Source organism: Erwinia rhapontici, from assembly GCF_012271765.1.
GTDB lineage: Bacteria > Pseudomonadota > Gammaproteobacteria > Enterobacterales > Enterobacteriaceae > Erwinia > Erwinia rhapontici.
Genome location: NZ_VRKO01000003.1, coordinates 1 through 57,671 on the forward strand (window position 1 = coordinate 1; position 57,671 = coordinate 57,671).

Consider the following 57,671-nt stretch of genomic DNA (forward strand, 5'->3'; position numbering starts at 1 on the left):
AGCTTCCTGTTGCGAGGTGGCGTATATTACGCTTTCCTCCTTCGGAGTCAACTTCTTTTTGAGAAGTTTTTCCGGCGGTTCAGATGCTTCCTGAACCTCCTGACACGTTGACTTGTAAGCCGTTGTTCCGTGTCAGTGGAGGCGCAGTATAGGGATTTTCTGGCGACTGACAAGGGCTAATTGCAAAAAACTTTTCACATGCTTATTTTTCATGCAAAAGCCGCTTATGACCTCGATTTATGCTGCTTTAATAAACAGAAATGGGCCAAAGGCCCATTTCTGTTACTTCCCGTGATTACTGATGTGCGACGATTACGCCATCCTGTACATCCATTTCTATGGTTTTCCCCGGAATCAGCGCACCAGAAAGTATCTGCTGTGCCAGCGGGTTCTCAATTTGCTGCTGAATTGCACGTTTCAGCGGCCTTGCCCCATAGACCGGGTCATAACCATTTTCACCCAGCTTCTGCAGCGCCGCTTCAGAGATATGCAGAGCATACCCACGATCGTCCAGACGCTGATACAGGCGTGCAAGCTGGATGCGTGCAATAGAAGCAATATGTTGCTCACCCAGCGGATGGAAGACGACCAGTTCATCAATACGGTTGATGAACTCCGGACGGAAGTTCTGGCTGACAACCGACAACACCAGTTCTTTCATCTCACCGTAGCTCAATGCACCGAAACGTTCCTGGATCAAATCAGACCCCAGGTTCGATGTCATGATCACCACCGTATTACGGAAGTCGACCGTCCTGCCCTGCCCGTCAGTAAGACGGCCATCATCCAGCACCTGCAACAGAATGTTAAACACATCCGGATGCGCTTTTTCTACTTCATCCAGAAGGATGACAGAGTAAGGTCTGCGGCGAACCGCCTCGGTCAGATACCCCCCTTCTTCATAACCGACATAGCCCGGAGGTGCCCCGACGAGACGAGACACTGAGTGTTTTTCCATAAACTCGGACATATCGATACGCACCATCGCGTCATCGCTGTCGAACATAAAGTTAGCCAGTGCCTTACACAACTCGGTTTTCCCTACCCCGGTTGGCCCAAGGAACAGGAACGAACCAATCGGGCGATTCGGGTCGGCCAGGCCAGCACGGCTGCGACGAATCGCATTCGATACCGCTTCTACTGCCTCATTCTGACCAATCACCCGCGTATGCAACTCCTGCTCCATACGCAGTAACTTGTCACGCTCACCTTCCATCATGCGAGCAACAGGAATACCGGTCCAACGTGCCAACACATCAGCAATCTCAACATCGGTAACACGGTTACGCAGCAGCCGCATGGTTTTACCTTCGGTCTGCGTCGCGGCAGCAAGCTGTTTTTCCAGCTCTGGAATTTTCCCGTATTGCAGCTCGGACATCTGCCCGAGGTCTCCCTGACGACGTGCCTGCTCCATGGCCAGCTTCGCCTGTTCTAACTCAGTTTTAATATGCTGAGTACCAGAGAGCTCCGCTTTTTCAGCTTTCCACTCTTCTTCCAGTTCTGAGTATTCACGCTCTTTCTGGTTCAGCTCAGTTTCCAGCATCTCCAGCCGTTTGATACTGGCATCGTCAGACTCTTTCTTCAGCGCCTGCTGTTCCAGTTTCAACTGAATGATACGTCGCTCAAGGCGGTCAAGAGACTCTGGCTTCGAGTCGATCTGCATACGAATACTCGACGCGGCCTCATCAATCAGGTCAATCGCCTTATCCGGTAACTTACGGTCAGAAATGTAGCGATGCGATAAAGTCGCCGCTGCCACGATAGCCGGGTCAGTAATCTGCACATGGTGATGCAGTTCATAACGCTCTTTCAGCCCACGCAGGATCGCGATGGTATCTTCCACACTCGGTTCAGCAACAAAAACCTTCTGGAAGCGTCGCTCCAGCGCAGCATCTTTTTCTATATACTGGCGATATTCATCCAGGGTGGTGGCGCCCACGCAGTGCAGTTCACCACGCGCCAGTGCAGGTTTCAGCATGTTGCCCGCGTCCATCGCGCCATCAGCCTTACCGGCACCGACCATGGTGTGCAACTCGTCAATAAACAGAATGACATTGCCTTCCTGTTTCGACAGGTCGCTGAGTACCGCTTTCAGGCGCTCTTCGAATTCACCACGATATTTGGCACCCGCCACCAGCGCTCCCATATCAAGTGCCAGTACCCGGCGGCCTTTCAGACCTTCTGGCACTTCACCATTAATAATGCGCTGCGCGAGGCCTTCAACGATGGCGGTTTTACCAACACCAGGTTCACCGATCAGTACCGGGTTGTTTTTAGTACGGCGCTGCAAGACCTGAATCGTACGACGAATTTCTTCGTCACGGCCAATAACCGGGTCAAGTTTACCCAGCTCCGCGCGCTCGGTCAGATCGATGGTGTATTTTTTCAATGCCTGGCGCTGATCTTCAGCTCCCTGGTCGTTCACGCTATCGCCTCCACGCATCTGGTCGATCGCTTTCGTCAGCTTATCGCTGGTGACCCCCGCAGATTTGAGCAAATCTGCCAGAGAACCACGCGAGTCAAGCGCCGCCAGAACGAATAATTCGGATGAAATAAAGTTGTCGGCACGTTTTTGCGCCAGTTTGTCACACAGGTTAAGCACCCGTACCAGGTCAGCAGAAGGTTGAACATCACCCTCGGTGCCTTCGACCTGCGGTAAACGGCTGAGTGCCTGTTCAATGTTGGTACGCAGTGAAGCGACATCAACACCGGCAGCGGTCAGTAAAGGACGAACGGATCCGCCATCCTGATTGAGCAACGCGCTCATCAGATGCAGAGGTTCGATGAATTGATTGTCACGGCCGAGGGCCAGAGATTGAGCATCAGCCAGAGCCAGCTGAAATTTGTTAGTAAGACGATCCAGACGCATAATTTCCCCCTATCAGGTCAAATTGCTACTGGAGATTAAATGAGGTCATCCCTCAAATTTTTCAAGGTAATGACCTGACATTTTGGAGAAAAAAACATCAATCCGGACCGTCTTATGGCGCTAGGTTATATCAGCCAGATCAAACTTGCCATACGGCCAGTGACGCCATCGCGTCGGAAGGAGAAAAATTGCTCACTTTGATTGAGGGTACATTGGCCGTCACCCCAGACGTGGCGCACGCCGATGGCCTCTAAACGCTGTTTTGCTAAATGTCCGAGATCGGCATAAAACTTTTCACCCTTAGGGAAAAAAGCGGCTGCGGCGGCTGGATTTTGCGCAATAAAAGCCTCACGCACTTCCGGCCCGACCTCAAAAGCATCCGGACCAATCGCCGGGCCAAGCCAGGCGAAAATCTGCGACGGAGGGGCAGAAAAGGCATTAATTGTTGCCTCCAGCACGCCATCACATAATCCACGCCATCCAGCATGCGCGGCAGCCACTTCCTGGCCATCCTGCGAACAAAAAAGCACCGGCAGACAGTCAGCCGTCATCACAGCACAGACAACGCCAGGGGTTCGGGTATAAGCCGCATCCGCACGCAGTGAAGCCGGCACCTTCCAGTCCAGCGTCAGAACCTCTGTACCATGAACCTGCTCAAGCCATTGTGGCATGGACGGTAAATCGGCCAGTTCCAGCAGGCGCTGACGGTTAGTCTGCACATGCTGCAACTCATCGCCCACATGAGCACCGAGGTTAAGACTGTCCCACGGTGCCTGGCTGACGCCCCCCTGGCGCGTACTGCTGCACGCGCGAACGTTAGCGGGGGCCGACCACTTTGGTACAATCAGGCTCATTACCAGTCCAGTTGCTCTTTAAATTCTTCGGTATCCGCTTTCAGCGCATTGATCAAATCGACCATGTCCTGTGGCAGCGGTGCATGCCATTCCATTTCAATCCCGGTAATCGGGTGATAGAGACGGAGCATCGTGGCGTGCAGGGCCTGACGATCGAAACCACGCAGCGTACTGATAAAGGCATCTGATGCCCCTTTCGGTGGGCGTGGACGACCACCGTACAGCGGATCACCCACCAGCGGATGATTAATGTGCGACATATGCACACGGATCTGGTGAGTACGGCCAGTTTCCAGACGCAGGCGTAAACGCGTATGGGCACGGAAATGCTCCATAATACGGTAATGCGTCGTGGCTGGTTTACCCATCGGATGCACTGCCATGTGGGTACGTTTAGTCGAGTGACGACTGATCGGTTGATCAACCGTACCGCCTGCTGTCATACGACCAATAGCCACGGCTTCATACTCGCGAGTGAATTCGCGCAGTTGGAGTGACTCCACCAGATGCGTCTGTGCAGGGACCGTTTTCGCCACCACCATCAGACCTGTCGTATCTTTATCCAGACGGTGCACAATGCCAGCACGAGGCACATCCGCAATCGCCGGGAAATGATGCAACAGTGCATTCAGCACCGTGCCATCAGGATTACCGGCTCCCGGATGAACCACCAGATCGCGCGGTTTGTTAATCACCAGAATGTCGTCATCTTCATAGACAATGTTCAGTGGGATATCCTGCGCTTCCCAGCGAGCTTCTTCGTCAATTTCCGCATCGATGATAATTTGCTCACCGCCGAGCACTTTTTCTTTCGGTTTGTCGATAATTGCACCGTTGACGGTGATGCGACGGTCGAGAATCCATTCTTTTATGCGAGAACGTGAATAATCAGGGAACAATTCGGCCAAAGCCTGATCTAAGCGTTGTCCGAGTTGCGATTCGGATACCGTTGCGTTGAGTTTTACTTGTTGTGCCATAAATAAACAGCTTCTTCGTTAACGTTGGGTTTTCACGGCGATGCCGTTTAATATAATGTGCTATCGTACCTGGTCACTATCGGAAGCTTAACGGACAGCTTCCTGAATAACACTCTGAGGATAAGCAAATCGTCATGACGCGTATGAAATATCTGGTGGCTGCAGCCACGTTGAGCCTGGCATTAGCTGGATGTTCCGGCTCCAAGGATGTGGTGCCTGACAGCCCGCCTTCCGAGATTTATGCCACTGCCCAGCAAAAACTGCAGGACGGTAACTTTAAAGGAGCAATAACGCAACTGGAAGCGCTTGATAACCGCTATCCATTCGGCCCTTACTCCCAGCAAGTTCAGCTAGACCTGATCTACGCATACTACAAAAATGCCGATTTGCCGCTGGCGCAAGCCGCCATTGACCGCTTTATGCGCCTGAATCCAACGCATCCGAACATTGATTACGTTATTTATATGCGTGGTCTGACGGACATGGCGCTGGATGACAGTGCATTGCAAGGCTTTTTTGGTATCGACCGCTCAGACCGCGATCCAACCCATGCGCGTGATGCTTTCAAAGACTTCTCGCAGCTGCTGCGTGGCTATCCAAACAGCCAGTATGCAACCGATGCACGCAAGCGCCTGGTGTTCCTGAAAGATCGTCTGGCGAAATATGAGTTATCCGTGGCGGAATTCTACACTAAACGCGAGGCGTATGTCGCTGTGGTTAACCGTGTAGAGCAAATGCTGAAAGATTACCCGGATACAAAGGCTACGCGCACTGCACTGCCGCTGATGGAAAATGCTTACCGTCATCTGCAGCTGAATGCAGAAGCCGATCGTGTGGCAAAAATCATTGCGACCAATCAGGCCTGAGTCTGACCTGACAAAAATGGCAGCCTCTGGGCTGCCATTTTTTTTGACTAAAAAACGGCAAAATGCCAAATTTCCAGTCAGGTTAACCTATCAACAATGCCACTGAAAATGCCCCTCGACAACCCCCAGAGCCCTATTTACCCGCCCATCTCACAGTTTTGTTCTTCTTGACAAAAAGCGACAAAATAACGTGATTTTGATCACACATTTTCACACTTTTCGCGGTATGCTGGGTTCACCAAGACGGAAATGACAGAGAGGTAAGCACTATGGTACTGAACATTACCAGCAAGCAAATGGAAATTACTCCGGCTATCCGCCAACATGTCGAAGACCGTCTCGCCAAACTTGAAAAGTGGCAAACTCATCTGATAAATCCACACATTGTTTTGTCAAAAGAGCCGAAAGAGTTTGTTGCCGATGCAACTATCAATACGCCAAACGGCCCGCTGATTGCCAGCGCCAAGCATGAAGATATGTACACAGCCATCAACGATCTGATTAACAAGCTGGAACGTCAGCTGAATAAAGTTCAGCATAAAGGTGAAGCGCGCCGCGCCACCGCCAGTGTTAAAGATCTGAGTGTGGTTGAGACAGACGAAGAGTAATCGGTTTAAACCGTCATAACGCGCCTGCGGGCGCGTTTTTTATTGACAGAATGAAATTGCAGCGGTTACTTTATCCTTCCAGACATCATGGATAGCACAATGAAATCAGCACCGTTTTTCTTCGCATTCTTTTTTACCTTCTTTACCTTCCCCTGATTTGGGAGGCAATTCGTCGTGTAAGAGTGAATGCGAAGACGAACATTAAAGCCTCCCAAACGGGAGGCTTTTTTTTTAGTAACATCTGACAGGTAGCAAATATGAATCCCGAAAATCCTTTGCTGGCTCTGCGCGGTAAGATCAGCGCACTGGACGAACAACTGCTGGCCCTGCTGGCCCAGCGCCGTGCGCTGGCGGTAGAAGTTGCTGAGGCCAAAATGGCCACCCACCGTCCCGTCCGTGATATCGACCGCGAACGCGATCTGCTTGAGCACCTGATCACTCTGGGCAAAGGCCATAAGCTGGATGCGCATTACATCACACGCCTGTTTCAGCAAATCATTGAAGATTCCGTGCTGACTCAGCAGGCGCTGCTGCAAAAACATCTGAACAACACCAACGCTCACTCTGCGCGCATCGCCTTTCTCGGGCCAAAAGGCTCTTACTCGCATCTGGCATCACGCCACTATGCCGCACGTCATTTCGATAACTTCATTGAGAATGGCTGCCTGAAGTTTCACGATATCTTCAATCAGGTTGAAACCGGGCTGGCTGACTACGCCGTGCTGCCGGTTGAGAATACGACTTCAGGGTCAATCACTGATGTCTATGACCTGTTGCAGCAAACCAGCCTGTCTATTGTCGGTGAGATCACTATCCCTATTGATCACTGCGTCCTCGTCTCCGGTAATACTGACCTGCAGCAGATTGAGACAGTCTACAGTCACCCTCAGCCATTCCAGCAGTGCAGCCAGTTCATCAATCGTCATCCGCACTGGAAAATTGAGTACACCGAAAGTACTGCGGCTGCGATGGAGAGAGTCGCTGCCATGAATTCACCGAAAGTTGCCGCGCTGGGCAGTGAAGCCGGCGGTGAGCTTTATGGTTTACAGGTGCTGGAGCGGAATCTGGCTAACCAGCGCCAGAACATTACCCGCTTCATCGTACTGGCCCGTAAGCCGGTCGAGGTTTCACTCCAGGTTCCGGCAAAAACCACGCTGATTATGGCCACTGGCCAGCAGGCAGGCGCCCTGGTGGAAGCTCTGCTGGTGCTGCGAAAACATAATCTGACAATGAGTAAACTGGAGTCGCGCCCGATTAACGGGAATCCATGGCAGGAGATGTTTTACATCGATTTCCAGGGCAACCTGAATACCGATGCTGTACAGCAGGCGCTAAGCGAGCTGACGCCAATCACACGTTCCCTGAAGGTACTGGGCTGCTACCCTAGCGAAAACGTCGTCGCCATCGATCCCCAATAACGCCGGACACCTCGCCAGCCCAATCGCGGCTGGTGATTTTCCCCTTTTGCCACAGAGAATCATTTACCCTGTGATGTCGATCGCTATATCATAAGATATACAACGATACTCAGGCAGCGATGATGACTTCCCTTTTCCGCTCTTTTTCCGTACTTATTCTTTCTGCTTTATTCGTTTTTTCTGCGCAAGCATCACGCCAGGTAACCGATCAGCTCGGTCGTCAGGTGACATTGCCCGATCGCGTTGATCGGGTCGTCGTCCTTCAGCATCAGACCTTAAATCTACTGGTACAGCTCGATGCCACGGGAAAAATAGTCGGCATTCTCAGCAACTGGAAACAGCAGCTGGGCGACGGCTATGCACGTCTGGTACCCCAGTTGAATACGTTGCCGATGCTGGGCGATCTGACCCATGTTGATCTGGAGAAGCTGGTTGCCCTTCATCCGCAGGTGGTGTTTGTCACGAACTATGCGCCCCAGGAAATGATTGATCAGATTCAGGATCTCGGCATCGCTGTTATTGCCATCTCTCTGCATACCGACAGCGGCACACAGCAGGCCCAGCTCAACCCACAGTTAGAAAATGAAGAACAGGCCTACAATGATGGCCTTGCACAGGGTATCCGTCTGATTGGCGAGGTGGTCAATCAGCAAAAGCAGGCCGACGCTCTGGTTGCAGAAACCTTTAAACAGCGTCAGCAGGTTGCCGACCGGCTCAAGGACATTCCGGAAAAAGAGCGTATTCGTGTCTACATGGCTAACCCCGATCTGACAACCTATGGTTCGGGGAAATACACCGGGCTGATGATGGCGCATGCCGGAGCAATGAACGTTGCCGCATCAACCGTTAAGGGCTACAAGCAGGTTTCAATGGAGCAAATTCTGGCATGGAATCCGCAGGTCATCTTTGTCCAGGACCGTTATCCAAAAGTACTCGACGAGATTAACCAGCAGCCCGCCTGGCAGGCCGTGGATGCCGTCAAAAATCACCGGGTTTATCTGATGCCAGAGTATGCCAAGGCCTGGGGCTACCCGATGCCGGAAGCGATGGCACTGGGAGAATTGTGGATGGCGAAGAAACTGTACCCGGCCAGATTTACGGATATTGATATGCAGCAGCAGGCAGACAGCTGGTATCAACGTTTTTACCGTACTCACTACCACGGCAACAACGGATGAAGCCTTTACAGGTATTGGCCGCGGGCAGCCTGCGTCACGTCTGGCCAGGCGTGGTAAGTGCATTCCAGCACTATTATCCGGCGGGGATAGAAACGCAGTTCGGTCCAGCCGGAATACTGCGTCAGCGTATAGAGCAAGGTGAGGCCTGCGATTTGTTCGTCTCTGCCAGTATTGCCCATCCGCAGACACTGTTACAGGCAGGGCTGGCACAAAGGACAGGCGTATTCTGCCATAACTTTTTGTGCCTGAACGTTCGCAGCGATAGCGTCGATTCGGCGGCTGAGTGGCTCGATCTGTTGCGCAATCCTGCTCTGCGTCTCGCCACCTCAACACCTGGCTGCGATCCCTGTGGCGATTACGCCTGGCAGCTATTCGAACGTATTGGACAGCATGAGACTGAACTGGGCCAACGGTTAAAGCAGCGTGCGATGCCACTGGTCGGTGGAAAGGATTCCGTACCCGTACCTCCGGGGATGCAGGCTTCAGTCTGGTTGATAAAGTCAGGGCAGGCCGATCTCTTTATTGGCTACCGCAGCTATGCGCATCTTCTACAGGCGAATGAGGGTATTACGACGTTGTTGATACCTGAGGCGTGGCAAACTCGCGCTGACTATGGCTATGCTGTTTGTCAGCCCGCAGGCCACAAGCTCGCTGAGCTGTTGTTAACTTGTGAGGGACAGGAGATTTTCGTCAAGGCGGGGTTTGGTACGATTAAAACGGAGGGGCCAGATATGTCGGCCCCTCCTGCTAAACACTAGGGTCTGCTGTCATTTGCCTGACGCAGTAACGTGCGGCTTTCTGCCTGGAAGCGTTTCGCGTGGTCGCCAAACCAATGCTCTACCCGGCGGAAGCTGTCGATAAACGCCTGCTTATCGCCCTGCTCCAGCAACTTTATTGCCTCTCCAAACCGCTTATAATACCGTTTGATCAGGGCCAGATTGCTTTCTGAAGACATAATAATGTCGGCGTAGAGCTGTGGATCCTGAGCAAACAGGCGTCCGACCATCGCCAGCTCCAGTCGATAGATCGGTGATGAAAGCGCCAGCAGTTGGTCCAGTTGAACATTTTCTTCTGCCAGGTGCAGACCATAAGCAAACGTAGCGAAGTGGCGCAATGCCTGAATAAACGCCATGTTCTGGTCATGCTCCACGGCACTGATACGGTGCAGGCGTGCGCCCCATACCTGAATCTGTTCCAGGAACCACTGATAGGCTTCCGGCTGACGACCATCACACCACACCACCACCTGCTTCGCCAGGCTGCCGCTATCCGGGCCGAACATGGGGTGTAACCCCAGCACCGGTCCTGCATGCGCGGCCAGCATGGCCTGCAACGGTTTATTTTTCACCGAGGCCAGATCCACCAGGATGCAATCCTGCGGCAGCGGAGGCAGCTCACCAATAACCTGCTCGGTCAGATGGATAGGAACACTAATAATCACCATGCCCGCGTTGGCCAGCATCGCTTCTGCGTTATCCCAGTCACCTTTATCGAGGATCTGTACCTGATAACCCGACAGGGTAAGCATCTTCTCAAACAGACGCCCCATCTGCCCCTTACCGCCAACAATCACTACCGGACGCAGTTCGGGACAGAGGGTTTTAAAGCCCTTATCGTTTTCGCTGGTGTAGGATTCACGCATCACGCGGCGCAGAACATCCTCGATCAGATCGGGAGGCACGCCCAGCAACTCCGCTTCATGACGGCGTGAGGCCAGCATCGTGGCCTCACGCTCAGGAACATAAATCGGTAACCCGTAGCGGCTTTTTACCTCGCCGACTTCGGCGACCAGCGTCAGCCGTTTCGCCAGCAGATCCAATAGCGCTTTATCGACTTCATCAATTTGATCGCGTAACGCGGTCAGTTCAGCCACCATAACTCATTAACCCTCTTACGACAGACGCGCCGCCAGTACTCCGGTCAAATCCTGATGAATTTCACGCAGCAGGGTTTCCGTTGTTTCCCAGTTAATGCAGGCATCGGTAACGGAAACGCCGTAGCGCATATCACTGCGCGGCTGCTCAGAAGACTGGTTGCCTTCGTGAATGTTACTTTCCAGCATCAGACCCATAATTGAACGGTTGCCATCTTTAATCTGCGCAACGGCAGACTCGGCCACGCCGGACTGGCGACGAAAATCTTTATTAGAATTGCCATGACTGCAATCTATCATCAAGGAAGGACGGAGTCCCGCCTGCTGCATCTCTTTTTCGCACTGCGCCACATCGGCCGGACCGTAGTTCGGGCTTTTCCCACCGCGCAGGATCACATGCCCGTCAGGATTACCCTGGGTTTGCAGCAGGCACACCTGCCCTGCCTGGTTGATACCCACGAAACGGTGTGGCATCGCGGCTGCACGCATTGCATTAATCGCGGTGCCAAGACTGCCATCGGTACCATTTTTGAAGCCTACCGGCATTGAGAGGCCCGACGCCATTTCGCGGTGTGTCTGCGATTCGGTGGTACGTGCACCGATGGCCGACCAACTGAACAGATCGCCAAGGTATTGCGGGCTGTTTGGATCCAGCGCTTCCGTTGCCAGTGGCAAGCCCATCTCCACCAGATTCAACAGTAGCTGACGTGCAATATGGAGGCCAGCTTCCATATCAAAGGTGTTATCCATATGCGGATCGTTGATCAGACCTTTCCAGCCAACCGTGGTACGTGGCTTTTCAAAGTAGACGCGCATCACAATGTAGAGCTGGTCTTCCACCTGGTCCGCCAGTGCTTTCAAATCGCGGGCATAGGCCAGTGCAGCCTCAGTATCGTGGATAGAACAAGGGCCACAGACCACCAGCAAGCGATGATCTTTTCCGCTGATGATATCGGAAATAGTCTGACGTGAAGCGGCAATCTGCCCTTCCAGTACGCTGTTCAGCGGGAACTGTTTTTTCAGTTCTTCCGGGGTAATCAGAATCTGTTCATCAGCGATGTGAACGTTATTCAGCGCATCTTTTTGCATGATCGTCATCCTGGTCATTCGATTAATAGGGGTCCTCAGTGAGGTTGCTGACAACTGTACCAGAATGCGTACATAAAACAATATAGTGATGTACAGATTTATTACCACAGAGAAGAAAGCCACACCAATAAAACAATTTAAATAAATAAATACAATAAGTTAAAGAATAACCCTCAAAATACACCATACCTCAAACTGTAATTATATATTTACAGTTAGTATTTCAACATCAAAAAAAGCCAATCATTTCCAATACCTGCCCTCCTGAGAGGCGCTATAATTTTTGTCCGTCAGGAAAATAATTCAGAGTGAATCATGAAAATAGTCATACGCCCATTCGAAAACAGTGATGCTGTAGCCTTCGTCGAGGCCGTCAGGGAGTCACTGAAGAGTTTAATACCGTGGATGGCATGGGCCCATGAAGATTACACAGCCGAGGAAGCACTTAAGTGGTTCAGCTACACCCATTTACAGCGCCGTCAGGGCGTAGCGAATGAATGCGGGCTGTTTACAGAAGACGGGCGGCTTCTGGGGGGCGTGGGGCTGCGTTACAGCAGCGGACCCGATATCCCTGCCGCTCTTGGTTACTGGGTACGACGTAGCGAACAGCGTAAAGGTATTGCCCGTCAGGCTGTGTGCCAGATTGCAGCGCAGGCTTTTGAGCAACCGGATATTGACGTCATCGAAATCCTGGCGGCTGAAAGCAATATCGCCAGCCGCGCTGTTGCCACCCGCGTAGGCGCAGAGCTGATTGCCATACGCTACGGGCTTATCGTATTAAAGAGTGGGCCAATTAACACTGCCATCTATCGGCTTTACCGCCCGCATCAGGTTGCCGAGTGACTGACGCTGCTGCCCGCTGGCATCAATATTCTCTGCAGAAAGCCACTGAACCAGCGCCTGATTGATCGCAGGCCACTCACTATCAATAATCGAGAACCAGTCTGAATCCCGTGAACGCCCTTTGCGTGCCATCATTTGACGAAAGGTTCCTTCCCAGGTAAACCCCATACGCAGTGCCGCCTGACGTGAAGGCTCGTTCAGAGAGTCGCACTTCCATTCACAGCGACGATATCCCAGCGTAAAGGCATTGTTGATCATCAGCCAAAGCGCTTCCGTACCGATCACCGTGCGTTTCATCAGAGGTGACCAGGTGACACCACCAATCTCCAACACGCCGTTAGACGGATCGATGCGTAAATACGATACCAGACCGACAGGCTTATCACGCCTTGCACAAAAGAGGGTAAAGGTCACAAAGCCGTTCTCGGCTGCACGCTGACTGAGCCAGATACGAAAGGCCTCCAGCGATTCAGGACGTTCTTCGGTCAGCCAGGTCCAGTCCCGACCATCGGGCGCTGAAGCATAGGCCGTATAAAGATCCTCGCAATGAAGCTCAACATTCAGGGGTTCCAGCCGGCAGTAAATGCCGACCATTCGGTTTGCTTCTGGTACCGACACTGATTGCCAATAAGGCAATGCCGGACCGACAGGTTGACCAAATTCATTCATACGCTGCGTCATGTCTCTCTCCTTAATCTGCGTTAATTTTCAGCTTAGAAATAACTTTAGCGGCTTGCCAGCATCATGACTGTGCAGTAGCATCCTTTTTTACCTGCACAGGAAACACTCATGATCCGTTTAGCTCTGGTTGGTGACTATCGCCCCGATGCCGTTGCGCATCAGGCCATTCCAAAAGCAGTTCAACTTGCCTCACACGCCCTTCAGCTCAATGTCAGCCCACAGTGGCTTCCCACTGAATCCATCACCGACAGCGGTGTTTTACAGGAATATGATGCCCTGTGGCTGACGCCGGGTAGTCCGTATAGTAACGACGAGGGGGCATTCCTCACTCTTCGTTATGCCCGGGAAAACAACGTGCCCTTTCTCGGCTCCTGCGGGGGGTTTCAGTATGCCATTGTTGAGTACGCGCGTAATGTCATGGGTTGGAGCGATGCAGGACATGCCGAAACCGACAGTGGTGGGCGTCTGGTGATCGCGCCATTAAGCTGTTCGCTGGTCGAAAAAACCGGGGATATTGTGATTGAACCTGGCTCGCTTCTGGCACAGGCTTACGGTAAGACAGAAATCAGCGAAGGGTATCACTGTAACTTTGGCGTCAACCCGGATTTTGTTGCCGATCTAAAAACGTATCCGCTGCGACTGACAGCCTGGGATCGTGAGGGGGATGTGCGGGCAATGGAACTTCCGGGACATAAATTCTATGCCGCTACATTATTCCAGTCCGAACGCGCTGCACTGCGTGATGAGCTGTCGCCACTGGTCGTCGAACTGCTGCGCGCGGCCAGATAATGATGCTGCCTCGCCCGCGATAGCCGACGAGGCAGAGTCTCTTTAGACTGCTTCAGGGGGCGGTGATAACGACCGCTACACGACGATTTTCTGCCCGGCCCTGTGATGTTTTGTTGCTCTGTACCTGGTCGCTGTCACCCAACCCCCGGGTCGTGATATTGCTGCGTGCTACACCGGCTCCGCTTGCCCAGGCATCGGCTACCGCGTTGGCACGCTTCAGTGACAACGCCTCGTTATATTTCTCATCACCATAGTTATCGGTATGCCCATCAAGGCGCGCGTGATGCAGCCCAGTGCTGGAGAGTAACTTAGCCATGCGCTGAACGGTTGCAACACTCTCCGGCGTCAGCTCTGACTTATTTTTACCAAACAGGATCTTCTCAGAGATCCCCAACATCCATCCTTCCGGGATTTCACTAAACCCCTGTGATCGCATAGCGCTGATCTGTTCAGGCGAGAATTTACCCTGAGGTGCGCTCTGGCAGGCCGCCAGTAACAGCACCAATACGAGTCCAGTCATCATTCTTATTTTTTTCATCATATCTCCCATGATTATCACTAAGAAGCAGCACGCTGATGATGCTGCTGCTTCTCCAGATACATACTGCGATCGGCCGCTTCCATCACGCCTTCGGCAGTCGCAGCCTGGCTGGCTACCGCACGGCCAATACTTAATGTCATCACCACGGACTCACCGCCCTGAAGATCAATCGGCTCAGCCATGCGCAGATTAATCGCGTCAATCACCGCCTGGACTTCATTATCATGGCTGACATTTTCAAGGATCATGGCAAATTCATCCCCCCCAAAACGGCAGACAAGATGGGTGTTTGCAGCACAGTCAGATAATCGCTGCGCTATCGCCATCAGGACTTCATCTCCCGCTGCATGCCCCCAGGTATCATTGATACCCTTAAAGTTATCCCCATCCATAAACAGCAGCGCAGTATGGGTTTTACGGGCACTATCACTCAGCACACTGTCCAGTGCACTGCGAAATGCAGCACGATTGGCCAGCCCGGTCAGCGGATCGTGCAGCGCACGCTTCAGCAGAGAATCTCGCTCCTGTTGCTCACGCAGTTGCCACTTTTCAATTTCGATCAGCAGGCTGTTAAAATCCTCACCGAACACGTGCAGTTCATTAATTTTTGAGGGAGGAACCCGACGTGAAAAATTACGTGTGGCGCGAATATCATGCACAACGCCGGTCATGCTCCTTAACGCAGCGATCAGCCCACTGAATAAATGACGAGTAAACAGGAGTGCGACCAGCGAGGCCAGCAGCAAACAGATCGTCAGCACACTGAGGGAGCGGTAGACAAAGTCCGTCACGGTGGCATCTTCGCCTGTTAGCGTGATATTGCCGACTTTTACCCCATTATGCAGGATGGGTTGCTGTACCGGTTTGGGGAATAACCAGCCGGAGACCGCACGCGCCAGTGGGTCTGTATTCATTTCATGTTCATTCCCCTCACCCCAATGGGCAAGTTCATTGCCTTTTATGTCGGTCACCACTGCCGAAGAGAACTGTCCCTGTTTTCCCAGCTCATTCAGGGTGTCCATCGCGGCATTACCGTCACGAAACACTACTGCAGCTTCCAGGCTGTGGCTGACGGTATAAGCCAGCAGTTGCAGATTCTTATCTGCATACTGACGGAATGACAGCATTGAGGTGGCGGAAATAAACAGCCACGCCACGGTCATCGTGGTCACTACGCTGATCACACTGATACGTAACAGCGCATTGCGAAAGCTGGCCCTGTTGTAATCTGCCGAGGATTTATCCATGTCGCTTACTCCCTGAAGATGCCAGCATTAATACATCGGGATGCACCCGAACGCCGCTTCGACCCAGCGAGTCGAGGTTCACCGAAAAACTCACCCGGTGATTAATAAATTTAAGGCAAAATGCGCTGCCGGTTGCGCACTCAGGGGTTTGTTCAGCAATGGTGAGCAGCGGGCGCAGCTGATAGCTGTTAATCAGTTCAACCTGCTGTTGCGAAGATTCACGGCCAAAGTAGAGAATATCGCACTGCGAGACCAGCGCCTGTTGTGCATCCTCTACGGGGATTGCCTGCCAGACAGCAGGAGGGTGCTCAACTGAAGCTGCGGTGAGCGCAGGAGCGAAGTACGCAGAACGAAAGATACACAGACGGGGAAGCCCGGTAAGGTGTGGCCATCGGGTATAGCTGATAATACCCGCGACGGTCTGGCGCACGTCTGCCGCTGACACACCCGAAGGTGCATCAGTTAACGTTTCACTCCTGATCGGCAGAGTGACGCTACTCAGCAAGAGTGGCAGTAACAGCACGCATATTTTCGCCATGAAACCTCTATCATCCCGGCCATTAATTTGGCCCCGTCATCACGGGTTTCATCACCCCACCTCTATTCAGAAATATCCTAACATCCTGTGAAACATTCGTCATCATGTGGCAAATGACAAAAAAGGCCAGCCTCACGGCCAGCCCATTATTCATCCCGACTTATTGCTCTCTCAACCGCTCACATTTAGCGGCGTGATCGCCCGGCGATGGCGCCGTTCAAAATACATGGAAATCATCCCACCGGTCACGACCAAACCCGCGCCGAAAATGGTCGCTGACTCTGGCAATGTGTCCCAGAACAGGTAGCCAATAAATACCGACCAGATCAACGTACTGTAATCAAACGGCGCCAGCAAAGAAGCATCTGCATATTTCAAACTCAGGGTCAGCAGGATTTGCGTAATCCCTCCCAGCAGACCGCAACCAAGCAGCAACATCAGTTGCCTGCCATTCGGTATCGTCCAGCCAAACCACAGTGTGAAAAGCGATGTCAGCGTGGTGGTTATCGCAAACCAGAAAGCAATGGCTCCTGGCTTCTCAATACCATTCAGATAACGAATCTGTATCGATGCACCTGCAATACACACTGCTGCCATCAGCGCCAGAATCATGCCAAGCGTAGACAGCCAGCTCACCGAGCTTAATGCCCCTTCCCGGCCAAAAAATAGCTGGCCAGACATCATCACCAGGATGCCAATAAATCCGGCAATCACTGCCACCCATCGATGATATTTCACCTTCTCACGCAGAAAAATTGCCGCCATGATCACGGTAATCAACGGCGCCGCATAGTTGATGGCAGTCACATCGGTCAGGGAGATATAGAGCAGTGCAAGGTAGCTAAAGTACAGGCCCCCCGTTCCGGCCAGTCCACGCAGAAAATGCCCTTTCACATTGCGGGTACGGATGCCATCAAGGATGTTGCCCTGGCACCACAGCCAGATAAACAGAGGGATCAGCGCAACAGAAGAACGAAAGAAGATCACTTCCCCGACCGGAATGGTGCCATCCAGGCCTTTCACGCAGGCCATCATTAACGTAGAGGTCAGGGCACCGGCGATTTTCATCGACACACCGGTCGAGGGACTGGGCGAAGGGCGCATAGCGTGCAGAATTCCTGGCAGTAGATAGGTATCTATCAAACATACGCGGAATTTTTTTTATATCAGCTTAAAAATCAGCATGAAACGACTTTTTATTTTTTTTCGCGGAGGCAAAAGGCAGGAAATTTCGCAAGATGTATGCGATCGTGACAAACTCAAAAAAAAGGGGCCAACCTTTCGGTCAGCCCCTTTATTGCTATTAACTATCAGATGTCGCTTAAGCGCCCAGACGTTCTTTGATACGTGCAGACTTACCAGTACGCTCACGCAGGTAGTACAGTTTGGCTTTACGTACAGCACCACGACGTTTCACAGCAATCGAGTCGATTACTGGGGAGTGAGTCTGGAATACACGCTCAACGCCTTCGCCGTTAGAAATTTTGCGAACAGTGAATGCAGAATGCAGACCGCGGTTACGAATAGCGATAACCACGCCCTCGAATGCCTGCAGACGCTTTTTAGCACCTTCAACGACCCATACTTTCACTTCCACGGAATCACCCGGACGGAATGAAGGTACGTCCTGTTTCATCTGTTCTTGTTCGATCTGCTTAATAATGTTGCTCATAATTAAATCTCTTATCCTGGGTAAACTGATAGTTAAGGCGAACTAAGCGCTATGCCCGTTCAACCGTATCATCGTTTTGTTGCCTGGGTGTGTTCCCGTTGGAACTCAGCCAGCAACTTTGCTTGCTCTTCAGTCAGAGCCAGGTTTTCCAGAAGTTCAGGTCTTCTAAGCCAGGTACGGCCCAGCGACTGTTTCAGGCGCCACCGGCGAATATCAGCATGGTTGCCCGACAGTAAAACTGGCGGAACCTCCATCCCTTCTAACACCTCAGGCCGGGTATAGTGTGGGCAATCCAGCAAACCATCGGAAAACGAATCTTCCTCGGCTGACGCCTGTTTTCCCAGTACCCCCGGAATAAACCGGGAAACCGAGTCAATCAGCGTCATTGCTGGCAGCTCGCCACCACTGAGTACGTAATCCCCAATCGACCATTCTTCATCGATTTCGGTTTTAATCACGCGCTCATCAATCCCTTCGTAGCGACCACAGACCAGAATTAATTTCTGGTTGGTCGCCAGCTCGCAAACCCCATCTTGATCGAGTTTACGCCCCTGAGGTGACAGATAAATCACCTTAGCGCCTTCTCCTGCCGCCGCTTTTGCTGCGTGGATGGCATCCCGTAAAGGTTGAACCATCATTAGCATTCCCGGACCGCCGCCGTATGGACGTTCGTCCACGGTGCGATGCCGATCATGAGCGAAGTCACGAGGACTCCAGCTCTGAATGCTGAGCAGGCCATTTTTTACTGCCCGGCCAGTTACTCCGTAATCGGTAATTGCGCGAAACATTTCAGGAAACAGGCTGATTACACCAATCCACATACTTTGCGCCGGAGTATTACCGTTTTGTTCGGAGCTCAAAAACCAGGATCCCAATCTACCGTGATAACACGAGTAGTGAGATCGACATTCTTGATAACCTGTTCATCGAGGAACGGAATTAACCGCTCCTGCGCACCGAATGCATCCTTCAGGTTTGCCTTAACGACGATAACGTCGTTCGAACCGGTTTCCATCATATCGATGACTTTACCCAGCTCGTAGCCTTCAGTCGTGACCACCTGGCAGCCCATAAGGTCTTTCCAGTAGTAGTCGCCGTTATCCAGCTCTGGCAGTTGCTCTGAGTCCACGACAATTTCGCAATTGGTCAGTAGGCCCGCGGCATCACGATCGTCAATGCCTTTGACTTTGATGATCATGTCCTGATTGTGGCGCTTCCAGCCTTCCAGCTCGACAAGCTGCCATTGACCCGCCCGCTGGATAAACCACGGCTGATAGTCAAAAATGCTTTCGGCGTCTTCGGTGGAGGAAAACACTTTGAGCCAACCACGAATACCGTAGGCCGAGCCCATCTTCCCCAGAATTAACGGGTTAGCGGGAGGCTGGGCGGTGAGTTGCTTGCTCATGTTGACCACCGTGACAGATTAAGCTGCTTTCTTAGCTTGTTTGATCAGCGCGTTAACGCGATCAGACAGAGTAGCGCCCTGGCCAACCCAGTGCTCAATGCGGTCCAGATCCAGACGCAGTGGTTCAGCCTGACCTGAAGCGATCGGGTTGAAGAAACCAACGCGCTCAATGAAGCGACCGTTGCGAGCATTACGGCTGTCGGTTACGACTACCTGATAAAACGGACGCTTTTTAGCGCCGTGACGTGCCAAACGAATTGTTACCATAACATCCTCTTTAGTTAATAAAACAGCCGGGCCCCATTGAGGGAACGGGGCCCGGATGCAATATAAAAAGCCCGAAAATTTTACTCATTTTGGCGCAAAAAGCAATCTAATTCGCCTGAGTCATTTTCTGGCTGACTTAGCGGCCAGAGAAGCCCGGCGGCATCATACCTTTCATGCCGCGCATCATCTTCGCCATACCGCCCTTCTTCATCTTCTTCATCATGCGCTGCATGTCGTCGAACTGCTTCAATAAGCGGTTAACGTCCTGCACCTGCATACCTGAACCGGTGGCAATGCGGCGCTTACGGGAGCCTTTGATAATCTCAGGTTTTTCACGCTCTTTGCGTGTCATTGAATTAATCATCGCTTCCATGCGCACCAGCACTTTGTCGTCCATCTGCGATTTAACATTATCTGGCAGTTGGCCCATGCCCGGCAGCTTGCCCATCAGGCTCGCCATACCGCCCATGTTGCGCATCTGCTTCAACTGGTCGAGGAAGTCGTTCAGGTCGAAACCATCCCCCTTCTTCAGCTTACTGGCCAGTTTTTCTGCCTGCGCACGGTCTACTTTGCTTTCAATATCTTCGATCAGCGACAACATGTCGCCCATACCGAGAATACGAGAGGCAATACGATCCGGGTAGAACGGTTCCAGGGCTTCGGTTTTCTCACCGACGCCCATAAATTTAATCGGCTTACCGGTAATATGACGAATCGACAGCGCAGCACCACCGCGGGCATCACCGTCGACTTTCGTTAGTACCACACCCGTCAATGGTAAGGCTTCGTTGAACGCTTTCGCGGTGTTGGCGGCATCCTGGCCGGTCATCGCATCGACCACAAACAGTGTTTCAACCGGATTAATCGCGGCGTGAATCTGTTTGATCTCATCCATCATCGCTTCATCAACGTGCAAGCGACCTGCGGTATCCACCAGCAGCACATCGTAGAATTTCAGCTTCGCCTGTTGCAGCGCGCTGGTAACGATATCGACCGGTTTCTGACTGAGGTCTGACGGGCAGAAATCAACGCCGACCTGCTCTGCCAGTGTTTCCAACTGTTTAATCGCCGCAGGGCGATAAACGTCAGCAGACACCACCAGTACTTTTTTCTTGTGCTTTTCACGCAGGAACTTACCCAGCTTACCGACGCTGGTGGTTTTACCCGCACCCTGCAAGCCCGCCATCAGTACCACAGCAGGTGGCTGAGCAGCCAGGTTCAGAGTGTTGTTCTCTTCCCCCATGGCAGCAACCAGTTCGTTTTTAACGATCTTAACGAACTCCTGGCCCGGGGTCAGGCTTTTGTTCACTTCATGACCGACGGCGCGCTCTTTGACGCGTCCGATAAAGTCACGGACGACCGGCAGCGCGACGTCAGCTTCCAGCAACGCCATGCGCACTTCGCGCAGCGTGTCTTTAATATTATCTTCAGTCAGCCGCCCGCGGCCGCTGATATTGCGCAGGGTCTGCGACAGTCTGTCGGTTAAATTATCAAACATCGTCTCTCGCTCAACGTAATGAGAGGCCGCCTCGGCGACACAATGGCGCGGATTATAACATAGAGGCGCTGGGATCTCAGCCATATGCGATGAGATCGTTTGGAGCCAGCAGCCGCTGGCGCTATACTGACTTTTTTCTTCTCTGGCCGATACCTGACGAATTCTATGTCTGTAATTGCGATTCTGGCGCTACTCGCCTACTCATTCAGCCTTGCACTGATCGTTCCCAGCCTGTTGCGTAAAAACAGCACCTGGCGTCGTCTGGCAGTGCTTTCTGCCATCGCCGCCCTGGTTTGCCATGCCGTGGCGCTGGAGCAGCGTATTTTCGGACCAGATGGCGGGCAGAACCTCAGCCTGCTGAACATTGGTTCGCTGGTGAGCCTGTTGATCTGTGCGATTATGACGATTGTTGCCTCCCGCAACCGTGGCTGGATTTTGCTGCCGATTGTTTACAGCTTTGCGCTGATCAACCTGGCATTTGCCACATTTGTGCCTAACGCCTTTATTACCCACCTGGAAACCACGCCGGGCATGATGGTGCACATCGGGCTGGCACTTTTCGCCTATGCCACACTAATTATTGCCGCACTGTATGCATTACAGCTGGCCTGGATTGACTGGCTACTGAAGAACAAGAAGCTGGCCTTCAGCAACGATATCCCTCCGCTGATGACCATCGAACGTAAAATGTTTCATATCACCCAGATCGGCGTGGTGCTGTTAACGCTGGTACTCTGTACCGGATTGTTCTATCTGCAAGATCTGTTCAGCCGTGAAAATATCGATAAAGCCGTGCTGTCTATCCTGGCCTGGTTCCTCTATATCGTCCTGCTGTGGGGCCATTATCACGAAGGCTGGCGCGGTCGCCGTGTCGTATGGTTCAACTGCGGAGGCGCATTTTTACTGACCATGGCTTATTTCGGTAGCCGCATGCTGCAGCACTTCCTAACCTCCTGATTGACCACCACAAGGATTTCCCTTGGAACACGTTTCAACCACGACCCTGATCATCACGCTGGTTATTATGATTTTGGTGTCGGCGTACTTTTCCGGTTCCGAAACCGGCATGATGACACTCAACCGCTACAAGCTGCGTCATCAGGCTAAAAATGGTAACCGTGCCGCACGTCGTGTCGAAAAATTACTGCGTCGTCCTGACCGACTGATCAGCCTGGTGCTGATCGGCAATAACCTGGTCAACATTCTGGCCTCTGCGCTGGGAACCATTGTCGGCATGCGTTTGTATGGCGATGCGGGTGTGGCGATTGCCACCGGCATTCTGACCTTTCTTGTTCTGGTTTTTGCTGAAATCTTGCCAAAAACCATCGCAGCGCTCTATCCGGAAAAAGTGGCCTTCCCCAGCAGCGTGCTGCTCGGCCCCTTGCAGATTGTTATGATGCCGCTGGTATGGCTGCTGAACACCATTACCCGCATGCTGATGCGTCTGGTGGGAATGAAGAGCGATGGCGCAATCAGTGCGGCTTTGAGCAAAGACGAATTGCGTACCATCGTGTACGAATCGCGTTCACTGATGTCACGCCGCAATCAGGATATGCTGCTGTCCGTCCTCGATCTTGAAAAAGTGAATGTCGATGACATCATGGTGCCGCGTAACGAAATTGTCGGTATCAATATTAACGACGACTGGAAATCGATCGTACGCCAGCTGACTCACTCACCCCACGGCCGTATCGTCCTGTATCGCGACACCCTCGACAATGCCATGAGCATGCTGCGTGTGCGCGAAGCTTATCGTCTGATGACCGAGAAGAAAGAGTTCACCAAAGAGGTGATGCTGCGCGCCGCGGATGAAATTTACTATGTGCCAGAAGGAACACCGCTCAACGTACAGCTGGTCAAGTTCCAGCGGAATAAGAAGAAGGTCGGGCTGGTCGTCGATGAGTACGGCGATATTAAAGGTCTGGTGACCATCGAAGATATTCTGGAAGAGATTGTCGGCGACTTCACCACGTCCATGTCCCCGACGCTGGCCGAAGAAGTGGTACCACAGAATGATGGTTCGGTATTGATTGAGGGCAGCGCAAACATACGCGAGCTCAATAAAGCCTTTAACTGGACACTGCCGGAAGTCGAAGCGCGCACCGTTAACGGCATGATCCTTGAGGCATTGCAGGATATTCCGCTCGCCAATACCACGGTACAAATTGGCCATTATGCCGTCGACATTCTTGATGTGCAGGACAATATGATTAAGCAGGTACGGATTACACCGCAAACGTCGCTAAAGGAGTCGGTGGGATCGTCGTAGGGGTCAGGCATGCCTGACCCGGGCGAAGCATGCTTCGCCCCTACGATTTAGATATGCAGTTCTTTCAGTTTTTCTTTCGGCAGCGCCAGTTCATCGTTACGGTTAACGCGAATGTCGTTGTCGAGGATGTTACGCGCGATGTCCTGCGCTTCATCCAGTGAGTGCATTTCACAGGTCCCGCACTGATAAATATTCAGTTCAGGGATATCACTCTGGTTTTTCACTTTCAGCACATCAGCCATCGCGGCTTTCCATGCTTTTGCTACACGCTGCTCGTCCGGCGTGCCAATCAGGCTCATGTAGAAGCCCGTACGGCAACCCATTGGCGAAATATCAATGATTTCCACACCGTCACCGTTCAGGTGATCGCGCATGAAGCCGGCAAAAAGGTGCTCCAGCGTGTGGATACCGCGTTCGGTCAAAATCTCGATATTCGGTCGGCAGAAACGCAGATCGAAAACCGTGATGGTGTCGCCAGCAGGCGTGTTCATGGTTTTAGCTACGCGTACAGCAGGAGCGGCCATGATGGTGTGATCGACGGTAAAGCTATCCAGCAATGGCATACTTGTTACCTCAACAAATGAATTTATTTTTGAACTGATGAAACTTTCTCGAACGCTGCGCGTCTGAATATATGAAAGACGCGCATTTGTTATCATCCATCTCATCCCTGACAACAACAGAGATGCGAATTTTGGCCACAGTTATGTGGCCTTTTTCTTTTGTATCGCTTAGCTCTTACCTTTCAAAAAGGTTTCAAGGTCAAGCGTATCACTTTCTTCAATGTCCTGCTGACTATCCTGCGAGCGTTGCGCTTCATCGCTAAACTGCTGTTCGGTCAGCACTTCCAGTGACTCTTCGCTTAACTGAGCACGATACTGCTCGGCCAGGGCCAGCCCGGCACCCGCGATACCGTTCTCTTTTAAAATATCCAGGAATCGCGCGGAATAGGTCAGATCGGGATCGTCGAATGATGCCACCAGTCGGTCACAAACTTCCTGGTAATGATGTTCGTCACTCTGACTGTCGAGCGTTTCCGCCACGCGACGGAGATCGCTGAACAATGCCTTGCCCACATCAACCAGCAAATGCTGCGACTCTTCGCATCCCATGCTGATCGTCTGACCGGGTTTGCGCCCTTCAAGGATCACTCGATTCCAGTTTTTACGTGTGCAGGCAAGCTCAGCGCTGTTCATCTCAGGCGCATCGGCCAGCGTACACCAGACCAGGAACAAATCGAGGAACCGCACCTGGTTCGCATCCACACCAATCGGTGAGAAGGGATTAATGTCCAGTGAGCGGACTTCGATATATTCAATCCCACCGCGCTGCAGTGCATCCGAAGGTGCCTCGCCAGAACGTGTCACACGCTTTGGTCGGATCGGCGCGTACAGCTCGTTTTCAATCTGCAATACGTTGGTATTCAGCTGTAACCAGTCACCGTTTTCATCTTTCACCCCCATCGCAGCAAACTCTTCCGACGGTGTTTTAATCGCCGCTTTCAGACCAGTAATGTAGTCCGGAAGATTGTTGAAGGTGATGCCAAGATTACTCTGGGATTTATTGGTATAGCCCAGATCGCTCAGACGCAGGGAAGTCGCATACGGCAGTGACAGCATTCCCTTATCACTGCGATCAAACGGCAGTGCGCTCTCTTTACCTTGCAGGAATGAGGAACAGATCGCCGGTGAAGCACCGAACAGATACGGGATCACCCAGCCAAAGCGATAATAGTTACGGATCAGGCGCAGATAGCCATCAGAGATAGCCTCTTTTCCGCTTTCAGCATCCTTCACCCCAGCCCACTCCTGCCAGAAGGAGAGCGGCAGTGAGAAGTTATAATGCACGCCAGAGATAATCTGCATCAGCGCGCCGTAACGGTTTTTGAGACCCTGGCGATACAGTGTTTTCATCTGGCCAATATTCGAACGACCATACTGCGCCAGCTCGATATCCTGATCGGGAGCGATCATGCATGGCATGCTCATCGGCCACATACGTTCTTCGCCTAACTCACGGGCGACATGGCGATGGATATCCCGCAAGAATGCCAGCAGATGATCAATATCCTGATGGACCGGCGTGATAAATTCTAATAATGCTTCGGCAAAGTCAGTGGTAATCCACTTATGTGTTAAAGCTGAACCAAGAGAAGCTGGGTGTCCGGTAGTGGCAAGATGGCCATCCGGCCTGACGCGCAGCGTTTCGCGCTCAATGCCGCGACCAATACCTTTAAGTGCGTCAGGATGAGCTTCCAGCCAGGAAAGCGCCTGTGATACGTCCGGGATCAAATTGACCTCCCGCTCAGAGAAAAATTTATTATTGTTCAGCATAATGTTAACCGTAGCGCCGCCTTAAAGCGAATCAATGCCACCATTCCATGCCCTGTAGTGTTGCGGCTGCCAGCACCAGATAACGCAGGGTCTTACCGATAGCGAGACATATCACCATCGGCAGCCAGGCGAAACGTAGCCAGCCAGCAAGAACGCATAGCAGATCACCAATCACTGGTAACCAGCTAAAAAGCAGCGCAGCAGGCCCCATTTGGTGCAGCCACGCCGTTGCTGTGTTGTGCCATCGCCCCTGACTTTTTAATGGAAGCAGGCGACCCATAACGATGTTGGTTAAACCACCCAGAGTATTTCCCAGTGCGGCAATCAGGATCAATGCCGTGACAGAAACCTTCCCCGCCAGCAGTAACCCCACCAGTAACGCTTCAGAACTCCCCGGCAATAACGTGGCGCTCAAAAAGCTACTGGCAAACATCGAACCGTAAGCTAACCATTCACTCACAGCAGACGGACATCCACCGCATCCATACCTGCCGCACGTGCCGCCTGTATACCAAAATCAGCGTCTTCAAACACCACACAGCGTGCAGCGGGTACGCCGATCAATTCAGCGCAACGCAGAAATGTATCAGGTTCTGGCTTATGGCGTTTAACATCATCTGCTCCGACAATGGCATCAAAGTGATTCAGTAGCCCCAGATGCTGTAACAGTCCCACCGCCATTGCATGCTCACTGCCGGTGCCTACCGCCATTGGACGGCGCCCTTTATAGGCCTTCACCACATCAATGAGCGGTAATGGCTGTACGCTGTCGAACAGCATCGTTTTCAGTAATGCCGTCTTTTCTTCGGCCAACCGGTAAGGATCAAGATCGCTTTGCTGGCTGGCAATGATCACCTGCGCAATGTGCCAGGTTGGCGAACCGTTCAGGCCAATGATGGCCGTTTCATCGAAGGTCATGCCATATTGCCCCAGCACCTGATGCCAGGCTTTACGGTGTGTTGGCTCGGTATCGAGGATGGTGCCATCCATATCGAATATCAGGCCGTCATAAGCATCGTACATTCTCGCATCCATTCTGATAACGGAACGATTACTTTAGCGTAAAAGCACCCTCGTTGTCGCTGTTGGCATGGATCAGCAAATGCTTTGAAAAATATAGGGATTTTGATTATCAGATAAATGCGTGAGATAAAGCGCAGGTTAATTTGAGTTAAGTGAGTAATTCGTAAGAAGGATTTTGAGAAAAGTGCAGAAAGGAGTAATGGTGTTACCCGTACAAAGGGGCTTTTAATCTTGTAAAAGATGGTGCATCCAAGAGGATGGATTCGGCTTCGCCTTACCCTGACGGGCCGTTGCAAGCGACGTTATCCTCCTTTGTGCTGGCGTTCACTGCTCTACAACATGCCAGTACAGAGGTGCTTCCCACTCTTACTAAATATGGTGCATCCAGGAGGATTCGAACCTCCGACCGCTCGGTTCGTAGCCGAGTACTCTATCCAGCTGAGCTATGGATGCATTGGTAAAACGTATGACGCTGTGTAGTGAAGAATAGAGTGCTTCCCATTCATACAAAATAGGGTGCATTCAGGAGGATGATTCGGCTTCGCCTCACCCTGACGGGCCGTCGCAAGCGACGTTATCCTGCTTTGTGCTGGCGTTTACTGCTCTACAACATGCCAGTACAGAGGTGCTTCCCACTCTTACTAAAATATGGTGCATCCAGGAGGATTCGAACCTCCGACCGCTCGGTTCGTAGCCGAGTACTCTATCCAGCTGAGCTATGGATGCATTGGTAAAGCTATGCAGTAGTTTACTCTGCACGGTAACGCTATTGGGGGAGGTAAAGCGACAAACCTGAGGAGATACTGAAGAAAATCACGACCACTCGTTGAGAATGGTGCATCCAGGAGGATTATTCGGCTTCGCCTCACCCTGACGGGCCGTCGCAAGCGACGTTATCCTGCTTTGTGCTGGCGTTTACTGCTCTACAACATGCCAGTACAGAGGTGCTTCCCACTCTTACTAAATATGGTGCATCCAGGAGGATTCGAACCTCCGACCGCTCGGTTCGTAGCCGAGTACTCTATCCAGCTGAGCTATGGATGCATTGCTAATTCTTGTATAACGCAGGGTGCTGACTACTCACCATGACGCAGGGCTGCTAACGCTGCATCGGTACTACCCAAAATTAAAGCCGCACTAAGCAGCCTTAAAGAATATGGTGCATCCAGGAGGATTCGAACCTCCGACCGCTCGGTTCGTAGCCGAGTACTCTATCCAGCTGAGCTATGGATGCATTGCTAATTCTTGTATAACGCAGGGTGCTGACTACTCACCATGACGCAGGGCTGCTAACGCTGCATCGGTACTACCCAAAATTAAAGCCGCACTAAGCAGCCTTAAAGAATATGGTGCATCCAGGAGGATTCGAACCTCCGACCGCTCGGTTCGTAGCCGAGTACTCTATCCAGCTGAGCTATGGATGCAAAATGGCGGTGAGGCGGGGATTCGAACCCCGGATGCAGCTTTTGACCGCATACTCCCTTAGCAGGGGAGCGCCTTCAGCCTCTCGGCCACCTCACCACTAGCACTCTTTCGAGTTGTGCTTCAGAACGTTGTATCTGCTCATCGGCACTGCGTGGCGCACATATTACTTTCTGGGCGTTGTAAGTCAAACAATTTCTCCCCCTTTTTTCATCACTCGCGTCTGATTGCACAAAAGCCACGCAAGTCGACCACTTTGACGACAAAAAGAGTGATTTATCAACAAAGAATACCGCGAATTTCAGGTGAAACAACGACGACGAAAATGAGCACAGCAGAAAAATTCTGGCAAAAGAATGATGCAAATGGGGGATAAATGGGGAAAAAGCTAACAGGAGATAGATAAAGGGGGGCGAAAACCGGTAGCGCCTCGCTACTGGGAGCGAGGCGCTGGATCCGTTAGTAACTTGTTTGCTGAGTCTTTTCGGCCTGGATGCGCTGATAGATCTCTTCACGATGCACCGAAACTTCTTTAGGGGCGTTCACACCAATACGTACCTGGTTACCTTTGACTCCCAGCACAGTTACAGTCACCTCATCACCGATCATGAGGGTTTCACCAACTCGACGAGTTAGAATAAGCATTCTTTGCTCCTTGAAAGATTAAAAGAGTCGGGTTACGTGCTTCCCGGCATTATCCATCGTATAACGCTAAATGTAGATTATGACAAATACACCAATAGCGCACCTGTCTGCCAATACATTCTGCTGATACTTAGTTTAGCCGAAAACCAGATCATCAACCTGACTTTATGATTACAGGGGCGTATCGCTTGAACAAACGCCCATCCCAGAGGGGCCTGAGCGCTTCTCCACGATACATTTTTATAGTGTTACAGTTTTGCAGCCACCCATGCCTCAACGCCAGCCAGAGCCGCAGGCAGCGCCTGCGCATCTGTACCGCCGGCCTGAGCCATATCCGGTCGACCGCCACCCTTACCACCGACCCGCTGAGCCAACTCGCCCACCAGTTCGCCCGCTTTTACGCGATCGGTCAGGTCTTTAGTCACCCCGGCAATCAGGGATACTTTGCCATCAGCGACGGTTGCCAGCACGATAACCGCAGAGCCAAGCTGGTTTTTCAGGTCATCGACCATCGTACGCAGCATCTTAGGCTCAACGTTGCTCAGTTCGCTGACCAGCAGCCTGGTGCCCTTCAACGCAATAGCTTTACTGCTCAGTGAGGCACTTTCTTGCGCAGCTTGTTGATCTTTCAACTGCTGCAACTCTTTTTCCAGCCCGCGTGCATGGTCAATCAGCGCGCGAACTTTTTCATTCAAATTACTGTTATTGGCTTTCACCAGGTGAGCAATATCAAGCAACTGCTCATTCTGGCTGTAAACCTGCGCCAGTGCGCCTTCACCGGTCACGGCTTCAATACGGCGTACGCCTGCAGCAGTGCCCGACTCTGACGTAATACGGAACAGACCGATATCACCGGTACGGCTGGCGTGAACACCACCACACAACTCGGTAGAGAAGTCGCCCATGCCAACCACACGCACATGATCATCATACTTCTCACCAAACAACGCCATCGCACCGTGTGCTTTCGCCGCTTCGAGTTCCATGATGTTGGTATCAATCGGCAGGTTACGACGGATCTGGGCGTTGACGATCTCTTCGACCTGACGAATTTCAACCGGCTTCATCGCTTCGAAATGCGAGAAGTCAAAACGCAGGTACTTATCGTTAACCAGAGAGCCTTTCTGCGCGACATGGTCGCCCAGAACCTGGCGCAACGCAGCATGCAGCAGGTGCGTTGCCGAGTGGTTAAGGCGAATGCGTGCACGACGAGTTTCATTGACCTGAGCCGCAATGCGGTCGCCTACACGCAGTTGGCCGGAAGCCAGTTTACCGATATGACCGATCGCTTGTGCGTATTTCTGTGTGTCGTTAACCGTGAACGTGGCACCCTTTTCGCTTTTCAGCTCACCGGTATCACCTACCTGACCACCGGATTCACCATAGAATGGTGTTTCGTCAAGAACGATCACCCCTTCCTGACCGGCACGGATTTCATCCGCCGCCTGTCCGTCAACGAAAATGGCGGTCACCGCCGCATTCAGCGCTAACTGCTCGTAGCCTTTAAAAGCTGACGCCTGCTCGATACGGATAACGTTGTTGTAGTCCGTCCCGAAACCACTGCCACTGCGTGCACGTTGACGCTGCTGCTCCATCGCCTGTTCAAAGCCGGCTTCATCAATTTTCAGGTTACGCTCACGGCACACATCGGCAGTGAGGTCAGCCGGGAAACCGAAGGTGTCGTACAGACGGAAGACGGTTTCACCGTCCAGCGTATCACCCTCCAGGTTTTCCAGCTCTTCATCCAGTAAAGCCAGACCGCGTTCCAGCGTTTTCGCAAACTGCTCTTCTTCCGTTTTAAGGATTTTCTCAACCAGCGACTGCTGATTTTTCAACTCTTCGCCAGCCGCACCCATCACGGCGATCAGCGGAGCCACCAGCTTGTAGAAGAATGTCCCTTCTGCACCCAGCATGTTGCCATGACGTACTGCGCGACGAATGATACGACGCAGCACATAACCCCGGTTTTCACTGGACGGGATGACACCATCAGCGATCAGGAACGCACAGGAACGAATATGGTCAGCGATCACGCGCAGGGATTTATTCCCCAGATCGGTGGCTCCAGTCTCTTGTGCAACTGATTGGATCAGCTGTGCAAACAGATCGATTTCATAGTTGGAGTTCACATGTTGCAGGACCGCGCTGATACGTTCCAGGCCCATGCCGGTATCCACGGAAGGTTTCGGCAGTGGCAGCATCGTGCCGTCAGACTGACGGTTGAACTGCATAAAGACGATGTTCCAGATCTCAATGTAACGATCGCCATCTTCTTCCGGGCTACCCGGAGGGCCACCCCAGATGTGATCGCCGTGGTCGAAGAAGATCTCAGAGCACGGGCCGCATGGACCGGTATCGCCCATTTGCCAGAAGTTATCAGAGGCGTAGGCGCCACCTTTGTTGTCACCGATACGGATAATACGCTCACGTGGTACACCGATCTCGTTTTCCCAGATGCCGTAAGCTTCGTCATCGGTTTCGTACACGGTCACCCACAGTTTCTCTTTAGGCAGACCGAACCACTCGGGGCTGGTCAGCAACTCCCATGCAAAGGCAATCGCTTCTTTTTTGAAGTAATCGCCAAAGCTGAAGTTACCCAACATTTCGAAGAAAGTATGGTGACGGGCGGTGTAACCTACGTTTTCAAGGTCGTTGTGTTTACCACCGGCGCGCACGCAGCGCTGCGAGGTCGTCGCCCGGGAGTAGTTGCGCTTATCCTGACCAAGGAAAACGTCTTTAAACTGGTTCATCCCGGCGTTAGTGAATAACAGCGTCGGGTCATTGTTCGGGACGAGGGAGCTACTGGCTACAACCTGATGTCCCTTGCTCTGGAAAAAGTCGAGAAACGCTTGACGAATCTCCGCAGTGCTCTTGCTCATATTTGTCCTGGAATCACGCTAACGAACGTTTCGTGGGTCTTGCTACGCCGGTATTGCTTTCGCCAGCGACGACACACGAACAAAAAGTGGTGAATAAGATAAATTTTCTTCAGGGGGAAGTAAAATCCCATCGACGGTCAATGATCAAAATTCTCGAAAATTGACCGGATATCTTCCATAAAGAAGCCTTTAGCCATCAGATAACGCTGCACTTTCGCTTTTTCCTTCCATTCAGATGGCAGGGGCAGACCAAACTTACGTTCAGCCAGCATAAAAGCCTGAGCTTGCCAGTCAATTTCTGCGGCAAACAGCGTCTCATCGATCAGCGTTTTATCAATCCCCTTCTGCCCCAACTCCATACGAATGCGTTGCGGCCCGTAACCTTTACGGCTTCGCCCTGCCACATAACGCTCAGCGAAGCGGGTATCATCCAGCCAGTTATGCTGGTAGCACCATTCGACAACACGGTCGATCTCTTCCGGGGCCAGCGGCTCTGGGGATGTTTCTTGTTTAGCACCCTGCTGTTTCTCGCCCTGTTGTTTAGCGAATTGGGCAGCGCGCTCGCTTGAAATAACCAGCTTGCGGCGAAATTCTGCTTCACTGTGATCGCGCATTGCGAGAATACGCATTGCCCGCTCCAGCAGTTTCGCGTGCCGGGTTCGTTCAGTGGTCTCTGACATAGTGCCCCACACAGCGTTGAGTCAATGTAACAGGTGATCAAGGGTAACGTCTGATGGCAGTGCTTGCGAGGAAAATGCGCAGAAAGAGGAGGATAAGTCGCGGGTTTATACGTTTCGGGTGGAACCCGTCGTTACACAATGAAAAAAGGGAACCGCTTTTGCGATTCCCTTCTGGTACAGCGGGCCGAATCTCATCGACCCCTACCGATAATCAGAGGTCTTCGTTGACTTCATTTTCTGCTTCATGCGGTGCAGGAACAAAATCAGGCTTGGCATCCGGATTGTTCAGCAGCATTTCACGCAGCTTTGCTTCGATTTCGTTAGCAATAGCCGGGTTTTCTTTCAGGAAGTTACCCGAGTTAGCCTTACCCTGACCAATTTTGTCACCGTTGTAGCTGTACCAGGCACCCGCTTTTTCGATCAGCTTGTGCTTCACGCCGAGGTCAACCAGCTCACCAAAGACGTTGATACCTTCGCCGTACAAGATCTGGAATTCAGCCTGCTTGAATGGCGCTGCGATTTTGTTTTTCACCACTTTAACGCGGGTCTCACTGCCCACCACTTCATCGCCCTCTTTGATCGCGCCGATGCGGCGAATATCCAGACGGACAGAAGCGTAGAATTTAAGAGCGTTACCGCCGGTGGTGGTTTCCGGGTTACCGAACATCACACCAATTTTCATACGAATTTGGTTGATGAAGATCAGCAGCGTACCCGAATTTTTCAGGTTACCGGCCAGCTTACGCATCGCCTGGCTCATCATACGTGCCGCAAGGCCCATGTGAGAGTCGCCAATTTCACCTTCAATTTCCGCTTTCGGCGTCAGTGCCGCCACGGAATCGACAATGATGACATCAACCGCACCAGAACGTGCCAGCGCATCACAGATTTCCAACGCCTGCTCACCGGTATCCGGCTGAGAACACAGCAGGTTGTCGATATCCACGCCCAATTTCTTGGCGTAAACCGGGTCCAGTGCGTGCTCGGCATCGATAAACGCACAGGTTTTACCTTTACGCTGCGCAGAAGCAATCACCTGCAGGGTCAGCGTCGTTTTACCGGAAGATTCTGGACCATAAATTTCGACGATACGGCCCATCGGCAGGCCGCCGGCCCCCAGCGCGATATCCAGTGATAAAGAACCGGTAGAGATGGTTTCCACATCCATAGTGCGGTCTTCACCCAGGCGCATGATGGAGCCTTTACCAAATTGCTTTTCAATCTGGCCCAGCGCTGCTGCCAGTGCTTTTTGCTTGTTTTCGTCGATAGCCATTTTTACTCCTAATCATGCGGGTAAAGCACACGTAGATGCTGCTTCGTCTCTAAAATATGCGCTGATTATACTGTATGGTCATACAGTATCAAGTTTAATTTTTGAGAAAATGATCGTGCAAGGTCTGGAGCGCCCAGGCTGTTGCCTGGCGACGAACGGCCTCACGGTCGCCGCTAAAGCGCTGCACCAGCGTCAGCACTTCACCGCTGGCAGAAGCGAAGCCAAACCAGACGGTACCCACAGGTTTTTCGTCACTGCCGCCATCCGGCCCGGCGATCCCGCTGACCGAGATAGCGTACTGCGCCCCGGCTTCACGCAACGCGCCCTGCGCCATTTCCTGCACAACCTGCTCACTGACCGCGCCGAACTGCGTCAGCGAGGCTTCCGTCACACCGATCATCTGTTGCTTGGCGTCATTACTGTAGGTCACAAAACCGCGCTGGAACCAGGCTGAGCTGCCCGCAATATCCGTCAGCACTTTGGCAATCCAGCCCCCGGTGCAGGACTCAGCCGTGGTAACACTGGCATGGCGTGCCAGCAAACGCTCGCCAACACGGGTACTCAATTGGATTAATTCGTTATCGGTCATCGTGCTCTCTGCTCCCTGATAATGAAGAGCCAGAGAGTAGCACTTTTCCCGGGTTCACGCGGCGTCGAAACCCGTTTTTGCGGCGCGGCTTCCAGGCTTTCTATCAGACTTTCTGCGCCACCAGAAACAAACGCGGAAAGGCCAGCAGCAGATTGCCATCCTGCCGGGGCGGATACGCGCGGGCGATCTCAGCATGGTAGTCTGCCAGCCATAACGCCTGCTCCGCGTCGTCCAGCGCGGCGAGATACGGACGTAATCCGGTTGCAAGCAGCCAGTCGATAATCGCCTGTGGCGACGGCATCACGTGATAGTAAGTGGTGCGCCAGAGATCAACACGGCAACCGGCTGTGGTCAGCAGATCATAATAGTCATCGGTCGACAGCAGGCGTTTACGCGCCGCAGCCTGCGGGTCCGTTTTCGCCTGCCAGGCCGGACGTTCTGCCACATGACGCATCAGACGATGGCTTGGTTCGTCAAGATTATCCGGCATCTGTATGGCCAGTACCCCGCCAGGAGCAAGCTGAGTCACCAGATGAGGCAGCAACACCGGATGATCGGTCAGCCACTGAAGTGACGCATTGGCATAAATGACATCCTGCGGCGGCGTTGCCTGCCAGTGGCGAATATCCGCTAGCGTAAACTTACAGTCCGGCAGACGGCGTTGCGCCTGATCGAGCATCGCCTGTGAGCTGTCAAGGCCCGTCACCTGAGCCTCAGGCCAGTTCTGATGCAATAATTCAGTGCTGTTACCCGGGCCGCAGCCGAGGTCAGTGACATAAGCGGGGGATAAGAGGGGAATACGGTTGAGGAGTTCCTGCGCCGGGCGCGTGCGTTCAGCTTCGAACTGACGATAAAGATCGGGGTTCCAGTCTTTCATTATTCCTCGCTCAGGGATGAAGTGGCAGTCAGGTCTACTGTAGACCTGGCTACCACTGCGATAAATAACAAAATTGCGTCAAAATACTAAGCCGTGTTTAGCGCGCCTGTTTCACCGCAAGCCCCAGTTGCCACACCGCCATCGCATAATGGTTGCTGTGGTTATAACGGGTAATGGCATAGAAGTTCGGCAAGCCGTACCAGTACTGGTAACGCGTCCCCATATCGAATTTCAACAGGCTGACCTGCTGGTTATTATCCAGAGGGATAACCGGTGACAACCCGGCTTCTGCCAGTTTAGCCACGGTATAGCGGGTTTTAAACCCGCTTTCCAGACCGGGCGCCTGACCATTGGCCTCCACGGCAACGGTACCGTTAGTCAGCCAGCCGTGCGCCTGGAAGTAGTGCGCCACGCTGCCAATCGCATCAACCGGGTCCCACAGGTTAATATGCCCGTCGCCGTTGAAGTCCACCGCGTACTGCTTAAACGCAGAAGGCATAAACTGGCCGTAGCCCATTGCGCCAGCAAACGAGCCACGCAGATCAAGCGGGTCATCATCCTCTTCACGTGCCATCAGCAGGAAGGTTTCCAGCTCACCGCTGAAGTATTCAGCTCGGCGCGGGTAGTTAAAGGACAACGTTGCCAGAGCATCAAGAATACGTGTTTTCCCCATCACGCGGCCCCAACGGGTTTCCACGCCGATAATGCCAACAATGATTTCCGGTGGCACACCATAGGTCTGCTCTGCACGCTGCAAGGCGTCCTGATACTGATTCCAGAATGCCACGCCGTTCTGCACGTTATCCGGGGTAATAAATTTGCTGCGATAACGCATCCACGCGCCGTTTGGCCCGGTCGGTCCCTGCGCCGTGGGGGTTGGCGCCTGACGATCCATCAGGCGGACAATCCAGTCGAGATTCTTCGCCTGAGCCAGCACGTTGTGCAGCTGCTCGCGTTCAAAACCGTGCTTACGCACCATTTTGTCGATAAATGCATTGGCAGCCTGGTTATTGGCAAAATCGCCACCCAATACGGCCCCACTGTGGGAGGGTTCCAGCAGGAATCCACCGTTGCCTTTAAACGGATTGCCATGAGGTTCAGCCGGGGCCGTCTTCGGCTGGCTGCTACAGGCGGTGAGTAATGCGAGGACAGGGAGAAGCGAAACCAGATAACGCATTAGATATCCATATTGCCGTTTAATAGTGTCAGAAACAGATGGTAAAGCATTGATGAGGAGGAGTTAAGCGGATTTACCAAACCTGATAAGGGATTGGTGTGAAAATCTCCCCTGCCCGGGCAGGCAGAGGAGAAAAGAGGATCACGCCTGGCGGAAGACGCTGAGATCCTGGTGCTGCGAAAACAGATCATCCAGCTCGTTCTGATGGGTGATCGCCACCACCGTTGTCCCCGGCAGTTCAGCGCGGACAAGCGTAAGCAGTTGACGGGCAGCCCCCTGATCGAGACTGCTGGTTGCCTCGTCCAGATACAGAGTATCAGGCCGGGCAATCAGCGCACGGGCAAACGCCAGCCGCTGGCGTTCACCGCCGGAAAATACCCGATCCCAGTTCTGCTGCTCCGCCAGCTTGTCACACCAGGCCGACAACCCGACCTTGTCCAACACATCCCTCAGGAATGCGCTATCCAGCAACGGTGGCTGCGGATAGCAGAGAATCTCCGCCAGCGTCCCCTGCCCGAGATAGCTCTGCTGCGGCAGCAGCAAACTGCGCCCTTCCTGTGCCTGCCACTCTCCATCGTAATAAGGCCACAAGCCGTTCAGGGTACGCAACAACGTCGACTTGCCCAATCCGCTGCGACCAGAGAGCTTGCTCCAGCTACCGGGTACACACTGCAATACCACATTACGCATCAGCGGCTGCCCCTGCGGCGTAGTCAAAGAGAGATCGCGGACGTTCAGCGCTGGCCCCGTCGGTGGCGGTGCCTGCTGCGTCTGGTGCGCCTGGATTTCCGCCCGAAACTGGGAAAGACGTTGCATACTGGCCGACAACAGCGCCAGCTCATGGTACATACGAATAAACCAGCTCAGGCCACTATGTACCTGACCAAAGGCACTGCGTATTTGCATCAATCCGCCCAGCGTCACCGCTTTACTGAGAAATACAGGCAAAGCAGCAAATACCGGGACAATCAGGCTGATGCGCATATAGCCCGTGGTAAATAAACCGAGGTTACGCTTAGCATTCATCAGTGAGCGCCAGTTCTGCACAATGGCTATAAAATTACGCGTCAGGTGGCGTTTTTCCTGCTGTTCACCACCATACTGTGCAATCTGTTCAGCATGGTCATGCTTACGCAGCAGCGAGGCGCGGAAATCGGCTTCCGCCTTCTGTTTATGGTAGTTCAGACCGTGCAATTTTTTCCCGATCAGATGCGTCACCAGGCTGCCCACCAGCGTATAAATCAGCACCACCCATACCAGATAGCCTTTTATCACCCACTCGCGACCCAACAGCGTGAAATGCTGCACGCCGGAGAGCTGCCAGAGAATGATGACAAACGAGAACAGCTGCGCCACTACGATGAGGAAATTGACCGTAAGACTGACGGTTTTATCGACAAACAGCTCCACATCCTGCGCAATACGCTGATCGGGATTGTCGGTATTTCCGGTGAGCGACATACGATAGAACGCCCGCTTTGCCAGCCAGCTGTCCACCAGCTCTGACGTCAGCGCAGTACGCCAGCGAATAATCAGTAGCTCAGTAAACCAGTCCTGATAGACAAACACCCCGATATAAATCGCGATATAGACAAAGTAATCTTTGATCAGCGACCAGAGCAGGCCGCTGTAATACGCCCCCAGCGCGTCATAAAAGCTTTTCGTCCAGCTATTAAACAGCACGTTAAGCCAGACGATGGTCCCCCCCATCGCCACAATCACGGCAATCAGCAGCCAGCCCTGCCAGCTGCGGCGGTTACCCCAGAAGGGTCGACACAGCGCCCAGAATTGTTCGGCAACCCTCTTCATGGTTTACCCTGCTGCGGCAGAGAAATATGGAGCACCCGGTTATCGGCACTCAACAGGTGACCCGCGGCCTCACGCACGCCCGCCAGGGTAATGCTGTCGGCGAGCTGTGCCACGTCGCTCAGATAACGCGGATCGTCGAAGTGGCGATAACTGAGTTCCAGGCGGCGTTGCAGCGTGGTGATATCCTGCTTACGGGCATTTTCAGCACGGATAAAGAGGTGTTTTTGTTCATCCACCTGTTGCTGAGTAATCTGTTCTGGAAGCTGCGCAAGCACCTGTTCAGCCCGCTGCCACAACTCCTGCGCCCGCTGCGGGGAGCTGGTAAATGTCACTTCCGTTTCGATACGCTGATGCAGGTCCGACAGCTCGCTGTTCATTTGCAGGCGATAAATCCCCAGCGCATCGTCACGCAGGCTGTTTTTCAGCGCCTGATTCGCCAGATTACGCGCAATACTCACCTGCACGGCGGCCTGTGGCGACCAGCTGACGGGCGTAAAGCTCCAGGCTTTGACCTCGGCGCGGGGTTCGATATTCACCGCCACGTGGGCATCAAAACGCCCTGTACGCGGCAACTCAGGCGCGGTGGCGTTCATCGGCGCGCGCGGAATGGAAGCCAGATAACGCTCTGCCAGTGGCAATAGCTGTTCAGATGGCATATCAGCCAGTAAATACCAGGTGACCGGGGCCGATGCCGTGATGTGCCACTGCTGCAGTAAGGTGGTGGACTCCAGTTGCTTTAACGCTTGTGCATCCGGTGCCTGCCACCCTGGCTGACCATAGCGCAACAGACGGATCTGTCGTGCACGGCTATCCTGTACCGTTTGTCTCTGCGTTGTTTGCTGACGGGCCAGACGCATCATATTGTCTTTCATGATGCGGGTATCAATACCCGGTTCAACCTGCAGCGCATGGCTCAGCGCCAGCAGATTTTCCAGCTCACTCCGCGAACTCTGGCCGGAATACTGCAATGCTTCAGCCTGCTGAGAAACGGACAGTGACAGCGATCGCTGCTGTTTCCACGCCTGTAGCTGCTCACTCTGCCAGCCCTGCGGGCCACTTTGACCCACCAACTGTGCCGCCAGCTGCGCCTGCCACGGGTTCAGCCCCTGTGAACGGAAGCCAGCCACACTGCTGCCGGATAACCAGACCTTATCTCCTGCCAGCGGCGTACGCAGCCAGACCAGGCGATCGCCGTTGCTCAGTGTCCACTGCTCCACCTGCTGCGCGGGCCAGGTTTTCACCGCCGTACGTGCCCCCCGCGCCTTAACAGCGTTCAACACCATCACGGTCTGATCCACGCTGCGTTCTGGCGCTGCCAGTGGCGCCTTTTTCAACTGCTGCTCCTGGCGTAAAACAGCCTGAACCGTCGGCAGAGTGAAAGGCGTCAGCCCTGGGACGCTGAACTGCACCAGACGGTCCGGGAGACTTAACCAGCGCTGAAACAGTGCATTCACCTGCTGATTATCAATGCTGTCTAACAGCATCAGCGCCTGACGGCCGCGCTGCTGGCTGCCGGTATAAGGCTTGTCCTGTGCCCAGACGGTCGCAATCTGCTGCACCCAGTCGGCAAACTCGCGCTGCTCCTCTTTGCCCGCCATACGCTGAGCGACGTCGCGGATATCCTGCTTCACTGCCGCAATATCCACATCACTCAAGCCATAGCGCCGCATACGCTCCTGCTCACGCAGTAGCACCGTCAGCGCGGCGGCATGACCATCGGGCATCACATCGGCAAACAGGCCCAGCGCCTGGGTCGTTTTACCGATATCGGATTTCCGCACCACCAGACTGCTGACCTCCACCGGCAGATCAGACTTCTGACGGCGCATCTGGCGGCTCCAGGCTGACAGCGCAATCTGGCTGGTCAGTCGCTCACGCAGCGTGGTTTGTCCGGGATTAAAACGCAGCACCAAAGACACCTGGCTGCTGCCGCTCTCGCTGTCTTGCAGACGTACCACTTTTAACTGCGGTTTCAGCGGCGGCTCATAATAATCGCGTGCCGGGACAGTGCCGGCAGGCAGTGTGGCGAAGGCCCGGTGTATTTCTGCGGCCACCTCAGCCGGTGCAAAATCACCGATAATCAACAGGCGCATATTGCCGGGGTGATACCAGCGCTGATAGAACTGCTGAAGGGTACTGGCAGGCGTTGTCCGAATCGAGGCTTCAGTGCCAATAGTTGGACGTTCCGGGTAGCGCGAACCGTGACGAATAGCCTGCACGCGCTGTTGGTTCATCCGTGTTGCCACACCCAACTTGCCGCGCCACTCTTCCAGAATGATGCGACGTTCGTCATCAAGATCGCGCTGCGTCAGGCGCGCATGGCCTACCATCTGGCTCAATGCCTGAAAGGCGCTGTTCAGATCCTTTGCACCACCCGGCGGGCTCATCATATACAGCGTGCGTTCGTAGTTGGTCATCGCATTATAGTGTTGCGCCCGCACCCAGCCTTGCCGGTGCAGCTGCGTCGCCACGCCCTGCGGGTAAGCCGCGCTGGCACGGAACACCATATGTTCCAGCATATGCGCCACGCCGGACTGATCGTCCTGCTCATCAATCGACCCCACGTCGACGCTCAGGCGCACATCCACCCGCTGTTTCTGGCCACTGAGCGGCACCAGCGTGTAACGCAGGCCGTTATCCAGAACGCCCTGAGTGATCTGAGGCAGCGGGCTGAGTGGCTCTGCCGCCCGCACGCTGCTGAAAGAAAAGAGCAGGCTGAGGAGTGCCACCAGCCCGCTGAATTGACGCGATTGCTTCATTGCATTTTTCCTGTGCCGGAGTACGCAAGCACGCACTCACGGTGTGCTGACAAACAGGGCAGACCGGATGACCTGCCCTGGTGAGGAGTTACCAGTTGTACGCCACGCCCAGCCAGAACTGCCGCCCGGTTTTGTAGGTCACCGTTTTGCTGTTGCCTGAAGCCGTGGTTTGTGAGGTTTCAATCACGTTATCCAGCACGTTGATCACGTCCAGCGTCAGATCCACGCTCTGATCTTTGTACAGCGGCTGGGTGTAGTTAAAGCGCCAGTCGTAAGTGAAGTAATCTTTGTATTTGGTTTTCTGGTATTCAGTGGCACTCCCCTCGTAGCTACCGCAGGCGCTGTTCGCATCCGGGCAACTGACTGTCACGGTGGTGTAACCGTTATAGCCAGCGGTATAGCCAAAATTCTGATTCCAGTTCAGGCGTAGCGCCGGGAAATAGGTGTTGAGGTTAACGAAGGCGTTCCACGGCGTGTTGAAGTCCAGCGCATCCATTTCGCTTCTTTCCATCAGGCGGCCATCAAAGATCACTTTCTTTTCATCATCCTCGCCACTGCCTGAATCGTAGTAAGCCTGGGCACTGGATTTATTGTTCACATAGCTGGCGCCGAGTGACCAGCTCAGGTCGGCCCAGGCAAAGTGGGTCGGGCTGATCGGTTCCGCGGTGAGGGAGAAAGTGCTGCCCTGGGTTTTGGCGTTGTTATCCAGCACGTAGTAACGCTTGCCTTCATCATTGGTAATCGTTTTACGGCCAAACTGGTCCTGCCCGCTGCGCCCGGTCCATTTCACCGTCAGCAGCGTATCCGCCACGCGCTGGGAAACGCCGAGCGACAGCTCATCGCTGTACGGCGTTTTCAAATCGGAGATATCGTAATCAATGGATGCGGTACGCACCTCACCGTCAGTCCAGGCGGCACCGGCATTGTTACGGGTGCGGATAATATTGGAACTGATCCCCGAACGAAGTTTATAGGCCAGCAGGTTCTGCCCGTAGTAGCGGTTCGCCCCACCGAATACGCGGGTGGTACGGTCACCGAACACGTCATAGGAGGCAGCAAAGCGCGGGGCCAGCGTCAGGTTTTTCAGGAAGTCGTCATACTGCGCCCGCACACCCGGCGTCACTTCCAGGTTGCCGAAGTTCATACTGTCCTGCAGATAGACCGCATAGTTGGTGTAGTTGCCTTCCACTTCGCGGGCAGGATAGAGCGTCATGCTTTTAAAATATTGTTCACCATCAATACAATAGGGATCGCCCGACTGACAAACTGTACTGGTACTGATAGTCGCAGTGCCACGGTTCGAACCGACATCGTTAAAACGCTTATAACGTGCACTGTAGATATCGACCTGCCAACCGAGATCAACCTGATGTTGTAAGCCAGCCAGATTAAACGGATTAAGTTCATAGTCCTGTTTCAGCGTTGTGGTCCGTTTTTCCGTAGCATAGGTACCGTAACCACCAATGATGGCATTTTGCCAACGTGTACCAGGGGACGTACTCACCCAGTCGATAGCATCAGAGACAAAATTCAGAGTCTTATCGGAATAGCGCCATGTCAGTTGATTATCAGACTCATGTTCAATCTTATTTTCTTCAAATTGGTAGCCCGCCAGACTGGTTACCTTTCCCCAGTCAGCATTATGTTCCCATTCCATATTGGCGCGGTAGCCACCACCGGTGTTGGTATAATCTCCATTTTTCACGTCTTTTTTTAAATATTTAGACTCGTGCGGTGCATACATACCGGTCAGGCGTAACATATCGCCGTTATCGGCCAGATAGGTCCCTTTCAGTAAATAGGTTTCGGCCAGGCGTTCCTGATCGTGCCACTCGTCCAGGTAAGCATGATAATTGGGGATCGTCGACTTCTGACGGTTATAGGCAAAAATAAATCCGGCCTTATCGCTTAATGGCTGATTGGCGCTAAAGGAGTAAAATTCTTTTTTAAACTTCGGCTGCTGCGTCAGCTTGGTTGCCAGTTCAAAGTCCTCGACCTCGCTGGCGTCAATATGGTATCGCGTCCAGCTGTCGCGCGTGGTGCGGTAAGAAATTTTCCCGGAGGCCTTTTCTAAATTGGGGTCTTTTAAACGTGCATCCACCACGCCGCCGGTAAAGTCACCGTATTTTGCCGACACGTTGCTGTCGAACACTTCCAGCTGCTCCACCAGTTCGGAGTTAATCCAGAACGACTGCGTACCGCCTGCAGGCAGGTCGGTGGGGCTGTAACCGTCGGGCGTGTTGCTCAACTCACCGCCGTTCGCACCGGGATTGATGGTGTTATTATTCGATAACCCATCAATCATAAAGTTGTTGTTATAAAACTTCTCACCGTGGAATGAAACATTCTCCGGGGCCAGTTCGCCGGGGGTATTACTGCTGTCCGTGGTATTAGAGAAGCGCACATTGGGATTGTGCTTCAGCAATTCGGTAATACTGCCGTTGGCGGTGGGAAACTGCTTAATCTGCTCTGCCGTCAGAATTTGCGTGCCCATCGACTGGCTGGTTGGCGTGGAGCGCACCAGAATCGTATCTTCTGTCTCTGTTGCGTCCTGTTCCTGCTGTGTCTCTTTTTTGCTGCTGGTTTGCTGTTGCGTCAGGCTATCGTCCTGCTGCGCCCAGGTGGCGGCAGGCAATAACGAAACGGCCATTATCAGGCCAAGTTTTTTATTCACGTCTTTCCCCAGAGATAAATAAACCCGTCATACGTCAAGCCTCCTTATAAGGGCTCGAATTATTTTGGGTATAAGATACATAATGAAAATGGTTATTTATTTTTCCAGCTCAACCTGGCCGTTTAATTTGAAAACGATGGTGACCGTTTGATCGTTCACTTCCGCCTGGGTCTGATAACGCCAGCGGGACATATCTTTGGTTATCGCGGCAGAAAACACGCCGGTCGGTGTTTCAGACAATATGCGCACATCGGTAATCGTACCGCTGGCGGTAATATTGAATTTCACTCTGACGCGCCCTTCCACGCCCATCGCTTTAGCACGCTGTGGGTAATTCACCCGGCGATGTAAGGCTTTAACATTCTGCGTTGCGCTGCTTCCCGCCCCCACCTGCGCACGGCCGCTGTCGCTGCTGCCGGTTCTTGCCGCGCTGACACTGCTGGCGGCCCCTGCGGTCGTATCCGTCTGCGCCGTCTTCTCGCCGGGCGTATCTGTCGCTTTCGCGATCGGAGCCTGGGCCGGTTTAACCGCCTGCGACGGGCTCTGTGGTTGGCGCTCTACCCGCCGCGCAGTTGGTACTTCACGAACGGCGTTCTGCTGCGGCTTTTCCACTTTTCGTGGCGCACTCTCACGTTTTTTCTCATTAGTCGCAGGCAGTTTAATCACTGCGTCAGGCTGGGCTAACGCAGGCATTTTTATCGCCCGGGAAGGCAATTCCGTCTCTGTTTTTTCCTGCGGCGCAGGCTCCGTCAGCGGTTCAGCGGTCGGGGCCACGGGCAATCTGTGGCTGGCCACGCTAACCATCGTCATTGCCACCACGCCGCCTTCAGCACCAGCCATTAATAACGCAGGCACATTATCGTTACGCAAAAAACCGGCAATCAGCGCCAGATGCAGCAGTAGCGACACCACGACAAACACCGGCATACGCCAGGCATACCGCGCCGTAAAAGGGGGCATGACGTTTGCGGTAATGGACTGTGGGTGACTCACTGCGCCTTTCTCCTGATCGCCTGCATCCGTCAGACAAATGACCTGGGTCAGGTGAAGCGCGGATCTGATAAACAAATCAGGCGACACCCGAAGCAGACCTGCCTCTGCGCTGACTCATAAGAGTGCAAGTAAGATCAATAAGTTATTAATCGTAATGTTAATGATAATTATTTTACAGATCATAATGATTATCAATTAATATTTACATCTCACACGAAGTGCATGACAAAAAACACGTTAAAAACGAGAGTAACAATCACACAGGTTATTGAATAATAAAAGAAAGAAGTAATGTTTAAAGATATGTCAATTTACGTCAGCGGGGGGTGAGACAAGAGTGGCACCTTCAGTACCACTCAACGTCAGGGGACGAACAGATGATATCGTCCCGCCAGGGCTGGCGGGAGTCAGGGGAAACAATTAGCGCTTATAATAAATCTCACCCTGTTTCGCCTGCAGGATTTTTCCTTCCGCGTTGGTGATCAACACGTAGTTGCCGCCCATATAAGTCCAGTGGCTATCGGCTTCCGGTGCTGGCAGGTGGCGCACCTTCCACTGAACGATTTCATATTGTTTAGTGCGGTAGACTTCAGGCACCACATCACCAATAGCAAAACGCTTAAAATCAGCAAAGAAGTATTGCAGATCGTAAGGGTCGTTCGGGTTCGTTTGTGGGGCGGTAGCCGGTGGATCCTGCGACAACGAGTTCTGGCTTTCCGGGGTTTGAACGGCAGGTGCCTGTACTTCAGGGGCCGCTTCTGCACTCTGCTCACCTTCCGCCCAGGCGGCAGGGACGCTGGATAACGCCGCAGCCGAGAACAGCGCAGAACACAGTACCACTTTCAACTTACGCATACTTTCTCCAAAAATTAGGCTATCTGGCAGCGATCAGCTGCGAAATCAACAAATATAAATATGGCGATAATCCATCATCAGCCGGTCCCATCAATGCCCGATAATACTTAGAGATCCCCGCAGCAAGATGGTTCCGACACAGTTACTTGCGATAATAATGTGATGTCGGTCAGACACCGCAGAAATTATTGTTAAGAAACATGACCTGACCTGTTTCCGGGCCCCGTCATGCCGCTGCCCTGATACGCCCCGGCAGACTATTTCGGCTGGCGCTGCACCTCGCGCCAGACCTTCAATGCCAGCATCACAAGGCCACCTGCGCCAATAACTAACAGCGCCCAGAGCAGCCCTTTCTTCCACAGTTCGCTTTTCTCTGCCCCGGCAGTGGCGGTTAATCGTTCCCGTCCCCCAAGGGTTTGTATTGATGACGTGGTTCCGGCATCAGGCAGAACCAGCCAGCGATTGGTTTCCGGTGGGATCAGCGTATCCAGACTTATCGCCTGCGCTGCGGCAATCTTATTGCCCCACACCAGCATAAACGGTGGACTGCCCTGAGCATTAAACACCAGCTTTCGCACCTCGCGCTCCCCACTGACCAGCGGTGGCATCCCGCTCCACTGCTGGTTAATGCCTTTAACCCGGATCGCCTGAATCAGCTCCCCCTGCAGCACCAGCGGCACGGAGGCGCTTTCCCCCAGGCTGTAAACCACCTGTTTGCCCAGCGGATGCCAGCTGTCCTGCGCGCTGCTGCGGTAATCAATTTCCAGCGGTAACACCGCATTACTCTGGGCAGGTTTAATACTCACCCGGCTGAACGGCTGCGGCGATGACCAGCTGTATTCGGCTTCACTCTCTGACAGCGTTTTTACTGTCGGCGCCAGGGTCACGTAGTGCGAGCGTGGTAACGGGTTGGTCGACTTCTCAATCCCGGTGATAGCGCTGAGGTCGAGATTCGCGGGCTGCGCATCGTCTTTAAACACCAACATCAGGTAGCGCGCACGCGGGGTACGGCGGTCATAAGGCAGGTCGATGGTATCCAGCAACAGCCGATCGCTGCCAGAGGTGAGATCCATCAACGGCGCATCGTCGTTCAACGTATCCCAGCTTTTCAGATCCTGACTGTAAAGCACGCTGACCCGCGCCTGCCAGTTCTGCGGCAAACGCGTCCAGGTCAGTTTCAACCCACTTAGCCTCGGATAGAAGTCTTCCCCCTCCTGCGGCACTTCCAGCAACAAACTGCGTCCTGAGGATTTTTCGCCCTCTGTGGGCAGCGTCACCTCAATCCCATTGGCTGCTTTCACTGTGATCTGCGACTGACCGCTGGCTCCACGCTGCGGATTATCCAGCGGGAAGACGCGGAGCGGCCAGGTCTGACTCTGCGTCTCATGGGTCTCTGTCGAATAGAGAGCAAACGGCACCGTCACACCCTGGCTGTTAAACACCCGCAGGTCGCGCATATCGGGCCAGGCCGTTTGCTGGTACACATCGCCAGGCAATGCGACTTTGAAGAACGGCTCAGAGCCCTGGGTGGTCAGCGGCAGACCATAAGCATAATCCTTCGGCGCTTCGCCCGTCTTCGCGCTCACGCTGGCTGACAGGCACAGTGCGGCCAACAACAGTCCGTGACTCAACTTACTCTTCATGTTTTCCCTCATTGACTGTCACAGCATCCTCTTTATGTCCGGTTTTCGGTGGCAGGGGTGAAAAATACCCGGCAATCAGCACCAGGATTGCCACACCGATAAAGCCCACGGCACGCGCCAGGCCACCGCCATGCGCACTGTCGACCAGAATTAATTTAATAATCACTACACCCAGTAAACCTGCTCCGCCAAACCAACCCTGGCGATCACGGCATCGCGTTGACCACAGCATGATCATCAGTGCCGTCAGCATCCACAGCAGCGCAAAGGTGGTCTGTACCAGACGCGATGACCATAGTGCTTCTGCCTGCCACGCAATAGCACCGTAGTGAGCCAGCAAACGCATCACCAGACCATTGCCCCACCAGAACATCAGGGCTACCGCGGCCAGGCGCAAGGCGAAATCACACCACGGAAGCACAGCGGCAAAACGGTCACGCAGCAGCCCGCCCCACAGTAAAAGTGCAAATATCAGTACCAGTGCGCCCTCTTCCAGTGGGTTGAGCAGGGGCAGATAGTGCCAGTCAATCATAACGCCGTCATGCAGGTTACCCAGCAGCAGCAATAACAGCGCACAGGGTGCCAGCGGCAGCAGCCCCAACGTGCTATATAAACGTTGATGAGCCGCAAACGGCCAGAGCCCCCGGCGTAGCGCCCACAGCATCAGCAGAATAATCCCGGCGATAAATACCATCAGTACAGCAATACGCCATTCATCCATGCCCCACGGCAGCTTATCCGTGATACGCCAGACCTCTATCCCTGTCGTCAGCAGCATCCAGAACAGCGATAAATGCAACCCCTGTTCCAGCATCAGAGGTTTCAGTCTGCCTTCTTCCCGCTTCAACAGTGCGTAAGCCACACTCAGCACTGGCAGCCAGACCAGATTGAGCCAACCTGCCGCCAGCAGGGAGTTATCGATCACCTGTTGATAAAGCACGACCAGCAGCATAGCCAGCCACAATAGCCACGGCATGTAACCCAGTTCAGGCCAGGCAAAACGTCGGCTGGCCAGATGCCAGGCAACGGCGGACAGGGCAATAAGCCCCAGTAGCGGGAACAGGAAGTCATCATCCGGGACAGGTGTGGCTGCCAGCCCACCGATCAGTGCCGCCAGCCACCAGAGAATGCCGCCGCACAGCAGCACGCGCGACACCACGTTGTTAGCGTTACGCCACAGCCAGGCCCCACCGAGCCAGGTCAGAGCCAGTACGGCAAATATCAGACTGAAGGAGAAAGCATAGATGCCATTGAAGCAGGCCATCAGCGCGGAACCCAGAGCCAGCAGCAGCAATCCGGTACCACTGTAGCTGACACGTGACTGGCGCTGCGACTGCCCCAGCCAAAGGATACCCAGCCCTTCCAGCGCCCAGGCCATTGACGTCCATTGTGCAGAGAGTGCCAGCGGGATCGCCAGGGTGGTGAACACGCCTCCTAACGCCAGCCCGGCAACGGCCAGCTGCCGCCCCAGCGCAGGATAGCGGCGCAACGCGACCCAGGCCAAAAGCAAATAAGCCAGACCAAAGCCCAGCGCGGAGAAGGCCGGACCAAACGCCCAGTGCTGCGTTATGTGGTACTGCATGCCAAAGCCGACCAGTGGCGGCCCGAACAGCAGTATGCCATCGATCACCTTCTCGCCTTTCACCTGTCCGCGCAGCGATAACCCCAGAGCCAACACGCCGAAAATCACCATATTGGCGATCAGGAACAGCTGGCAGCTCAGGTAAAATTCTGGCTGATAATCCTTCAGGCCCCACAATCCCGCCACGCCAAAGGAGAAGGCAAAGCCCAGCAGATTAAGCGGCCGCCAGGGCTGCCAGACGGTGATCGCCAGAATCCCCAGCGACAGTAGCAGGTAATAGGAGAACAGCGCGATATGACTGCCGCCGCCGGTAGACAGCAGCAGGGGAGAAAGATAACCGCCGATACTGGCCAGCATTGCCAGACTGAGGGCGCGTTGCAGTACGGCCAGGCCCACGCTGGCGGCACAGATCACCAGCATCAGGGCAAAGGCCAGCAAATGGGGTAGCAAGGCATACAACCGGAAGGCACCAAACACCGTAATATAAAGTGCTCCCACCGCCCCGCCCTGCAGGATCAACGCGTAGAGTGACTGTTTTGTCCTGAGCCGCCAACCCAGCCCCAGCATCGCCAGGCTGGCCAGCGCGGCACCCGCCAGGCGCAACTCGATGGGCAGCATATCGCGCTCAACCGAATATTTGAGCAGATAGGCCAAACCGAAGAACATCAACAGCACGCCCAGTTTCGCCAGCGGGTTGCCTTTCATAAACCAGGCCAGCAGGCCGGAAAGCAGGCCCGAGACCCTATCAGGCTGCTTATCATGCGGTTGAGGCTGAACGCGAACCGGAGTGACAGAGGGGGTTTTCGTGTTCTGCACGGCGACAGTAGGGGCTTCTTGCCGGAGGCGTTCCTCGCCCGCCCTGGCCGATGCCTCCGTCGGCACCACCCGTTTCGGTGCATCATCGACGGAGGTTTCACCCCGCTGCCATTTCGCCAGCTTCTGCTGTAACTGGGTGACCGTCTGTTTGAGTTGCACCAGCTCACGCTCATTACGTTTGCTGCGCGACAGTGAAATCATCACCATTATTGGCAGTACGACTACGGTGAATACAGCAACCAGCCCGGCAAAGAGCAGAAGCTCATCCATGACACCATCCCATGTGTGAAATAATAGTTACATTCTGACATGAAAAAGAAGAAGTCATGCAATAAATCAATGCGCCTTTTCCTGCGCAGTTTGCGGGATGCTTTCAATTTTTACCTGTGACAGCGCGTGACCCGCTGGGATAATATAGTCACATTACATATCCTGATGCCTGTCATGCCGTCATGTGCGCGTAAGACCCGGTTTTCACCCCTATCAGCCATCTCCTTGCCAGGATGCTTCATCATAGTTACTGTTTGATATGGCAAGGATTTTCAATGGATTGGAGCATTCCACCTGATGAACAACACCGAAAATTTATCCTCGCACACGCCGATGATGCAGCAGTATCTTCGCCTCAAGGCTGACCATCCGGAGATTCTGCTGTTCTATCGTATGGGCGACTTCTACGAACTGTTCTATGACGATGCAAAACGCGCCTCTCAGCTGCTGGAAATCTCCCTGACCAAACGCGGTGCCTCGGCCGGTGAACCGATCCCGATGGCGGGCGTGCCTTATCATTCACTGGAAAACTACCTGGCGAAGCTGGTACAGCTGGGCGAATCGGTGGCGATTTGCGAACAGATCGGTGATCCGGCATTAAGCAAAGGTCCGGTTGAGCGTAAAGTGGTGCGCATTGTCACCCCTGGCACCATCAGCGACGAAGCCCTGCTGAATGAACGTCAGGACAACCTGCTCGCGGCGATCTGGCAAAGCCAGCGCGGCTTTGGTTATGCCACACTCGATATCAGCTCCGGCCGTTTCCGCCTGGCTGAACCAACCGATCTTGAAACCATGGCAGCCGAACTGCAACGTACCAACCCGGCAGAGCTGCTGTACCCGGAAGACTTCGCCGCGATGGCGTTGATTGAAAACCGTCGTGGCCTGCGCCGTCGTCCGCTGTGGGAATATGAGCTGGACACCGCGCGCCAGCAGCTGAATCTGCAGTTCGCCACCCGCGATCTCAGCGGCTTTGGCGTCGAACAGGCGTATCATGCCCTGCGCGCCGCGGGCTGCCTGTTGCAGTACGTCAAAGATACTCAGCGCACCTCGCTGCCGCATATCCGCGCGTTGACGATGGAGCGCCAGCAGGATGGCATTATTATGGATGCCGCCACCCGCCGTAATCTGGAGATCACTCAGAACCTCTCGGGGGGCATTGAGAACACCCTCGCCTCGGTGTTGGATAAAACCGTGACGCCGATGGGCAGCCGTATGCTGAAACGCTGGCTGCATATGCCGGTGCGCGATACCCAGATCATTAGCCAACGCCAGCAGAGCATCAGTGCGTTGCAGGATCGCCATGAGGGCCTGACGCCATTGCTGCGTCAGGTCGGCGATCTCGAGCGAATTCTGGCGCGTCTGGCACTGCGCACGGCACGTCCACGCGACCTGGCGCGTATGCGCCACGCTTTCCAGCAATTACCTTTACTGAACCGCGAGTTGGAAAATACCGAGATTGCGCACCTGCAAACCCTGCGCGGTCAAATGGGTGAATTTACCGAACTGCGCGAGCTGCTGGAACGCGCCATTATTGAGGCACCGCCTGTGCTGGTGCGCGATGGCGGTGTGATTGCCCCCGGCTACAATGACGAACTGGACGAATGGCGTGCGCTGGCCGACGGTGCGACCGACTATCTGGATCGTCTGGAGATCCGCGAACGCGAAAAACTGGGGCTGGATACGCTGAAGGTCGGCTTTAATGGCGTTCACGGCTATTACATCCAGGTCAGTCGCGGACAGAGTCATCTGGTACCTATCCACTATGTACGCCGTCAGACGCTGAAAAATGCCGAACGCTACATTATTCCTGAGCTGAAAGAATATGAAGATAAGGTGCTGACCTCCAAAGGGAAGGCGCTGTCGCTGGAGAAAGCGTTATACGACCAGCTGCTCGATATGCTGCTGCCGCATCTGGAAGCCCTGCAGGACAGTGCGGCTGCGCTGGCCGAACTGGATGTGTTAAGTAACCTGGCGGAACGCGCCTGGACGCTCAACTACAGCTGCCCGACACTGACCGATAAGCCGGGAATTAAACTGACCGGCGGCCGCCATCCGGTGGTGGAACAGGTACTGAAAGAGCCGTTTATCGCCAACCCACTGTCGCTCTCTCCTCAGCGTCGCATGCTGGTGGTAACCGGGCCTAACATGGGCGGTAAAAGTACCTATATGCGTCAGGCGGCGCTGATCACCCTGATGGCATACATCGGCAGCTTTGTGCCTGCAACCCAGGCCGTGATTGGCCCGGTGGACCGTATATTTACCCGCGTCGGTGCAGCCGACGATCTGGCTTCAGGCCGTTCAACCTTTATGGTCGAGATGACGGAAACCGCCAATATCCTGCATAACGCCACCGAATTCAGCCTGGTATTGATGGATGAGATTGGGCGCGGAACCTCAACCTATGATGGTCTGTCACTGGCCTGGGCCTGTGCCGAAAGTCTGGCCAGCCGCATCAAGGCGATGACTTTGTTTGCCACTCACTATTTCGAACTGACCACACTGCCGGAACAGATTGAAGGCGTGGCGAACGTGCATCTGGATGCCGTGGAACATGGCGATACCATCGCCTTTATGCACAGCGTGCAGGAGGGAGCAGCCAGTAAAAGCTACGGGCTCGCCGTCGCTGCACTGGCCGGTGTGCCAAAAGAGGTGATTAAACGTGCGCGCCAGAAGCTGAAAGAGCTGGAAGCGTTATCAGGCAGCGCGGCAGCGACGAAAGCCGACGGATCGCAGCTTCCGTTGCTGGTGGAGGAGACTTCACCGGCATTAGAAGCCCTTGAAGCGCTGGACCCGGATTCACTCTCACCGCGCCAGGCGCTGGAGTGGATCTATCGGTTGAAGTCTCTGGTGTAACACAGCCAGGGCGGGTCATGACCCGCCCCTACGCCAATATCAAAGGTATATCGTTGTAGCGGTCATGGCCCGCCCCTACGCCAATATCAAAGGTATATCGTAGGAGCGGACATGGCCCGCCCCTACGCCAATATCAAAGGTATATCGTTGTAGCGGGTCATGGCCCGCCCCTACGCCAATATCAAAGGTATATCGTAGGGGCCAGGCATGCCTGGCCCTCGGATGGTGAATTGCACTGAGATCATCAGCGACGGTTACGCACCAGTTGGTAGCGGCGCGTAAGGTATTCAACTGGCGCACTCCAGATATGCACCAGACGGCAGAACGGGAACAGTAAGAACAGCGTCATTCCCAGTACCATATGCAGACGGAAAATTACCGCCACACCATCAAGATGGTGTGATGCCCCGCCCTGGAACGTCACGATACTCTGCGCCCAGCTTGTCAGCTTCAGCATCTCGCTGCCGTCCATATGCTGAGCCGAGAAGTGAATGGTGGTCAGCCCCAGAAACGCCTGCAGCACCAGCAGCATCATGATCATAATATCAGCAGCACTACTGGTGGCACGGACCCGCGCATCGGTCAGACGGCGTTTAAGCAACAATCCCCCGCCAATCAGCGTCATCGCACCAAAAATCCCACCCGCAATCATCGCCAGCAACTGTTTATGCGCCGCGGACAGAAAAGGCTCGTAGACCCAGTGTGGGGTCAGCAGGCCCACGAAATGCCCCAGCAGGATCCCGATAATACCCACATGAAACAGGTTCGATGCCAGCCTCATTCCTTTCTTACTTAACATCTGGCTGGAGCCTGCGCGCCAGCTGTATTGCCCGTAGTCGTAACGCAGCCAGCTACCCACCAGAAATACGGTCCCGGCGAGATAAGGATAAATATCAAAGAAGAACTGATTTAAAAATGCCATGATTTACTCTCCTCTCGCCGCCTGGCTTGACGCTGAAATATCGAGATACTGTGGCATCACTGCCGCAGAAGAACGCGGTTGCTGCGCAGGTTCGCAGCCACTACCGCCCGGATTCATCTGAGCGATAAACGCCACCTGCTCCTCTTCCCATACGGCATCCAGCGCAGCGGGCGTATCATCGCGCGCTTCCTGAGCCACCTGCTCCTGGAGCAATGCAGGGTTCGCACTGCTGCCAGACAGCGCCAGCAGTAGGGAAAACAGCGGCGCAAAATCACTCTGTCGCTCCCCCAGTCTTGCCGCCAGCAGCGCCAGAATCGGCGCGACATCCTGAAGGCCTCGCCGGATGCGAGCCCGATCTCCTTGCGCCAGATATTCCAGGTACAGCGGTAAAAAGTCCGGTAACTCTTTCGCATTCAGCTCCAGTCCATCAGCACGGTATTGCGCCAACAGATCCACCATTGCCTGGCCGCGATCGCGCGATTCGCCGTGCACATGTTCAAACAGCAGCAGCGATGTCGCCCGGCCACGATCAAACAGCTCGCAGTACTCTGCCTGCCTGTCCAGCAGGGGCCGGGAGGCTGATTTCTGGATCAGACTGACCAACAACGTCTGCTGCTCAGCATCCAGTTCTTCCGCCTGTGCCAGGGCGGCAAGCACCTCATCCTGATGGTCGACAAAGTCCTGCTGCGGATAATCAAGCAAACGGGCAATAATACGCAGAGCAATCATGAGTTGTTCTCCGCGTCATAAGGGGTTTTCTTCGATACATCGATCGCATCAATACGACGGCTGTTAAACAGGTTAAATTTAACGTCACTGCCGTGGCAGCCATCACCAAAACTAAAACCGCATCCTTTGCTTTCCGGGAACGCATCACGCGCCATTTCGCGATGACTGCTCGGGATAACAAAGCGATCTTCGTAGTTAGCAATCGCCAGATAACGATACATTTCCTGCGCCTGCGCTTCCGTCAGCCCCACCTGTTCCAGCGCACGGACATCATGAACGCCGTCAACGGTTTCTGCGCGCTTGTAGTGACGCATCGCCATCAGGCGATTGAGTGCCTGCAGTACCGGTGCAGTGTCTCCGGCCGTCAGCAGATTAGCCAGGTACTGCACCGGAATACGCAGGCTTTCCACGTCCGGAAGTACACCGCTGTGCGCCAGCATCCCGGCATCCGATACCGACTGAATCGGTGACAGCGGCGGGACGTACCACACCATCGGTAACGTGCGATATTCAGGATGCAGCGGCAGCGCCAGCTTCCAGTCCATCGCCATTTTGTAGACCGGGGACTGTTGCGCCGCATCGATCACGCTCTGCGGCACACCGTCTTTTAGCGCCTGGGCAATCACGGCCGGATCGTGGGGATCGAGAAACACATCCAGCTGACTTTGATAGAGATCTTTTTCGTTCTCTACCGCAGCAGCCTGCTCAATACGATCGGCGTCATACAGCAGCACACCGAGATAGCGAATACGGCCGACGCAGGTTTCCGAGCACACTGTCGGCTGGCCGGATTCGATACGCGGATAGCAGAAAATGCATTTTTCCGACTTGCCACTTTTCCAGTTGAAGTAGATCTTTTTGTAAGGGCAGCCGGTAATGCACATACGCCAGCCGCGACACTTATCCTGGTCGATCAGTACGATGCCATCTTCCTCACGCTTATAGATCGCTCCACTCGGACAGGTTGCCACACAGGCTGGATTCAGACAGTGCTCACACAATCGTGGCAGATACATCATGAAGGTGTTTTCGAACTGTCCGTACATCTCCTTCTGCATGTTGTCGAAGTTTTTATCCTCTGAGCGTTTTGAAAATTCGCCGCCGAGGATCTCCTCCCAGTTCGGGCCATTTTCGATCTTCTTCATGCGTTTGCCGGTGATCAGCGATCGCGGGCGGGCAATCGGCTGATGTTTCCCGGCAGGGGCGTTGTGCAGATGCTGATAATCAAAGTCGAACGGCTCGTAATAATCATCCAGCCCTGGGACATCAGGGTTGGCAAAGATTTTCGCCAGCACGCCCACACGGTTTCCCATACGTGGCACCAGCCTGCCGTTGATTTTACGGATCCACCCCCCCTTCCATTTTTCCTGATCCTCCCAGGCATGAGGGAAGCCCACACCCGGTTTGCTTTCAACGTTATTGAACCAGGCATATTCCATACCTTCACGGCTGGTCCAGACGTTTTTACAGGTCACCGAACAGGTGTGACAGCCAATACATTTGTCGAGATTGAGCACCATCCCGACCTGAGAACGAATTTTCATTGGCCTGCCTCCTGCTGACTACCCTGGCAATCATCGTTGCCTTCACCATCTAACCAGTTAATCTGATTCATTTTTCTCACAATCACGAACTCGTCCCGGTTGGAACCGACGGTGCCGTAATAGTTAAAGCTGTAAGCCAGTTGCGCATAGCCACCAATCATATGAGTCGGTTTAGGGCACACGCGCGTGACGGAGTTATGGATACCACCGCGCTGGCTGGTGATCTCCGACCCGGGAATATTCACGATGCGTTCCTGAGCGTGATACATCATGGTCATGCCCGCCGGGACGCGCTGGCTGACAACCGCACGGGCGGTCAGTGCACCGTTGGCGTTAAACGCCTCGATCCAGTCGTTATCGACGATCCCCAGCGCCTGCGCATCCTCCTCACTCATCCAGACAATCGGCCCGCCGCGAGACAGCGTCAGCATCAACAGGTTGTCGCTGTACGTGGAGTGAATGCCCCATTTCTGGTGCGGCGTCAGGAAGTTCAGCGCTCTTTCCGGGTTACCGTTCGGCTTTTTGTTCAGCAGCGGCTGCACCGTGCGGGTATCAATCGGCGGACGATAGACCAGCAGGCTTTCACCAAAGTCACGCATCCACTGATGATCCTGATACAGCTGCTGGCGGCCACTTAGGGTACGCCACGGGATCAGTTCATGGACGTTGGTATAGCCAGCGTTATAAGAGACGTGTTCATCTTCCAGGCCTGACCAGGTCGGGCTGGAGATAATTTTGCGCGGCTGCGCCTGAATATCGCGGAAGCGGATCTTTTCATCTTCTTTATTCAGCGCCAGATGGGTGTGATCGCGTCCGGTAAACTCGCCCAGTGCCTGCCAGGCTTTTACCGCAACCTGACCATTGGTTTCCGGTGCCAGCGACAGGATGACCTCGGCAGCATCAATCGCGCTGTTGATGTTCGGACGGCCGGCTGCCGGACCTTCTGCCTTGACGTAGTTGAGTTTTTTCAGGAAATCGACTTCCGTCTGGGTATTCCAACTGATGCCTTTACCGCCATTGCCCAGCGTATCCAACAGCGGGCCCAGCGAGGTAAAGCGTTCCCAGGTCGCCGGATAGTCGCGCTCGACGGTGACAATATGGGGTGCGGTTTTCCCAGGGATCAGATCGCACTCGCCCCGGTGCCAGTCCTGTACCCCCAACGGCTGCGCCAGTTCCGCAGCCGAGTCATGCTGAATCGGTTGGAGCACCACATCGGTTTCTTTACCCAGATGACCGATGCAAAGTTCAGAGAAAGTTTTGGCAATGCCTTTGTAGATCTCCCAGTCACTGCGGGATTCCCAGGCCGGATCGACCGCCGCCGACAGGGGATGAATAAACGGATGCATATCCGAAGTATTCATATCGTCTTTTTCATACCAGGTGGCGGTTGGCAGAACAATATCGGAATAGAGGCAGGTGCTGGACATACGGAAATCGAGGGTCACCACCAGATCGAGTTTACCTGTGCCCGGATTATCCTGCCACTCAACCTCCTGCGGTTTGACGGCCCCCTGCGCACCCAGGTCGCTCCCCTGAATACCATTTTCCGTCCCCAGCAGATATTTCAGCAGGTACTCATGCCCCTTACCGGATGACCCCAGCAGGTTGGATCGCCAGACAAACAGGTTACGCGGGAAGTTCTGCTCATTATCTGGCTGTTCAGCGGCAAAGCGCAGGCTGCCCTCTTTCAAACCGTCGACGGTGAAATCCAGCGGTGTTTTACCTGCAGCCTGTGCCTGCGCAGCAAGGCGCAGCGGATTGGTATTTAATTGCGGGGCGGAAGGCAGCCAGCCCATGCGTTCGGAACGCACGTTAAAGTCAATCAGGCTGCCGCCGTAGCGC

Annotated in this window: 48 protein-coding genes, 6 tRNA genes and 1 other annotated feature (1 of these 55 running past the window's edge); of the genes, 11 read left to right on the forward strand and 43 right to left on the reverse strand. The window is 53.7% G+C overall.

The genetic code is table 11. The annotated features are described in order from the left end of the window. Positions 1-295: 295 nt before the first annotated feature. The 3 genes from clpB to rluD all read right to left on the reverse strand — a co-directional run bounded on the left by clpB (position 296) and on the right by rluD (position 4,700). Positions 296-2,869 (reverse strand): ATP-dependent chaperone ClpB, encoded by a 2,574-nt coding sequence (gene clpB / locus FVB43_RS01055; protein ID WP_159337970.1) that lies wholly within the window; start codon positions 2,867-2,869, stop codon positions 296-298. Between the two features lie 125 nt (positions 2,870-2,994). Beyond that, positions 2,995-3,723, reverse strand: a complete 729-nt coding sequence (gene yfiH / locus FVB43_RS01060; RefSeq protein WP_167863246.1) for a purine nucleoside phosphorylase YfiH — start codon at positions 3,721-3,723, stop codon at positions 2,995-2,997. Beyond that, positions 3,723-4,700, reverse strand: coding sequence for a 23S rRNA pseudouridine(1911/1915/1917) synthase RluD (gene rluD, locus FVB43_RS01065; protein WP_133845971.1), 978 nt, complete (start codon positions 4,698-4,700; stop codon positions 3,723-3,725). The genes yfiH and rluD overlap by 1 nt, the downstream gene beginning before the upstream one ends. Before the next feature lie 134 nt (positions 4,701-4,834). Here rluD and bamD point away from each other — a divergent pair, with 134 nt between their 5' ends. The 6 genes from bamD (at position 4,835) to FVB43_RS01090 (ending at position 9,528) form a co-directional block, all read left to right on the forward strand. Continuing rightward, a complete protein-coding gene (gene bamD / locus FVB43_RS01070) occupies positions 4,835-5,566 on the forward strand; it encodes an outer membrane protein assembly factor BamD (protein WP_133845972.1) in 732 nt (243 codons plus the stop codon). Positions 5,567-5,835: 269 nt separating this feature from the next. Then, on the forward strand, positions 5,836-6,174 hold the full coding sequence (raiA, locus tag FVB43_RS01075) for a ribosome-associated translation inhibitor RaiA (RefSeq protein ID WP_133845973.1): 339 nt from the start codon (positions 5,836-5,838) through the stop codon (positions 6,172-6,174). Positions 6,175-6,272: 98 nt separating this feature from the next. Then, positions 6,273-6,407: a sequence feature (Phe leader region), on the forward strand. Further along, a complete protein-coding gene (pheL, locus tag FVB43_RS24510; protein WP_197931246.1) occupies positions 6,274-6,330 on the forward strand; it encodes a pheA operon leader peptide PheL in 57 nt (18 codons plus the stop codon). (Overlaps the previous feature by 57 nt.) Positions 6,408-6,431: 24 nt before the next feature. After that, a complete protein-coding gene (pheA, locus tag FVB43_RS01080; RefSeq protein WP_133845974.1) occupies positions 6,432-7,592 on the forward strand; it encodes a bifunctional chorismate mutase/prephenate dehydratase in 1,161 nt (386 codons plus the stop codon). Positions 7,593-7,714: 122 nt separating this feature from the next. Continuing rightward, on the forward strand, positions 7,715-8,770 hold the full coding sequence (locus FVB43_RS01085) for an ABC transporter substrate-binding protein (RefSeq protein WP_167863305.1): 1,056 nt from the start codon (positions 7,715-7,717) through the stop codon (positions 8,768-8,770). Then, positions 8,767-9,528 carry a substrate-binding domain-containing protein gene (locus FVB43_RS01090; protein ID WP_167863247.1) on the forward strand — a complete coding sequence of 254 codons (762 nt, stop codon included), beginning with the start codon at positions 8,767-8,769 and terminating at the stop codon, positions 9,526-9,528. The genes FVB43_RS01085 and FVB43_RS01090 overlap by 4 nt, the downstream gene beginning before the upstream one ends. Here the strand turns inward: FVB43_RS01090 and tyrA are convergent. Together tyrA and FVB43_RS01100 are read right to left on the reverse strand one after the other, a co-directional pair. Further along, positions 9,525-10,646, reverse strand: a complete 1,122-nt coding sequence (gene tyrA / locus FVB43_RS01095) for a bifunctional chorismate mutase/prephenate dehydrogenase (protein WP_133845976.1) — start codon at positions 10,644-10,646, stop codon at positions 9,525-9,527. The genes FVB43_RS01090 and tyrA overlap by 4 nt on opposite strands. 15 nt (positions 10,647-10,661) lie before the next feature. Further along, the gene (locus FVB43_RS01100) at positions 10,662-11,732 is read right to left on the reverse strand and encodes a 3-deoxy-7-phosphoheptulonate synthase (RefSeq protein ID WP_133845977.1); all 1,071 of its coding nucleotides are present in this window, start codon (positions 11,730-11,732) and stop codon (positions 10,662-10,664) included. Positions 11,733-12,047: 315 nt separating this feature from the next. Here FVB43_RS01100 and FVB43_RS01105 point away from each other — a divergent pair, with 315 nt between their 5' ends. Next, complete coding sequence (locus FVB43_RS01105; protein WP_159337968.1) at positions 12,048-12,575, forward strand: GNAT family N-acetyltransferase; 528 nt, start codon at positions 12,048-12,050, stop codon at positions 12,573-12,575. On the opposite strand, the gene FVB43_RS01110 is transcribed toward FVB43_RS01105, so the two are convergent. Further along, positions 12,510-13,256 (reverse strand): GNAT family N-acetyltransferase, encoded by a 747-nt coding sequence (locus FVB43_RS01110; RefSeq protein WP_167863248.1) that lies wholly within the window; start codon positions 13,254-13,256, stop codon positions 12,510-12,512. The two genes, FVB43_RS01105 and FVB43_RS01110, sit on opposite strands and share 66 nt — an antisense overlap. 108 nt (positions 13,257-13,364) lie before the next feature. Between FVB43_RS01110 and FVB43_RS01115 the strand changes: the two genes are divergently transcribed. Beyond that, on the forward strand, positions 13,365-14,045 hold the full coding sequence (locus FVB43_RS01115) for a CTP synthase C-terminal region-related (seleno)protein (RefSeq protein ID WP_167863249.1): 681 nt from the start codon (positions 13,365-13,367) through the stop codon (positions 14,043-14,045). A 52-nt stretch (positions 14,046-14,097) separates the two neighbouring features. Here FVB43_RS01115 and FVB43_RS01120 read toward each other — a convergent pair whose 3' ends face one another. The 9 genes from FVB43_RS01120 to ffh all read right to left on the reverse strand — a co-directional run bounded on the left by FVB43_RS01120 (position 14,098) and on the right by ffh (position 21,213). Further along, positions 14,098-14,586 (reverse strand): OmpA family protein, encoded by a 489-nt coding sequence (locus FVB43_RS01120; protein ID WP_167863250.1) that lies wholly within the window; start codon positions 14,584-14,586, stop codon positions 14,098-14,100. A gap of 17 nt (positions 14,587-14,603) precedes the next feature. Next, positions 14,604-15,833, reverse strand: a complete 1,230-nt coding sequence (gene dgcN, locus FVB43_RS01125; RefSeq protein ID WP_133845982.1) for a diguanylate cyclase DgcN/YfiN — start codon at positions 15,831-15,833, stop codon at positions 14,604-14,606. Continuing rightward, positions 15,826-16,371, reverse strand: coding sequence for a regulatory sequestration protein YfiR (gene yfiR / locus FVB43_RS01130; protein WP_133845983.1), 546 nt, complete (start codon positions 16,369-16,371; stop codon positions 15,826-15,828). Before yfiR ends, dgcN begins: the two co-directional genes overlap by 8 nt. A gap of 171 nt (positions 16,372-16,542) precedes the next feature. Next, positions 16,543-17,475: a DMT family transporter gene (locus FVB43_RS01135; RefSeq protein WP_133845984.1), complete on the reverse strand. Its 933-nt coding sequence runs from the start codon at positions 17,473-17,475 to the stop codon at positions 16,543-16,545. A gap of 217 nt (positions 17,476-17,692) precedes the next feature. Then, entirely contained in the window at positions 17,693-18,043 is a 351-nt protein-coding gene (gene rplS / locus FVB43_RS01140; protein WP_133845985.1) for a 50S ribosomal protein L19, read from the reverse strand. A gap of 68 nt (positions 18,044-18,111) precedes the next feature. Then, the gene (gene trmD / locus FVB43_RS01145) at positions 18,112-18,864 is read right to left on the reverse strand and encodes a tRNA (guanosine(37)-N1)-methyltransferase TrmD (RefSeq protein ID WP_133845986.1); all 753 of its coding nucleotides are present in this window, start codon (positions 18,862-18,864) and stop codon (positions 18,112-18,114) included. A 35-nt stretch (positions 18,865-18,899) separates the two neighbouring features. After that, positions 18,900-19,448 carry a ribosome maturation factor RimM gene (gene rimM / locus FVB43_RS01150; protein ID WP_133845987.1) on the reverse strand — a complete coding sequence of 183 codons (549 nt, stop codon included), beginning with the start codon at positions 19,446-19,448 and terminating at the stop codon, positions 18,900-18,902. 18 nt (positions 19,449-19,466) lie between these two features. After that, on the reverse strand, positions 19,467-19,715 hold the full coding sequence (rpsP, locus tag FVB43_RS01155) for a 30S ribosomal protein S16 (protein ID WP_004155935.1): 249 nt from the start codon (positions 19,713-19,715) through the stop codon (positions 19,467-19,469). A 136-nt stretch (positions 19,716-19,851) separates the two neighbouring features. Continuing rightward, a complete protein-coding gene (ffh, locus tag FVB43_RS01160) occupies positions 19,852-21,213 on the reverse strand; it encodes a signal recognition particle protein (RefSeq protein WP_167863251.1) in 1,362 nt (453 codons plus the stop codon). A 165-nt stretch (positions 21,214-21,378) separates the two neighbouring features. Here ffh and FVB43_RS01165 point away from each other — a divergent pair, with 165 nt between their 5' ends. Together FVB43_RS01165 and FVB43_RS01170 are read left to right on the forward strand one after the other, a co-directional pair. Then, the gene (locus FVB43_RS01165; RefSeq protein ID WP_133845989.1) at positions 21,379-22,170 is read left to right on the forward strand and encodes a cytochrome C assembly family protein; all 792 of its coding nucleotides are present in this window, start codon (positions 21,379-21,381) and stop codon (positions 22,168-22,170) included. A 22-nt stretch (positions 22,171-22,192) separates the two neighbouring features. Further along, positions 22,193-23,482, forward strand: coding sequence for an HlyC/CorC family transporter (locus tag FVB43_RS01170; protein WP_159337964.1), 1,290 nt, complete (start codon positions 22,193-22,195; stop codon positions 23,480-23,482). 47 nt (positions 23,483-23,529) lie between these two features. On the opposite strand, the gene luxS is transcribed toward FVB43_RS01170, so the two are convergent. The 24 genes from luxS to FVB43_RS01290 form a co-directional block, all read right to left on the reverse strand. Next, positions 23,530-24,045 carry an S-ribosylhomocysteine lyase gene (luxS, locus tag FVB43_RS01175; protein WP_133845991.1) on the reverse strand — a complete coding sequence of 172 codons (516 nt, stop codon included), beginning with the start codon at positions 24,043-24,045 and terminating at the stop codon, positions 23,530-23,532. 168 nt (positions 24,046-24,213) lie between these two features. Further along, positions 24,214-25,815, reverse strand: a complete 1,602-nt coding sequence (gene gshA / locus FVB43_RS01180) for a glutamate--cysteine ligase (protein WP_171149914.1) — start codon at positions 25,813-25,815, stop codon at positions 24,214-24,216. A 31-nt stretch (positions 25,816-25,846) separates the two neighbouring features. Then, entirely contained in the window at positions 25,847-26,275 is a 429-nt protein-coding gene (locus FVB43_RS01185) for a YqaA family protein (protein ID WP_167863252.1), read from the reverse strand. Then, positions 26,272-26,838 (reverse strand): fructose-1-phosphate/6-phosphogluconate phosphatase, encoded by a 567-nt coding sequence (gene yqaB, locus FVB43_RS01190; protein ID WP_133845993.1) that lies wholly within the window; start codon positions 26,836-26,838, stop codon positions 26,272-26,274. Before yqaB ends, FVB43_RS01185 begins: the two co-directional genes overlap by 4 nt. A 376-nt stretch (positions 26,839-27,214) precedes the next feature. Further along, a tRNA-Arg gene (locus tag FVB43_RS01195) sits at positions 27,215-27,291 on the reverse strand. A 196-nt stretch (positions 27,292-27,487) separates the two neighbouring features. After that, positions 27,488-27,564 (reverse strand) — tRNA-Arg (locus FVB43_RS01200). A gap of 241 nt (positions 27,565-27,805) precedes the next feature. Beyond that, positions 27,806-27,882 (reverse strand) — tRNA-Arg (locus FVB43_RS01205). Between the two features lie 113 nt (positions 27,883-27,995). Then, positions 27,996-28,072, reverse strand: a tRNA-Arg gene (locus FVB43_RS01210). Between the two features lie 113 nt (positions 28,073-28,185). After that, positions 28,186-28,262: transfer RNA gene (locus tag FVB43_RS01215), tRNA-Arg, on the reverse strand. Between the two features lie 4 nt (positions 28,263-28,266). Next, positions 28,267-28,359, reverse strand: a tRNA-Ser gene (locus FVB43_RS01220). Between the two features lie 360 nt (positions 28,360-28,719). Then, positions 28,720-28,905: a carbon storage regulator CsrA gene (gene csrA / locus FVB43_RS01225; protein WP_004155916.1), complete on the reverse strand. Its 186-nt coding sequence runs from the start codon at positions 28,903-28,905 to the stop codon at positions 28,720-28,722. 248 nt (positions 28,906-29,153) lie between these two features. Beyond that, on the reverse strand, positions 29,154-31,784 hold the full coding sequence (gene alaS, locus FVB43_RS01230) for an alanine--tRNA ligase (protein ID WP_133845994.1): 2,631 nt from the start codon (positions 31,782-31,784) through the stop codon (positions 29,154-29,156). A gap of 137 nt (positions 31,785-31,921) precedes the next feature. Beyond that, complete coding sequence (locus FVB43_RS01235; protein ID WP_133845995.1) at positions 31,922-32,464, reverse strand: regulatory protein RecX; 543 nt, start codon at positions 32,462-32,464, stop codon at positions 31,922-31,924. 211 nt (positions 32,465-32,675) lie between these two features. Then, positions 32,676-33,737, reverse strand: a complete 1,062-nt coding sequence (recA, locus tag FVB43_RS01240; protein WP_133845996.1) for a recombinase RecA — start codon at positions 33,735-33,737, stop codon at positions 32,676-32,678. A 94-nt stretch (positions 33,738-33,831) separates the two neighbouring features. Continuing rightward, entirely contained in the window at positions 33,832-34,326 is a 495-nt protein-coding gene (gene pncC / locus FVB43_RS01245) for a nicotinamide-nucleotide amidase (protein WP_167863253.1), read from the reverse strand. Between the two features lie 103 nt (positions 34,327-34,429). Next, positions 34,430-35,203 carry a trans-aconitate 2-methyltransferase gene (tam, locus tag FVB43_RS01250; RefSeq protein WP_167863254.1) on the reverse strand — a complete coding sequence of 258 codons (774 nt, stop codon included), beginning with the start codon at positions 35,201-35,203 and terminating at the stop codon, positions 34,430-34,432. 97 nt (positions 35,204-35,300) lie between these two features. Beyond that, on the reverse strand, positions 35,301-36,380 hold the full coding sequence (gene mltB, locus FVB43_RS01255; protein WP_133845999.1) for a lytic murein transglycosylase B: 1,080 nt from the start codon (positions 36,378-36,380) through the stop codon (positions 35,301-35,303). 141 nt (positions 36,381-36,521) lie between these two features. Continuing rightward, positions 36,522-38,189, reverse strand: coding sequence for an ABC transporter ATP-binding protein/permease (locus FVB43_RS01260; protein WP_167863255.1), 1,668 nt, complete (start codon positions 38,187-38,189; stop codon positions 36,522-36,524). Then, positions 38,186-40,948 carry a M16 family metallopeptidase gene (locus FVB43_RS01265; protein WP_167863256.1) on the reverse strand — a complete coding sequence of 921 codons (2,763 nt, stop codon included), beginning with the start codon at positions 40,946-40,948 and terminating at the stop codon, positions 38,186-38,188. The genes FVB43_RS01260 and FVB43_RS01265 overlap by 4 nt, the downstream gene beginning before the upstream one ends. 88 nt (positions 40,949-41,036) lie before the next feature. Beyond that, positions 41,037-43,622: a TonB-dependent receptor plug domain-containing protein gene (locus FVB43_RS01270; protein ID WP_167863257.1), complete on the reverse strand. Its 2,586-nt coding sequence runs from the start codon at positions 43,620-43,622 to the stop codon at positions 41,037-41,039. Positions 43,623-43,718: 96 nt separating this feature from the next. After that, complete coding sequence (locus FVB43_RS01275; RefSeq protein WP_167863258.1) at positions 43,719-44,615, reverse strand: TonB family protein; 897 nt, start codon at positions 44,613-44,615, stop codon at positions 43,719-43,721. A gap of 420 nt (positions 44,616-45,035) precedes the next feature. Further along, positions 45,036-45,470 carry an RcnB family protein gene (locus tag FVB43_RS01280; RefSeq protein ID WP_159337959.1) on the reverse strand — a complete coding sequence of 145 codons (435 nt, stop codon included), beginning with the start codon at positions 45,468-45,470 and terminating at the stop codon, positions 45,036-45,038. Positions 45,471-45,727: 257 nt separating this feature from the next. After that, on the reverse strand, positions 45,728-47,113 hold the full coding sequence (locus tag FVB43_RS01285; RefSeq protein WP_166653756.1) for a DUF3999 family protein: 1,386 nt from the start codon (positions 47,111-47,113) through the stop codon (positions 45,728-45,730). Then, positions 47,103-49,781, reverse strand: a complete 2,679-nt coding sequence (locus FVB43_RS01290) for a DUF2339 domain-containing protein (RefSeq protein ID WP_167863259.1) — start codon at positions 49,779-49,781, stop codon at positions 47,103-47,105. The genes FVB43_RS01285 and FVB43_RS01290 overlap by 11 nt, the downstream gene beginning before the upstream one ends. 297 nt (positions 49,782-50,078) lie before the next feature. On the opposite strand from FVB43_RS01290, the gene mutS reads away from it, so the two are divergent. Continuing rightward, positions 50,079-52,634, forward strand: a complete 2,556-nt coding sequence (mutS, locus tag FVB43_RS01295; RefSeq protein ID WP_167863260.1) for a DNA mismatch repair protein MutS — start codon at positions 50,079-50,081, stop codon at positions 52,632-52,634. 244 nt (positions 52,635-52,878) lie between these two features. Here mutS and narI read toward each other — a convergent pair whose 3' ends face one another. The 4 genes in view from narI to FVB43_RS01315 are tightly spaced (at most 3 nt apart) and all read right to left on the reverse strand, a layout consistent with a single transcriptional unit that may run on beyond the window. After that, positions 52,879-53,556: a respiratory nitrate reductase subunit gamma gene (gene narI, locus FVB43_RS01300; RefSeq protein ID WP_167863261.1), complete on the reverse strand. Its 678-nt coding sequence runs from the start codon at positions 53,554-53,556 to the stop codon at positions 52,879-52,881. Positions 53,557-53,559: 3 nt separating this feature from the next. Then, a complete protein-coding gene (narJ, locus tag FVB43_RS01305) occupies positions 53,560-54,285 on the reverse strand; it encodes a nitrate reductase molybdenum cofactor assembly chaperone (protein WP_167863262.1) in 726 nt (241 codons plus the stop codon). After that, positions 54,282-55,829, reverse strand: a complete 1,548-nt coding sequence (narH, locus tag FVB43_RS01310) for a nitrate reductase subunit beta (RefSeq protein ID WP_167863263.1) — start codon at positions 55,827-55,829, stop codon at positions 54,282-54,284. Before narH ends, narJ begins: the two co-directional genes overlap by 4 nt. Next, positions 55,826-57,671: the 3' portion of a nitrate reductase subunit alpha gene (locus FVB43_RS01315; protein ID WP_167863264.1), read on the reverse strand. 1,916 nt of this gene lie beyond the right edge of the window; 1,846 of the gene's 3,762 nt are visible here — the last part of the coding sequence; its start codon lies beyond the right edge, outside the window; its stop codon occupies positions 55,826-55,828. Before FVB43_RS01315 ends, narH begins: the two co-directional genes overlap by 4 nt.

Excerpts from the sequence above, each read along its gene's own strand:
- clpB (WP_159337970.1), bottom strand. The coding sequence starts at position 2,869 with ATGCGTCTGGATCGTCTTACTAACAAATTTCAGCTGGCTCTGGCTGAT.
- yfiH (WP_167863246.1), bottom strand. The coding sequence starts at position 3,723 with ATGAGCCTGATTGTACCAAAGTGGTCGGCCCCCGCTAACGTTCGCGCG.
- rluD (WP_133845971.1), bottom strand. The coding sequence starts at position 4,700 with ATGGCACAACAAGTAAAACTCAACGCAACGGTATCCGAATCGCAACTC.
- bamD (WP_133845972.1), top strand. The coding sequence starts at position 4,835 with ATGACGCGTATGAAATATCTGGTGGCTGCAGCCACGTTGAGCCTGGCA.
- raiA (WP_133845973.1), top strand. The coding sequence starts at position 5,836 with ATGGTACTGAACATTACCAGCAAGCAAATGGAAATTACTCCGGCTATC.
- pheA (WP_133845974.1), top strand. The coding sequence starts at position 6,432 with ATGAATCCCGAAAATCCTTTGCTGGCTCTGCGCGGTAAGATCAGCGCA.
- FVB43_RS01085 (WP_167863305.1), top strand. The coding sequence starts at position 7,715 with ATGACTTCCCTTTTCCGCTCTTTTTCCGTACTTATTCTTTCTGCTTTA.
- FVB43_RS01090 (WP_167863247.1), top strand. The coding sequence starts at position 8,767 with ATGAAGCCTTTACAGGTATTGGCCGCGGGCAGCCTGCGTCACGTCTGG.
- tyrA (WP_133845976.1), bottom strand. The coding sequence starts at position 10,646 with ATGGTGGCTGAACTGACCGCGTTACGCGATCAAATTGATGAAGTCGAT.
- FVB43_RS01100 (WP_133845977.1), bottom strand. The coding sequence starts at position 11,732 with ATGCAAAAAGATGCGCTGAATAACGTTCACATCGCTGATGAACAGATT.
- FVB43_RS01105 (WP_159337968.1), top strand. The coding sequence starts at position 12,048 with ATGAAAATAGTCATACGCCCATTCGAAAACAGTGATGCTGTAGCCTTC.
- FVB43_RS01110 (WP_167863248.1), bottom strand. The coding sequence starts at position 13,256 with ATGACGCAGCGTATGAATGAATTTGGTCAACCTGTCGGTCCGGCATTG.
- FVB43_RS01115 (WP_167863249.1), top strand. The coding sequence starts at position 13,365 with ATGATCCGTTTAGCTCTGGTTGGTGACTATCGCCCCGATGCCGTTGCG.
- FVB43_RS01120 (WP_167863250.1), bottom strand. The coding sequence starts at position 14,586 with ATGATGAAAAAAATAAGAATGATGACTGGACTCGTATTGGTGCTGTTA.
- dgcN (WP_133845982.1), bottom strand. The coding sequence starts at position 15,833 with ATGGATAAATCCTCGGCAGATTACAACAGGGCCAGCTTTCGCAATGCG.
- yfiR (WP_133845983.1), bottom strand. The coding sequence starts at position 16,371 with ATGGCGAAAATATGCGTGCTGTTACTGCCACTCTTGCTGAGTAGCGTC.
- FVB43_RS01135 (WP_133845984.1), bottom strand. The coding sequence starts at position 17,475 with ATGCGCCCTTCGCCCAGTCCCTCGACCGGTGTGTCGATGAAAATCGCC.
- rplS (WP_133845985.1), bottom strand. The coding sequence starts at position 18,043 with ATGAGCAACATTATTAAGCAGATCGAACAAGAACAGATGAAACAGGAC.
- trmD (WP_133845986.1), bottom strand. The coding sequence starts at position 18,864 with ATGTGGATTGGTGTAATCAGCCTGTTTCCTGAAATGTTTCGCGCAATT.
- rimM (WP_133845987.1), bottom strand. The coding sequence starts at position 19,448 with ATGAGCAAGCAACTCACCGCCCAGCCTCCCGCTAACCCGTTAATTCTG.
- rpsP (WP_004155935.1), bottom strand. The coding sequence starts at position 19,715 with ATGGTAACAATTCGTTTGGCACGTCACGGCGCTAAAAAGCGTCCGTTT.
- ffh (WP_167863251.1), bottom strand. The coding sequence starts at position 21,213 with ATGTTTGATAATTTAACCGACAGACTGTCGCAGACCCTGCGCAATATC.
- FVB43_RS01165 (WP_133845989.1), top strand. The coding sequence starts at position 21,379 with ATGTCTGTAATTGCGATTCTGGCGCTACTCGCCTACTCATTCAGCCTT.
- luxS (WP_133845991.1), bottom strand. The coding sequence starts at position 24,045 with ATGCCATTGCTGGATAGCTTTACCGTCGATCACACCATCATGGCCGCT.
- gshA (WP_171149914.1), bottom strand. The coding sequence starts at position 25,815 with ATGCTGAACAATAATAAATTTTTCTCTGAGCGGGAGGTCAATTTGATC.
- yqaB (WP_133845993.1), bottom strand. The coding sequence starts at position 26,838 with ATGTACGATGCTTATGACGGCCTGATATTCGATATGGATGGCACCATC.
- csrA (WP_004155916.1), bottom strand. The coding sequence starts at position 28,905 with ATGCTTATTCTAACTCGTCGAGTTGGTGAAACCCTCATGATCGGTGAT.
- alaS (WP_133845994.1), bottom strand. The coding sequence starts at position 31,784 with ATGAGCAAGAGCACTGCGGAGATTCGTCAAGCGTTTCTCGACTTTTTC.
- FVB43_RS01235 (WP_133845995.1), bottom strand. The coding sequence starts at position 32,464 with ATGTCAGAGACCACTGAACGAACCCGGCACGCGAAACTGCTGGAGCGG.
- recA (WP_133845996.1), bottom strand. The coding sequence starts at position 33,737 with ATGGCTATCGACGAAAACAAGCAAAAAGCACTGGCAGCAGCGCTGGGC.
- pncC (WP_167863253.1), bottom strand. The coding sequence starts at position 34,326 with ATGACCGATAACGAATTAATCCAATTGAGTACCCGTGTTGGCGAGCGT.
- tam (WP_167863254.1), bottom strand. The coding sequence starts at position 35,203 with ATGAAAGACTGGAACCCCGATCTTTATCGTCAGTTCGAAGCTGAACGC.
- mltB (WP_133845999.1), bottom strand. The coding sequence starts at position 36,380 with ATGCGTTATCTGGTTTCGCTTCTCCCTGTCCTCGCATTACTCACCGCC.
- FVB43_RS01260 (WP_167863255.1), bottom strand. The coding sequence starts at position 38,189 with ATGAAGAGGGTTGCCGAACAATTCTGGGCGCTGTGTCGACCCTTCTGG.
- FVB43_RS01265 (WP_167863256.1), bottom strand. The coding sequence starts at position 40,948 with ATGAAGCAATCGCGTCAATTCAGCGGGCTGGTGGCACTCCTCAGCCTG.
- FVB43_RS01280 (WP_159337959.1), bottom strand. The coding sequence starts at position 45,470 with ATGCGTAAGTTGAAAGTGGTACTGTGTTCTGCGCTGTTCTCGGCTGCG.
- FVB43_RS01285 (WP_166653756.1), bottom strand. The coding sequence starts at position 47,113 with ATGAAGAGTAAGTTGAGTCACGGACTGTTGTTGGCCGCACTGTGCCTG.
- FVB43_RS01290 (WP_167863259.1), bottom strand. The coding sequence starts at position 49,781 with ATGGATGAGCTTCTGCTCTTTGCCGGGCTGGTTGCTGTATTCACCGTA.
- mutS (WP_167863260.1), top strand. The coding sequence starts at position 50,079 with ATGAACAACACCGAAAATTTATCCTCGCACACGCCGATGATGCAGCAG.
- narI (WP_167863261.1), bottom strand. The coding sequence starts at position 53,556 with ATGGCATTTTTAAATCAGTTCTTCTTTGATATTTATCCTTATCTCGCC.
- narJ (WP_167863262.1), bottom strand. The coding sequence starts at position 54,285 with ATGATTGCTCTGCGTATTATTGCCCGTTTGCTTGATTATCCGCAGCAG.
- narH (WP_167863263.1), bottom strand. The coding sequence starts at position 55,829 with ATGAAAATTCGTTCTCAGGTCGGGATGGTGCTCAATCTCGACAAATGT.